The sequence below is a fragment of the Fibrobacter sp. UWOV1 genome, assembly GCF_900142495.1.
Lineage (GTDB): Bacteria > Fibrobacterota > Fibrobacteria > Fibrobacterales > Fibrobacteraceae > Fibrobacter.
This window is the reverse complement of the sequence record NZ_FRBA01000003.1, coordinates 1-57,671: the sequence shown is the minus strand read 5'-3', so window position 1 is coordinate 57,671 and position 57,671 is coordinate 1. Positions and strand designations below refer to the sequence as shown.

47 protein-coding genes and 1 tRNA gene are annotated in these 57,671 nt (G+C 52.2%); 21 read left to right on the top strand and 27 right to left on the bottom strand.

Translation table 11 applies throughout. The annotated features are described in order from the left end of the window. Positions 1 to 6: 6 nt before the first annotated feature. From nrdG to BUC02_RS05875, 8 genes are all read right to left on the bottom strand, one after another. The gene (gene nrdG, locus BUC02_RS05915; RefSeq protein ID WP_073320020.1) at positions 7 to 570 is read right to left on the bottom strand and encodes an anaerobic ribonucleoside-triphosphate reductase activating protein; all 564 of its coding nucleotides are present in this window, start codon (positions 568 to 570) and stop codon (positions 7 to 9) included. Positions 571 to 576: 6 nt separating this feature from the next. Further along, a complete protein-coding gene (gene nrdD, locus BUC02_RS15850) occupies positions 577 to 723 on the bottom strand; it encodes an anaerobic ribonucleoside-triphosphate reductase (RefSeq protein WP_072798566.1) in 147 nt (48 codons plus the stop codon). 109 nt (positions 724 to 832) lie between these two features. Further along, entirely contained in the window at positions 833 to 3,163 is a 2,331-nt protein-coding gene (locus BUC02_RS05905; protein WP_073320014.1) for an anaerobic ribonucleoside triphosphate reductase, read from the bottom strand. A 411-nt stretch (positions 3,164 to 3,574) separates the two neighbouring features. Further along, the gene (locus tag BUC02_RS05895; protein WP_073320008.1) at positions 3,575 to 4,345 is read right to left on the bottom strand and encodes an SIMPL domain-containing protein; all 771 of its coding nucleotides are present in this window, start codon (positions 4,343 to 4,345) and stop codon (positions 3,575 to 3,577) included. Positions 4,346 to 4,365: 20 nt separating this feature from the next. Next, a complete protein-coding gene (locus BUC02_RS05890) occupies positions 4,366 to 5,859 on the bottom strand; it encodes a sodium:solute symporter (RefSeq protein ID WP_073320005.1) in 1,494 nt (497 codons plus the stop codon). Between the two features lies 1 nt (position 5,860). Next, the gene (locus tag BUC02_RS05885; protein ID WP_073320002.1) at positions 5,861 to 7,696 is read right to left on the bottom strand and encodes a sensor domain-containing diguanylate cyclase; all 1,836 of its coding nucleotides are present in this window, start codon (positions 7,694 to 7,696) and stop codon (positions 5,861 to 5,863) included. Between the two features lie 10 nt (positions 7,697 to 7,706). Next, positions 7,707 to 8,846 (bottom strand): LptF/LptG family permease, encoded by a 1,140-nt coding sequence (locus tag BUC02_RS05880; RefSeq protein WP_073319998.1) that lies wholly within the window; start codon positions 8,844 to 8,846, stop codon positions 7,707 to 7,709. Further along, positions 8,843 to 10,255: an LptF/LptG family permease gene (locus BUC02_RS05875; protein WP_073319995.1), complete on the bottom strand. Its 1,413-nt coding sequence runs from the start codon at positions 10,253 to 10,255 to the stop codon at positions 8,843 to 8,845. Before BUC02_RS05875 ends, BUC02_RS05880 begins: the two co-directional genes overlap by 4 nt. A 64-nt stretch (positions 10,256 to 10,319) precedes the next feature. On the opposite strand from BUC02_RS05875, the gene BUC02_RS05870 reads away from it, so the two are divergent. From BUC02_RS05870 to BUC02_RS05855, 4 genes are all read left to right on the top strand, one after another. Beyond that, entirely contained in the window at positions 10,320 to 11,174 is an 855-nt protein-coding gene (locus BUC02_RS05870) for an outer membrane protein assembly factor BamD (RefSeq protein WP_073319992.1), read from the top strand. Positions 11,175 to 11,284: 110 nt separating this feature from the next. Further along, positions 11,285 to 12,115, top strand: a complete 831-nt coding sequence (locus BUC02_RS05865; RefSeq protein WP_139261040.1) for a hypothetical protein — start codon at positions 11,285 to 11,287, stop codon at positions 12,113 to 12,115. Next, on the top strand, positions 12,115 to 13,683 hold the full coding sequence (locus BUC02_RS05860) for a PHP domain-containing protein (protein WP_073319986.1): 1,569 nt from the start codon (positions 12,115 to 12,117) through the stop codon (positions 13,681 to 13,683). Before BUC02_RS05865 ends, BUC02_RS05860 begins: the two co-directional genes overlap by 1 nt. Before the next feature lie 9 nt (positions 13,684 to 13,692). Then, positions 13,693 to 14,730, top strand: a complete 1,038-nt coding sequence (locus BUC02_RS05855) for a rhomboid family intramembrane serine protease (RefSeq protein WP_254794120.1) — start codon at positions 13,693 to 13,695, stop codon at positions 14,728 to 14,730. Between the two features lie 117 nt (positions 14,731 to 14,847). On the opposite strand, the gene BUC02_RS05850 is transcribed toward BUC02_RS05855, so the two are convergent. Continuing rightward, entirely contained in the window at positions 14,848 to 15,531 is a 684-nt protein-coding gene (locus tag BUC02_RS05850) for a tetratricopeptide repeat protein (protein WP_083564430.1), read from the bottom strand. A 106-nt stretch (positions 15,532 to 15,637) separates the two neighbouring features. Here BUC02_RS05850 and BUC02_RS05845 point away from each other — a divergent pair. Continuing rightward, positions 15,638 to 15,710, top strand: a tRNA-Thr gene (locus BUC02_RS05845). A 38-nt stretch (positions 15,711 to 15,748) separates the two neighbouring features. Here BUC02_RS05845 and BUC02_RS05840 read toward each other — a convergent pair. Both BUC02_RS05840 and BUC02_RS05835 read right to left on the bottom strand, forming a co-directional pair. Next, positions 15,749 to 16,993: a hypothetical protein gene (locus BUC02_RS05840; RefSeq protein WP_139261039.1), complete on the bottom strand. Its 1,245-nt coding sequence runs from the start codon at positions 16,991 to 16,993 to the stop codon at positions 15,749 to 15,751. 117 nt (positions 16,994 to 17,110) lie between these two features. Further along, entirely contained in the window at positions 17,111 to 18,886 is a 1,776-nt protein-coding gene (locus tag BUC02_RS05835; protein WP_073319975.1) for a DNA repair helicase XPB, read from the bottom strand. Positions 18,887 to 18,975: 89 nt separating this feature from the next. On the opposite strand from BUC02_RS05835, the gene aroE reads away from it, so the two are divergent. The 7 genes from aroE to BUC02_RS05800 all read left to right on the top strand — a co-directional run bounded on the left by aroE (position 18,976) and on the right by BUC02_RS05800 (position 27,021). Next, entirely contained in the window at positions 18,976 to 19,863 is an 888-nt protein-coding gene (gene aroE, locus BUC02_RS05830; RefSeq protein WP_249268999.1) for a shikimate dehydrogenase, read from the top strand. 1 nt (position 19,864) lies between these two features. Continuing rightward, positions 19,865 to 21,475, top strand: coding sequence for a 3-dehydroquinate synthase (gene aroB / locus BUC02_RS05825; RefSeq protein ID WP_073319970.1), 1,611 nt, complete (start codon positions 19,865 to 19,867; stop codon positions 21,473 to 21,475). Between the two features lie 91 nt (positions 21,476 to 21,566). Next, positions 21,567 to 22,550, top strand: coding sequence for a GDP-mannose 4,6-dehydratase (locus BUC02_RS05820; protein WP_073319967.1), 984 nt, complete (start codon positions 21,567 to 21,569; stop codon positions 22,548 to 22,550). 98 nt (positions 22,551 to 22,648) lie between these two features. Continuing rightward, on the top strand, positions 22,649 to 23,662 hold the full coding sequence (locus BUC02_RS05815) for a hypothetical protein (protein WP_073319964.1): 1,014 nt from the start codon (positions 22,649 to 22,651) through the stop codon (positions 23,660 to 23,662). Further along, a complete protein-coding gene (hisA, locus tag BUC02_RS05810; RefSeq protein WP_073319961.1) occupies positions 23,662 to 24,483 on the top strand; it encodes a phosphoribosylformimino-5-aminoimidazole carboxamide ribotide isomerase in 822 nt (273 codons plus the stop codon). The genes BUC02_RS05815 and hisA overlap by 1 nt, the downstream gene beginning before the upstream one ends. Next, positions 24,452 to 25,897 (top strand): glycosyltransferase, encoded by a 1,446-nt coding sequence (locus BUC02_RS05805; RefSeq protein WP_073319958.1) that lies wholly within the window; start codon positions 24,452 to 24,454, stop codon positions 25,895 to 25,897. The genes hisA and BUC02_RS05805 overlap by 32 nt, the downstream gene beginning before the upstream one ends. 122 nt (positions 25,898 to 26,019) lie before the next feature. Next, a complete protein-coding gene (locus BUC02_RS05800) occupies positions 26,020 to 27,021 on the top strand; it encodes an A/G-specific adenine glycosylase (RefSeq protein ID WP_254794119.1) in 1,002 nt (333 codons plus the stop codon). A gap of 77 nt (positions 27,022 to 27,098) precedes the next feature. On the opposite strand, the gene BUC02_RS05795 is transcribed toward BUC02_RS05800, so the two are convergent. Genes BUC02_RS05795 through fmt form a run of 4 tightly spaced genes read right to left on the bottom strand, consistent with a single transcriptional unit; the run spans position 27,099 to position 31,606 of the window. After that, on the bottom strand, positions 27,099 to 28,799 hold the full coding sequence (locus BUC02_RS05795) for a hypothetical protein (protein ID WP_073319951.1): 1,701 nt from the start codon (positions 28,797 to 28,799) through the stop codon (positions 27,099 to 27,101). Further along, positions 28,799 to 29,404: a hypothetical protein gene (locus tag BUC02_RS05790; protein WP_139261038.1), complete on the bottom strand. Its 606-nt coding sequence runs from the start codon at positions 29,402 to 29,404 to the stop codon at positions 28,799 to 28,801. The genes BUC02_RS05795 and BUC02_RS05790 overlap by 1 nt, the downstream gene beginning before the upstream one ends. Positions 29,405 to 29,414: 10 nt before the next feature. Next, positions 29,415 to 30,692: a transcription antitermination factor NusB gene (locus BUC02_RS05785; RefSeq protein ID WP_254794118.1), complete on the bottom strand. Its 1,278-nt coding sequence runs from the start codon at positions 30,690 to 30,692 to the stop codon at positions 29,415 to 29,417. Next, positions 30,680 to 31,606, bottom strand: a complete 927-nt coding sequence (gene fmt, locus BUC02_RS05780; protein ID WP_073319945.1) for a methionyl-tRNA formyltransferase — start codon at positions 31,604 to 31,606, stop codon at positions 30,680 to 30,682. Before fmt ends, BUC02_RS05785 begins: the two co-directional genes overlap by 13 nt. A gap of 43 nt (positions 31,607 to 31,649) precedes the next feature. Between fmt and BUC02_RS05775 the strand changes: the two genes are divergently transcribed. Together BUC02_RS05775 and BUC02_RS05770 are read left to right on the top strand one after the other, a co-directional pair. Next, positions 31,650 to 32,075, top strand: a complete 426-nt coding sequence (locus BUC02_RS05775) for a CidA/LrgA family protein (RefSeq protein ID WP_073319942.1) — start codon at positions 31,650 to 31,652, stop codon at positions 32,073 to 32,075. Further along, positions 32,072 to 32,764 (top strand): LrgB family protein, encoded by a 693-nt coding sequence (locus BUC02_RS05770; protein WP_073319928.1) that lies wholly within the window; start codon positions 32,072 to 32,074, stop codon positions 32,762 to 32,764. Before BUC02_RS05775 ends, BUC02_RS05770 begins: the two co-directional genes overlap by 4 nt. 4 nt (positions 32,765 to 32,768) lie before the next feature. Here BUC02_RS05770 and BUC02_RS05765 read toward each other — a convergent pair whose 3' ends face one another. Next, the gene (locus BUC02_RS05765; protein WP_073319914.1) at positions 32,769 to 34,145 is read right to left on the bottom strand and encodes a nitroreductase family protein; all 1,377 of its coding nucleotides are present in this window, start codon (positions 34,143 to 34,145) and stop codon (positions 32,769 to 32,771) included. Positions 34,146 to 34,309: 164 nt separating this feature from the next. On the opposite strand from BUC02_RS05765, the gene BUC02_RS05760 reads away from it, so the two are divergent. Then, the gene (locus tag BUC02_RS05760; protein ID WP_073319912.1) at positions 34,310 to 36,319 is read left to right on the top strand and encodes a cellulase family glycosylhydrolase; all 2,010 of its coding nucleotides are present in this window, start codon (positions 34,310 to 34,312) and stop codon (positions 36,317 to 36,319) included. A 92-nt stretch (positions 36,320 to 36,411) separates the two neighbouring features. Continuing rightward, positions 36,412 to 39,879, top strand: coding sequence for a hypothetical protein (locus BUC02_RS05755; RefSeq protein WP_073319910.1), 3,468 nt, complete (start codon positions 36,412 to 36,414; stop codon positions 39,877 to 39,879). Positions 39,880 to 40,122: 243 nt separating this feature from the next. Here the strand turns inward: BUC02_RS05755 and BUC02_RS05750 are convergent, their stop codons facing one another. From BUC02_RS05750 to BUC02_RS05735, 4 genes are all read right to left on the bottom strand, one after another. Then, a complete protein-coding gene (locus tag BUC02_RS05750; protein ID WP_139261037.1) occupies positions 40,123 to 40,575 on the bottom strand; it encodes a hypothetical protein in 453 nt (150 codons plus the stop codon). 89 nt (positions 40,576 to 40,664) lie between these two features. Then, entirely contained in the window at positions 40,665 to 41,579 is a 915-nt protein-coding gene (locus tag BUC02_RS05745) for a hypothetical protein (protein ID WP_073319906.1), read from the bottom strand. A 3-nt stretch (positions 41,580 to 41,582) separates the two neighbouring features. After that, a complete protein-coding gene (locus tag BUC02_RS05740) occupies positions 41,583 to 42,023 on the bottom strand; it encodes a hypothetical protein (RefSeq protein WP_073319903.1) in 441 nt (146 codons plus the stop codon). A 50-nt stretch (positions 42,024 to 42,073) separates the two neighbouring features. Then, a complete protein-coding gene (locus BUC02_RS05735) occupies positions 42,074 to 43,321 on the bottom strand; it encodes a class I SAM-dependent RNA methyltransferase (RefSeq protein ID WP_254794117.1) in 1,248 nt (415 codons plus the stop codon). A gap of 228 nt (positions 43,322 to 43,549) precedes the next feature. Between BUC02_RS05735 and BUC02_RS05730 the strand changes: the two genes are divergently transcribed. Next, positions 43,550 to 45,445, top strand: a complete 1,896-nt coding sequence (locus tag BUC02_RS05730) for a glycoside hydrolase family 9 protein (protein ID WP_073319898.1) — start codon at positions 43,550 to 43,552, stop codon at positions 45,443 to 45,445. A gap of 123 nt (positions 45,446 to 45,568) precedes the next feature. Here BUC02_RS05730 and coaE read toward each other — a convergent pair whose 3' ends face one another. After that, complete coding sequence (coaE, locus tag BUC02_RS05725) at positions 45,569 to 46,138, bottom strand: dephospho-CoA kinase (protein WP_073319896.1); 570 nt, start codon at positions 46,136 to 46,138, stop codon at positions 45,569 to 45,571. A 10-nt stretch (positions 46,139 to 46,148) separates the two neighbouring features. Then, positions 46,149 to 47,018, bottom strand: coding sequence for a DMT family transporter (locus BUC02_RS05720; RefSeq protein WP_073319893.1), 870 nt, complete (start codon positions 47,016 to 47,018; stop codon positions 46,149 to 46,151). A gap of 82 nt (positions 47,019 to 47,100) precedes the next feature. Here BUC02_RS05720 and mscL point away from each other — a divergent pair, with 82 nt between their 5' ends. Then, positions 47,101 to 47,541, top strand: a complete 441-nt coding sequence (gene mscL, locus BUC02_RS05715; RefSeq protein ID WP_073319890.1) for a large-conductance mechanosensitive channel protein MscL — start codon at positions 47,101 to 47,103, stop codon at positions 47,539 to 47,541. A 168-nt stretch (positions 47,542 to 47,709) separates the two neighbouring features. Here mscL and BUC02_RS05710 read toward each other — a convergent pair whose 3' ends face one another. From BUC02_RS05710 to BUC02_RS05695, 4 genes are read right to left on the bottom strand one after another with little or no spacing between them, the layout of a single operon-like run. Then, entirely contained in the window at positions 47,710 to 48,921 is a 1,212-nt protein-coding gene (locus BUC02_RS05710; protein ID WP_073319887.1) for a DNA replication/repair protein RecF, read from the bottom strand. Then, the gene (locus tag BUC02_RS05705; protein ID WP_073319884.1) at positions 48,918 to 49,979 is read right to left on the bottom strand and encodes a PorV/PorQ family protein; all 1,062 of its coding nucleotides are present in this window, start codon (positions 49,977 to 49,979) and stop codon (positions 48,918 to 48,920) included. The genes BUC02_RS05710 and BUC02_RS05705 overlap by 4 nt, the downstream gene beginning before the upstream one ends. Beyond that, on the bottom strand, positions 49,979 to 51,592 hold the full coding sequence (locus BUC02_RS05700) for a hypothetical protein (protein WP_073319881.1): 1,614 nt from the start codon (positions 51,590 to 51,592) through the stop codon (positions 49,979 to 49,981). Before BUC02_RS05700 ends, BUC02_RS05705 begins: the two co-directional genes overlap by 1 nt. A 3-nt stretch (positions 51,593 to 51,595) precedes the next feature. Then, complete coding sequence (locus BUC02_RS05695) at positions 51,596 to 52,237, bottom strand: LolA family protein (protein ID WP_073319878.1); 642 nt, start codon at positions 52,235 to 52,237, stop codon at positions 51,596 to 51,598. 122 nt (positions 52,238 to 52,359) lie between these two features. Between BUC02_RS05695 and BUC02_RS05690 the strand changes: the two genes are divergently transcribed. Next, positions 52,360 to 53,499, top strand: coding sequence for a hypothetical protein (locus tag BUC02_RS05690; protein ID WP_073319873.1), 1,140 nt, complete (start codon positions 52,360 to 52,362; stop codon positions 53,497 to 53,499). A 276-nt stretch (positions 53,500 to 53,775) separates the two neighbouring features. Here the strand turns inward: BUC02_RS05690 and BUC02_RS05685 are convergent, their stop codons facing one another. Continuing rightward, on the bottom strand, positions 53,776 to 54,828 hold the full coding sequence (locus BUC02_RS05685) for a hypothetical protein (RefSeq protein WP_073320625.1): 1,053 nt from the start codon (positions 54,826 to 54,828) through the stop codon (positions 53,776 to 53,778). A 152-nt stretch (positions 54,829 to 54,980) separates the two neighbouring features. On the opposite strand from BUC02_RS05685, the gene BUC02_RS05680 reads away from it, so the two are divergent. Further along, a complete protein-coding gene (locus tag BUC02_RS05680; protein WP_073319870.1) occupies positions 54,981 to 56,408 on the top strand; it encodes a glycogen synthase in 1,428 nt (475 codons plus the stop codon). Between the two features lie 326 nt (positions 56,409 to 56,734). After that, positions 56,735 to 57,619: a tyrosine-type recombinase/integrase gene (locus BUC02_RS05670; protein ID WP_073319868.1), complete on the top strand. Its 885-nt coding sequence runs from the start codon at positions 56,735 to 56,737 to the stop codon at positions 57,617 to 57,619. The last annotated feature ends 52 nt before the right edge of the window (positions 57,620 to 57,671 follow it).

Below are 57,671 nucleotides of genomic sequence, written 5' to 3'. Positions count from 1 at the left end.
AGATTTTTAAGCCATTACCAAATCCGGACGGGCCTTCATTTCGTCCAGTTGAATCTGGTGAAGAACCACGTGACCTTGCATAAGACTTTCCTGCACATCGATAATGCGCTGGTTGGTCGAACCTCTGAACTTGATTTCCAGGGACTTCTTCGCCATAATAAACGGACCGTCAATCAGGATATCCGCAAAAGTCAACAATTCGAAGAGTTCCGGGCGTTCATGCATCAAGTCCATGAGACGTTCATAGGTGTAACCCGTGAAAATCACCAGATTCATGCCACGTTCCTTGATTTCGCGGGCAAGGGGAATTAGCGCCTTAGCCTGGTCCATCGGGTCGCCTCCGCTAAACGTCACGCCATCGAGCAGCGGGTTTTCGTCGATCATGTCAAGGATTTCTTGAATATCGATAAAATGCCCACCCTTGAAATCGTGGGTTTGCGGATTGTGGCATCCAGGGCAGTTGTGATGACAGCCCTGGGTAAAAATCGTCATGCGGATTCCGGGGCCGTCGACAAACGATTCGGGTTCGATACCCGCAATGCGCAGCCTCGGAGTTTCTTCTTGTTCCATAACGATTTACACACCGTGCTTCACGCGATCGTTCACTTCGGCACGCTTTGCGTTATTGAAGCGATCGACGGTACCGACGAGGTAACCCGTGATGCGACGGATACGTTCGAATCCGATACCTTCACCGTATTTGTTCAATTCTTTTTCAGACATTATTGATTCTCCTTGCTAGATAAATAGTTGGTAGAACTTAGTTGATAGAGCTTAGAGAAAAGAGAATGTTCTAAGTTCTAAGTTCTAAGTTCTAAGTTCTAAGTTCTTACTACCTGATTCCCTTGAATGCGGGCATTCCCGGATAAAGTCTACGCAGTTCCTTCAGTTTTTCTTCGGAAATGGCGTGGCCTTCGCTACGTCCGCAACGCGGGCAGCTGTCACCGATCACACCCACGAATCCGCAAACCGGGTCGCGGTCCACCGGGTGGTTGATGGAGCCGTAACCGATACCCACCTTGGCCATGTGCTGCACGATCTTTTCGAAGGCATCCAGGTTCTGCGTCGGGTCGCCATCGAGTTCGACGTAGCTGATGTGACCGGCGTTGGTGAGTGCGTGGTACGGGGCTTCCAGAGAAAGCTTCTTGAAAGCCGAAATCTTGTAGTACACCGGAATGTGGAAGGAGTTGGTGTAGTAATCGCGGTCGGTAACGCCCGGGATAATACCGAACTTCTTCTTGTCCATGCGCACGAAGCGGCCAGAAAGGCCTTCAGCAGGCGTAGCAAGCAAGCTGAAGTTGAGGCCCAGGCGCTCGGATTCCTTATCGCAGAATTCACGCATGTGGCCGATAATCTTGAGGCCGAGCTGCTGGGATTCTTCGGATTCGCCGTGGTGCTTGCCCGTAAGCATCACCAAGGTTTCGGCAAGGCCGATAAAGCCAATGGAAAGCGTACCGTGCTTGATGACTTCGCCAACGGTGTCTTCCCAACCGAGCTTTTCGGAATCGATCCAGACGCCCTGTCCCATGAGGAACGGGAAGTTCTTGACCTTGCGCTTGCTCTGCACGGCGAAGCGTTCCATGAGCTGGTCGCTCACCAACTGCATCATGCGATCGAGTTCCTTGAAGAACAGGTCGACAGACTTCATCTTGATGGCGATACGCGGAAGGTTGATCGAAGTAAAGCTCAAGTTGCCACGGCCAAAGCTGATTTCGCGGCTCGGGTCGTAATGGTTACCGATTACGCGGGTACGGCAACCCATGTAGGCAATTTCGGTTTCAGGGTGGCCCGGCTTGTAGTACTGCAAGTTGTACGGGGCATCCTGGAAGCTGAAGTTCGGGAACAGGCGCTTGGCGCTCACGCGGCAAGCGAGCTTGAACAAGTCATAGTTCGGGTCGCCCGCCTTGAGGCTGACGCCGTCCTTGACGCGGAAAATCTGAATCGGGAAGATTGCCGTTTCGCCACCACCCAAGCCTTCTTCGGTGGTGAGAAGCAGGTTACGCATAGCCATGCGAGCTTCGGGCTCGGTACACATACCGTAGTTGATGCTGGAGAACGGAGTCTGAGCACCGGCACGGCTGTGCATGGAGTTCAGGTTATGAACGAAAGCTTCCATAGCCTGGAAGGTTGCCTTGTCGGTTTCTTCGTAGGCCATCTTTTCGGCAAACTTCTGGGCGTTCTTCACCGTTTCTTCACCGTAGGTCTTGGCGAGTTCGCGGGCTTCGGCTTCCACGAACTTTTCGTTCGGCACGAGCGTTGCGACCATGCCCATTTCTGCCATTTCGGTATGGAGCTTCTTCACAATCGGCAGGATTTCTTCTTCGGTCTTGCCGGCGAGAAGAATGAGAGCCTTGACCATGTTGGAAAGGTAAGCCTTGCGGTAAGTGATGCGCACGCCGTCGGCCATGGCATAGTCAAAATTCGGAATGGACTGACCGCCGTGCTGGTCGTTCTGGTTAGACTGAATGGCAATAGCGGCCAAAGCAGCGTAGCTACGGATATCCTTGGGTTCACGAAGGTGACCGTGACCGGTGTTGAAGCCGTTCTTGAAAAGCTTCTTGAGGTCGATCTGGCAGCAGGTCATGGTAAGGGAATAGAAATCCAAATCGTGGATATGGATATCGCCTTCCATGTGGGCGCGGCTGTGCTCGGGCTTGAGCATCATCATGGTGTAGAAATGCTTTGCGGATTCGGAACCATACTTGAGCATGGTACCCATGGCGGTATCGCCATCGATGTTCGCGTTTTCACGCTTGAGGTCGGATTCCTTAGCAGAACTGAAGGTAATGTCGCGGAGCGTATGCATGAGGCGAGTGTTGACTTCGCGCACGCGGGTACGTTCGGCACGGTACAGGATGTAGCTCTTGGCGGTATCGGCATAGCCACCTTCGGTAAGAGCCTTTTCGACAGCGTCCTGGATTTCTTCGATTTCGGGAACATTCTTGCCTTCGGATTCAAGTCGGCCCACCACATCGGCGGACACCTTGAGGGCCGTGCTCGTGAGCACGTCGTCGTTTCCCAACAAATTCAACTGACTCTGGGCAGCCTTAATCTGTTCGTCGAGCTCGCCCGATGCGCGGAATGCCTTGACAATGGCGTCGGCAATCTTTTCAATGTTGAACGGCATCTCACGGCCGTCGCGCTTCCTTACAGAAACTATCATCTACCAATCCTTGCTGCCCGGCGAATCAGCCCCGAATTGCATAATTGCAGGCGAAACTCGTTTCGAGCATACTTTTTTCTTTCATTTCCGGTATTTACTATATCTTGTGTCTCAAAAGAAGCTCGAAGCACAAGATATGGAAAACAATATAACAAATGTATCTGTCATTGGAAGACATTTTTCAAAAAAACAGCGCTTTTTATGTAAATTTAAGCTTACAAAGTTGGACTTATCAACAATCCAGAAAACAGGCTTTTAAAGCGGCTTTATACAAAGTAAGCAAAACAAAAGCTAACGCCTTTATTTATAAGCAGTTAGCGAATTTTACCATTCCGGACACTTATCAACACAAAAATAAAAGTTTTTTATAAACTACGTCTTGACAAACACAGGCCTTGTGATTAGCCTGTATTATTGGAGTAATTCTACCACCAAATGAACCGATGCAGAGATGCTTACGGAGTCCGCGATAGACGAAAGAAGGGCGTCTTCGCTATAGTCGTTGAACTTGGCTACCCCCAGGACTTGCCGTCCGTGCATAAGGTCGCTACCGCCGTTTTCACTGACCGAGATTACCTTGCCAAGCTTGCCGCCAACGCTTTCGGCGTAGCTTTCTGCCTTGTCCATAGCCTTCTTGCCCACCGAGAGTATGATTTCTTTGCGCAAGGAATCTTCGCCCTTGAGACGGGCTGACGTGCGATCGATTTCGACATCAAGTTCTGCAGAAAGGACAGCGACTGCCGCGGCAGCCACAGACCTGGAAGAACAACGAATTGCAAAGGACTGGCTCACCACATAGCCCGTAAGACTGCGGGTACCCTTGTCATAGGACCATTCCTTACGCATATCGACACTGTTCTGTTCGATATCCGCATTCTGGATATCGAGTTTACTCATTTGTTCAAAAATCGCCTGGCGACGGGTTTCGAGCTGTTTGAAAAGCAGTTCCTTGTCGCGACCGCGCAATTCAAGCATCGCCACCGTCACGAATTCGTTCGCCCCGTACTTGCGGGATTCCGATGCAGACACCTTTACCGTAGACATCTGCGCGTCGCTTACCACAGACGGGACCTTCAAGGATTTCGGCATTGCATTCTGCATTGCATTTTCCTTGTTGGTCGTAAGCAGCAAGAAGCCGAGCAATACGACTAGCAGGACGAGTCCCAATGTAACTTTGTTCATATTCAACCCCTATGACAAGTTCATTTATTTGTTGAAACCAGGTTGGTGACCGTATTAATAAGCAAAGCCATCACGATTGTCGTCGTCATACTGATAAAGGGCAGCCAAGGCCAGCTAAAGATACCACCCAATACAGCCGGCACCCCAAAAGCAGGAATGCCTTGAACAAGAATCAAACTACCCATGCCGCAAATCACGGCAACGACGACAACCCAGCCGCGGAGTTTACCCGCCCCCGTACCGAAGATTTTATCGGCATAGAAGGCAAGCAGGAACATGCCGAGAAGCGGCCCCGTGAAAAGCCCCGTAAAGAAGAGAGCATTCTTGAGAAGGCTCCCCTGCTGGGTTGCTGCAAACAAGGCAAAGAAAATGCCCAGCACACCCCAGACTACCGTCCAAATCTTGGCACGCTTGAGTCCACCGATTCCGGCATTTTCGTCCCAGCCCAAAAAATCGCGTTCAGACGTATTGCCCAAGGAATTGATGGCGCTCGAAAGGCTACTCATGGCAGCCGCACAAATGGCTGCAACAATCAGCCCCGTCACGCCCACCGGAAGTCCATTTACAATAAAGTAAGGAAACACATCGTTCTGTCCCAAGCCTTCAGGAAGCACCGCCGCATGGGCCTTCTGGTAATAAACATAGAGAGCGGCACCTACCCAGTAGAACAAGATAGAAACGGCACAGCCAAGCACCATCGAAAGAATGCTTGAACGGTTCGCCGCCTTCACGTCTTTACAGCTCAGGTAGCGCTGCACAAACTGCTGGTCGCAACCGCGAATGGCAATTTCAAGAACCGCATAGGCAAAGCCCGCCGACACAAGCGTGCGCGCATTCGAAATATCCATCGAGGCGTCCCACCACTTGGTCTTGCCCGCTTCGCTTGCAAGGGCCGCCATTTCGCCAAAGCCGCCGACCGCATTCGAAATCAGAATCAGCACCAGCACTCCGCCGCCAAAGAACACAACGAACTGCATCACGTCGGTCCAAATGACCGCCTTGATACCGCCAAACCAGGTGTAGAATATGGCCACCGCCGCCGACACGATAATTGCAAGTTTCAAGTCGATATGCAAAATCTGCGCAAGCACAAGCGACGGCGCAAACAGGAGGATTCCCGTACGCAACAGCAAGTGCAAGCAATAGAATATAGCGGCAAGCCTGCGCACCGGGCGGGAGAATCGGAGTTCGAAAAGTTCGTAGGCGCTGTTAATGCCAGAAGTCCGGAACTTGGGGATAAAGACAAGCCCCACTACCACAATGCTAATGAAGGCGCCAATCTGGAACATGAGGAACGTCATGTTGTCGCCATAAACATCGGCAGGCGCCCCCAAGAAGGTCGTCGCACTCACGGACGTCGCAATAAGGCTAATGCCCACGGCCACCCACGGAATGGAGCCGCCGCCCAACATGTATTCCTTGAGATTCTTATTACCGCGCGAGACAAACAAGCCGATCGCGATTGAGAGTAACAAGTATGCGACTAAGACAATCCAATCGAGCGCGGTAAACATGCTATACACTCACGGGTTCAGATTCTTGTTTTTCGAACTGCACGACCTGGTTGCGACCGCCTTCTTTAGCGCGGTACAACGCCTGGTCGGCATTGTTGATGGCCTTTTCCAAGTCACCGTTAAAGTTCTGAGTCAGCAAGAACGCGCCGATACTTACCGTCACGCGCAAGGGTTCTGCCTGGTGTACATCGAACACGAGCTTTTCGACCGACTTGCGAATGCGTTCAGCAGTTTCGATCATGCCGTCGGCATCGGTATCGATCAAGGCGACCACGAATTCTTCGCCGCCAAAGCGGGCCACCACGTCAATTTCGCTGCGGATTTCTTTACTGATGGTGTCGGCAATCCCCTTGATGACCACGTCACCAATCGGATGGCCATAGGTATCGTTCACATGCTTGAAGTGGTCGATATCCATCATCAAGAGGCCAATGCTGTACTTGGCGCGGTCTGCACGAATTTTTTCGGAGCGCAATTTTTCAAACATGGTCTTCTTGTTGATGAGACCCGTATGTCCGTCGCGCATGGCCTGGTCGCAGCCCAGTTCAAACTTGCGGGCGCGATTGTAGGCAAAGCCTGCTACGCCGGCAAATGCCTTGAGCAATTCCTTTTCATGATCGTTGTACGGCATGGAGCTGCTGCTTTCAAGGCAAATCGCAATTTCGGCGGTATCGGAACCATGTTCAGCCGCAATAGGCATGACCAAAATCTGGCGCAGGTTCAGGTTCTTGCGTTCCGAATCGTTCAAGCGCGGCAGGTAATCCTTGAAGCCCGGCAAGAACGAGCGTTCCATGGGGCGGTTGCGCATCAGGGCCAGCACAAACACACCCTTGTCCGAAAGCGTAAACTTCTTGTTCGCAAACTGCTCGGCATCTACACCGTCGCAGTACACCACGCTACCATTCATGTCGTCGCCCGGATCCATGGCAAGAATCGTGAGGCGGTCGTAGGCCATGTTCGCCTTCACGTAATTGATAATCTGCTTGTAGATGTCCTTGACCGACATGTTCTGGAAGAACTTGCGCAGGTAGCTGTAAAGTCCGCCATACTGCTGCAGGGCAATATGCTTTTGTGCCGAGTAGAAACCCTTGTAGTCGAGCATCGAAATAGCGCTTGCGATAAACTTGAGCGCATTAGCCGTCATGTCGTTAAACGCATTCGGGTACACGGAATCCATTACAAGTGCACCTACGCGAAGTCCAGAGGCATGATCAATCATGGGCACGGCCACCACCGACTTGATGGCCGGATTGTCCACATAGTACATCACGCTCTTCGCACCCGGAAGGTCACCTTCCAGAAGGCGGTTCACGTTACTGCGGAACAGCTGGCCCAAAAGACCGGACGTTTCGGTAATGCGCGTGCGGAGGTTCACCGAAATTTCCTTGTCGTTTGCAAAATTGCGAATACCCCATTCCCTCTGGTTTTCCATCTGCGTAAACACGATGACAGAATTCACATGCGGTACCACGATCTTGAGCGCAAGCAGCATGTCGGTCATGGAACGGTTGATGTCAGCGTTAGCGCGGGCCCAAACCTGGCTCACCTTGAGGGCGGCTTCGGGTTCATTGGCCATACCCCTAGGCGCATTGGAAAATTCGTTCTGCAAGGTCGGCGTAATAATCGGGTTGTTCGTCGTCGAACGCTTCTTGAAAATCGTCGGAATGGGAGCTGTTGGAGGCTGCTGGGAATTCGGGCCGGCAAGGCGCGGGCGGTTCATGCAGGCAAGCACTAACGCAACGACGGCGAAGGGAATCAGGAACAGGAACATTCCCCCCTGGAATGCAAGGCCAAGCAAAAGGCCCGCGACCACGAATAAAATTTCAGCAACAGACATATCTTTCCCACTATAAACGGAAGGAACGGTACAGCATTACGACCGAGACGCCGCCATATACAAAGTGGCTAATCCATGCCGCCCAAAAAGGCGAAAGCGCACCATTTTCTCCCATCTTTAAGCCGATTCTTTCAAGAATATAATAGCTAAAAACAATCAAGAGGCCAACCCCGAACTTCTGGGAAAGGCCCCCAGAGCGACTATAGCGGTGGCAAAGTGCTGCTCCGATGAGTAGTACAATCAAATTCATCCAATGGGCGGAACGCTTAAACTGGAGCGCGGTTTCCATAGCCCGGGTATCTTCGCCCGAACGGCGCAACACGTTGATTCTAGCCATGACCATCTTGGAATCCATTTCATCGGCGGTCTGGCGTTCGTTAATCAAGTCGCCCGGATAAGTCGTTACCTTGTCGCACAACTTTTCGCGATGAATCGGGTAAACGTTAACTGTACCGTCTTTATGGAATTCACGGCGGAGCCCGCGTTCAAATTGCCAGCAGCCCGGCGGCGGGTCTATGCTAGAAAGCCTTGCAATCGAATCGAGCGAATCCTTGGGAGCATCTTCAATCCAGCGGACCAGTTTTGCATCGTAACGCTCTACCAGGCGGCCATCTTCGCGAAGGAGCAAAACCACGTCGCGGCCAAAGCGGCCCTTGCCGGAATAATGCCTAAAGAACCAGCTGGCCCGTTCGCTGTCGATAAAGGTAAAGTCGCGTTTTTCCTTGATGCGCGGATTTTTCTTTTTCTGGGCGTTGGTCTCCATGGTTTCAAGGCGCTTGTGGTTCGCATCAGGGAGCCAAAGTTCGCTCATTTCGTAAGAGGCAATCGATACGATCACGCCGAACACGAAAATCGGAATCAACGTCTTGAACGGCGCCTGGCCGGAACTCTGCATGGCACTCATTTCCAAATGACGCGTCATGTTACCGATCGAGGCCAGCACAGCAATGAACAAGGCCACCGGCGAAATCAGGTAAATCATGTAAGGCAGGTAGCTTACATAATAGTCTATCGCATCCTTGGTGTCGCGGGCAAGCCAGGTCTTGATGTTACCCACAAAGTCAATGACCGCAAACATAAGAATCGCGCCCAAGAGCACCAGCAGGAACATCTTGAGAAAATTCCACATCATGTACCGGGAGAATTTCATCCAATCCTCCTGGTAAAGAATCCGAATATCTTCTTGAAGAACCCGCCCACCGCGCGAATCGCCCTAAAGAACTTGGAATCGCCCGAGAAACGGTCGCGCACCATGGCCACCGTAATGAATATGCCGAAGGTGCCTATGATAATGTTCGACGCCCACATAGCAAGCACCGGATCTATCAAAAGTCTATCGGCCATGTTTTCGCCGCCAATCAGGCAAATCCAGTAAATCACGAAGAACGCAAGGCTATAAAGAATACCCGTACCGATACCGCCCTTGCGCGCCATGATTCCAAGGGGGGCGCCAATCAGAACAAAGATAAAGCAGGCAAAACCGGTGCTGTACTTCTTGTGGATTTCGACCGTGTACTGCGCCTTGCGCTTGAGTTCCGTTTCCATGCGGCTGTATAATCTTTCGGTTGTGCGAAGCGCCGCAATTTCTTGCACGCGGAGTCGCTGCAAAGACCGCCTGCGCTGGATAGAATCAATCTTTGTCCCGCTTTCGACCGATTTCGGGACAATGGAATCGCCCATGACATCTTCGCGCAACGTCACAAGAGTGTTCAACCTTTTTTCGAGCGCCTGATCCCTGAATTCGACATAGCGTTTTTCGGCATCTTCCACCACCTCGGTCATCATCTCGATAGGCATTTCGCGGTCGCTACGGTAACTGCGGCTACGGCGTTCCAGGCGGTCATCCACGTTCTTCATGGCTAGGTCTTGCGAGAAATAACGAATGCGGAAGTAGTTTTCGGGGTTATCGGCATCGGTCATGTGCGTTTCGCCACTGCGCAAGCGAAGCATAAGGGTTGCACCGTTGTCTTCGTATTCCATGGTCGCACTGTCGGCATACACAATACGGGGCGCCCCCCTCTTTTCCATTTCGAAAATCTGGATTCCGTACAAAGTACCCGATACCGGATCGATGCGATTCACCCACAATTGAACATCGGGGAACTGCGTAATGAGCCTGCCCGCATCAATAAACACGTGCGGTTTTTTACGCGACACGGCATTCATGAGTTCGACCGAACGGTGGTTCGCTTCGGGCAGCACCCAGTTGTTGAACACCACCATCAAAACCGAAATCAGCATCGATACCAAAAGTACCGGACGCATGAGCGAAAGCGGAGAAATGCCCGCCGCCTTGCAGGCCGTAATTTCCTGGTCGCCCGAAAGCCTACCGAAAGCCATCAAGCTTGCCACAAGCACGGCCATCGGAATAGACAGCGAAAGCATCCAGGCGAGGTTTAGCGCAAAGATTTCAAGAACAGTCGAGGCAGGAAGCCCCTTGGAAAGCACATTATCGAGGATTTTGACTAAAAAGTCCACCACGAACAGGAACGTGATTCCAAAAAGAGCCGCCAAAAAGGGGCCTATGAGCTCTTTCAACACGTAGCGGACTAAAATCATTTTTCTGAACTTACAAAATTTTCTACTTTACGGGGGTAAAATTAGAATTAACCAAAGAAAAAAAATGAACCTGTTCAAGAATATTCCCTTATTCCTTTGTATTTTAGCTGAAACTGCATTTTTGGTCGGTTGTTCTTCGAGCGGTAAAAGCAAGATGAAACACACCGAATGGTGCCGAATTCGCTATGAAGGCGCAGAGGAACTTTTCAAGAAAGAAAAGTACGGCCGAGCAACAGACAGGCTCGAAGAAATCCTTTCGACATGCGCCGGCACGGGCTACATGGAACAGGCCCAATTCTTGATGGCCGAAAGCTACTTCAACATGGAAGACTGGATCGAAGCCCGCGGTGAATACGGCAGCTTCATCTTGAACTTCCCGGGTTCGCCGTTCATTGAAACCGCCGAATTCCGCAAGGCTATTTCTTCGTTCAACATGGAATTCCGCGTGAGCCGCGACGAAGCGAACACGACGATTGCCATGAGGGACTTTGAACGCTACCTGTCGAACTATCCCGATTCCCCGCTGCGCGACTCGGTGAACTACTACTACGACCTGCTTGTCGAACGCTTGGCCGAGAAGGAATTCCAGACCGCAAGACTTTACCTGCGCATGGACAAGTACCAGGCCGCCGTGATTTACTTCAAGGAATTCCTGGAAACCTACCCCAAGAGCAAGCGCCGTACCGAAGCCTTGTTCATGATTGCCCAGGCCTACAACGAACTTGACCAGTTCGAAACCGCCAAACTCTACTTGAACATCGCCCGCAACGAAGCAAACCCCGACGACAAGAAAATCCAGAAGCAGATTGCAAAGACCGAAAAGAAAATCGACAAGGCCGAAATTGCATTTGCCAAGCGCATGAAAAAGGATTCCCAGAAGAAGCGTTTCTTCAAGGAAGACCGCGAAATGCAGAACTAGTGAAAGATGTGAGATGAGAGATGTGAGATGTGCAATTATTCATTTCACATTACACATCACACATTGTGTCAACCTAAGTGGAGTGAAACGGAATCGAAGGATCTGAATAGGTGAAACATCTTTTGCACATCCTCCTTGTGGCGATTCTTGCCGCATCTGCCATGGCCGCCGAAGAGACTTCGACCCGCGACCGTTCCAGGCTTTCGATTTTTTTGCAACCCGCCGTTTCCTTCTTGGATTTTCCGGAACGCAAATACTTCCAGGATGCAATCGACACGCTCTATTACAGCTTTAAACAAGACGCCGTGACCGAAAGCGAATCGCTGAGTGTCGCCAAGCAGGACTTCCAGAAGGTGAACTTCTGCTTCCCGATTTCAGCTGGGCTCCAATACCAGCTTTTCAAGGACAACTTCATTAGCGCGGGCGTAAGCTTTATTTACGACAACGAATCGGTGGTGCTTACCGACCGCAAGAACCGCACCCACAATTACAGCTACACCATTCAGGGCATGCCGCTCTTTTTGGAATACAGGCTCGGCATTCCCCGCAACTTCATGACGCTTTCGGGCGAAAGCCTGTTCAGCATTGCCGTGCGCTGGTACTGGGTATTGCCCGGCACCGAAATCTATACGACCTGGGGCCAAATGGATGCAAAGACTCCGCTCCTCGGCGCAGGCTTTGGCGTAAGCGTCGGCTACCTGATTGCGAACTGGAAAAATTTCAACATTTACGGCGACGTCGGATTCAGCAGCATCAAGGTGGAATCCGAAAAGAAGTTCTCTAAAATTGTCCCCGACGGTCCCGATAAAAAAGCCAAGTGGAATATCGGTGGACTCACCATGCAAGTGCGCATTGGCTTTGGGCTGTGGAACGAGCCTGAGAGCGTCGAAGATAAAGATGACGATGACGACGATGATGACAAGAAATCCCCGGAGGAATAATGAGCTTTATTCCGGGCGAAAAGTTGCATTACGCCGAGACGCATTTCAAGTTTAAACTCCCGTGGTCGCTGCTGTATAAGCCGTGGCCCGAAATTTTGGTCGATGTCCCATTCCAGTTTGTACCGGGAGTCGAGCCTACCGTTTGGATTGTGGTCCGCGACGCGCATCGGTTCCCGACGCTTATCGAGAAGGCGGAAATCAACGGCAAGACCTTTGAATTACAGATACAGGCGAAGGAGCAATTCGGCTTTTACCCCGTGAAACTCGGGAATCTGGAGCCAGGCGTACATGAACTGGACTGCAAGATTTACGCCAAGCGGATTAGCGAAAACGGCGAGCACACCGAGACGAAAGTTTTTACCCGCTGGAATTACCCCGGATTAAAGCCCAAGCCCTTAAAAATTCAAGTGCTTGCCGAAGAGCCGCCGAAAGCCCCAGGATTTGTCGCCGGCGAAATGCATTGCCACACGCATTATTCTGCAGACCATGTGGAACACGGAGCCTCGCCTGCCGTATTGCAACAGGCGGCCAAGGCCGTCGGGCTTGACTTTGTAAGTTGCACCGACCACGCCTACGATTTTGCCTACACCACCGAAGACTATACCAAAGAAGCGGACACACCGCTCACCCGCTTTGACGCCTTGCGCGAAGAAGTCCGCAAACTGAATCAGAATGCAGATATGCCACTTATGATTGCCGGCGAAGAAGTTTCGGCAGGCAACTCCAAAGGCGAAAACGTGCACATGACGGTACTCGGGCCAGAATGCTATTTGCCCGGTCTCGGCGACTGCGGGCGAAACTGGCTCGAAAACAAGCCTACCTTCAAGATTCCAAAACTTTTGGAAATGACTGCGGCGCATTGCTTTGCAGCCCACCCGATGCAGCCCATGGGCTACCTCGAGAAATTCATCTTCCGTCGCGGCTACTGGAGCCACAAGGATTTGAATCTTGAAGCCAACCACAAGATTCGCGGCATCCAATTTTGGAACGGCATTCGCGACGAAGGCTTTAAGCTTGGAAGACAGTGGTGGATCGAGGAACTCGGCAAAGGAAATTTCTTGCTCCCGATTGGCGGCAACGACGCTCACGGCGACTTGAACGACACGACCGCCGTCGCGACCCCGCTGGTTTCGCTGAAGCATAGCCGAGACCATGTTTTCGGGAAAGTCCGCACAGTTGTGAAATTGGACTCAAGTGTCATCCTGAGCGAAGTCGAAGGATCTAAAAAGAATCTTTCATTAGAAGCTTTAAACGAGGCTTTCGCGGGCGACAACTGCTACATTACCGATGGCCCGGCTCTCTGGTGGGAACGCGGCGAAAAAACCGTGACTTTCCATGCTCGCAATACGCAAGATTTCGGCGGAGCCTTCCGTTACATCCGCATTTTCGGGCGCAAGCGTTCTGCAGGCGGCAAGCTCGCCAAGAACGAAACCGTCTGCATAGAAAGCCTGGTATTGCCGCCCGCCAGCACAGACATTACCGTCAATAAAGATGACTTTGCGTACTTGCGCGCCGAATGCGAAACCGCAACCGGCAAGTTCGCAATGACTTCGGCCGCCGTACTTTAGGAGGGACTCATGCCACGCTTTATATCGCCCATGCGCCCCCGCTACATGCGTTCTCCAACGGACATTCCCAAGGAAGGCCTGCAGGTACAATCCATAACGGCGACTCCCGAAGCATCGAAAAATCCAGAAACGAATGCGGCTTCGGTGAGTGATGCGCAGGATTCGCCCGAGGCGCAGGAGCCTGAATACCCTGAAATCGTGTGCGTGTCCGAAGGCACGTTCCGCCAGATTCGCGACGACAGCCTGGTACTCCTTTCGCAAGGAATTTCTCACCGGCTCTTGCGCAGTATCGAAGGCCCTTTTTTGATTTTCGTTTTGCCCGAGCACGAAGAATTTGCACGCCTACAGTTGGCTCTTTACCGCAAGGAAAATCCGCCTAAAGAAGAAAACCCGCCGATTCCCTTGAGTTTTAGCTTGCAGCCGCTCTGGATTTTACTTGCTCCCGTGATATTCACGCTAATCGATTTTTCAGACAAAGTAAATCTTCATTCACGAGGAATCTCGGATGCCGGCAAGGTCCTTAAAGGAGAATGGTGGCGCGCGCTCACGGCACAGACCTTGCACGGCGACACGCGGCACCTAGCGTCGAATTTACTCTGCGGCTACATCGTGATGAACATGATTACCTTCCGCATTCCGCTGCTACGGCTTGCGCCGTTTATCGCCGTCGCGGCCGCGATTGCAAACATTTGCGTCTCGCTTACGGTAAAGACCGACTTTCGCTCGCTCGGTTTTTCGACATTCGTATTCGCCGCCATCGGTTGCCTCTCGGTAATTGAATTCAGGCTCATGCCCAAAGAAACCCACGGCCTGCTCCGGCGATTCGCGCCGCTCTGCGGCGCGGCATCCCTTGCCGTATTCCTCGGGCTCGGCGAAAACGCCGACATTCTCGGACACGCCTACGGATTTATTGCCGGACTTTTCTGCGGATTCATTCCCAGCAAAAAAGCGCTCCGCTGGGGAACGCCGCTTTCTTCCGTCGACGGAATCGGGCTATTGCTTTACTACGCGTTCTACGTAATCGCGTGGAAAATGGCGATGGCATGAAAAGCCGCACGAAGACCCGTTATTTACACATACAAAAAGGCGGTCTTAGACCGCCCTTAAAGTAAATTTCAATTTCTTTAAATAATTCCGAAATCCGAGTTCCGTATTCCGAACCAACTAGATGTTCAGGAACTTCTTGGCCTTGTCGGCATAAGCCTGGTTGTCGCCGTAGACCGTGAGAATGCGTTCTGCAGTCTGCTTGGCCTTGTCGGCAGCACCGAGCTGTTCGTAAACAAGAGTGAGCTTCCACATGGCGTCGGCCACCATCGGGACCTCGTCCACCGGTTCGTCCTTCTGGAAGCGGTCTTCCTGGTCGCCCGTGCGCTTTGCAAATTCAGAGATGTACTTTTCCAACAGACCGGCAGCGGCAGAATAGTCAGCCTTTTCGATCTTCACAGAGGCAAGACCATGCATGGCAGCCGAACGAACTAAAGCAACAGAACCGGCATTGTCGAGGCTCTTCTGGAAGAACACTGCAGCGGCGTCAAATTCGCCAGCCTGGAACTTGATGTTGCCTGCGTAAAGAGCTGCCTTGGCCAGAGCCACACCGGAAAGCTTACCGGAATTGATCTTGGATTCGAATTCCACGAAAGCGGAGTCATTCTGATTCGCATAAAGGAGCGTCATGCCCGGACCAAGGAGTTCGGCCTGTTCGGCAGCAGCAGCCTTGCGATAATCACGGAACTGCACCACGCCCACCACAATGACCATAATCACCACGATGGCGGCAATGACCTTGGAGCCGTGTGCGACAAAAAATTCCTTAATTTCAGAATTGTTGGTATTCGATTCGTTTGCCATATTAAACGTCCATGTTAAATTTCGTGCTCCAATCATAGAAAATTTTTAATGTATTGTCAGCACACCTTGACAAATTAGGGCCGTTTTGCTAATTTTGGCCTACCATGCCACTCTAGCTCAGCTGGTAGAGCAGCTGATTCGTAATCAGCAGGTCGGCAGTTCAAATCTGCTGGGTGGCTCGAAAAAATCCCGCTCGATGAGCGGGATTTTTTGATTTTTAGGGTACTTTGTATATCTTGACCTTAAAGGTGTAATCGCCATCATTGCCTTCGGTTGCATTGGTAATCGCGAAGGCGTAGAAGCCTTCACCCGTTTCAGCATTGTAGGTTGGGGTCTTGGCGACGTAAATTTGGTTGAAGTTCTGAATCATGTTCGTCAGTCGTTCAGCATCGATAGTCTTGAACTTGAAGTCGCTGACATAGGCAGTCGCAGGGACACGATCTGCATTTATGTCTTCCGGCCAGATATCCACTTCATAGTCATCGGTGTAAGGCGCAAAATCTCCGTTAATAATCGGGGAGAATAAGAGACCCGAGCCGCTTTTCGCAGAAAGTTCCGGATTGTTCCTGTCGCCGGCCTTTTCGAAGATTATGTCTGCCGTTGCAGCTCCTGCGGCAGGCACTGCAACGCAGTAAACTAGGTCAACCCCCGGATTCACGTTCGTAGAAAGTTCAACCTGACAAGTTGTCATCGGGATTTCTTTAACCTGAACGGCCGAAGAAGAGGAACGCACATCGCCGCAATAATCGTATGCATCACGTTCAAACGGAATGATTTCGGTTCTCTGGAAAACTCTGTCGCCGGAACTAGCCGTCACAGTAACGATTAGACTGTACGTGCCACATTCTGTAAAGCCCGGATCCAGCAGATCAATGGTCACAAAAGCAGAATTCTTGGAAGTCAGGTCAATGGCATTTTGCGTTGGGAAAGTGATTTTGTTAGAGTTGACAGGTACGTTAACAGCGACCATGTTACCCGGATTACCCTTACCGATCAGATATTCGATTCCGATAAAGGCTATGTTGAAAGAGCTGTCCACGGCGGCAGAGTCGCCGACAACGTCCAGACTGAATTGGCCTTTGAAACGCGCTTCATCACCAACAATACGAGAAGAAAGCTCCGAGGCCGTGATAGTAAAGTCGCTCTGATCAGGAACAACAATCACTAACTCACTGCTACTGGATTTTTCAAAAGAACTACTAGAATCCGTCTCATCATCCTCAACAAAGCTACTGGACGATTTTTTCTCTTTCTTCGAAGAACTAGACGATTTTTCCACAGCAGAACTGCTTGAAGCTTTCTTTGAAGAGCTGCTAGATTCGGCTACAGACTCATCCGAAGACGACAAAGCTCCCGTTCCATCTTCCGTCACAACAGGAGAAGAATCGTCAGAGCATCCAAAAAACATAAACGCTGCTACAAGACTCACTGCAGCAAAGCCACGAATAGATAGACTTTTCATTTTACAATTCCCCACAGGTTAGTTACCTTCACAAAGGTAACTAAAATTATAACAATGCGGAATTACTTTTATACTAGATATGAAAAATCCCGCTCGACGAGCGGGATTTTTTTTCATTTATTTTCTAGCAGCTAACTCTTCAGGAGTGCGAGCAAGGATATCCCAATCGCCGCGCTTGATAATCTTGTAGGCGTAGCCCTGTTCGGTAAGGAACAGCTGGCGGTTCATGGCGAATTCCTGTTCCTTGGAATCCTGCGTCACGATGCTGTAGAAATGCGCCGCGCCACCGTCGCTCTTCGGGCGGAGCACGCGACCGAGGCGCTGGGCTTCTTCCTGTCGGCTACCGAAGGTACCCGAAATCTGGATGAGCACGTTGGCATCGGGCAAGTCGATGGCGAAGTTCCCCACCTTCGAGACCATCAAGTTCTTCTGCGTTCCGTTACGGAAGGCGGCATAAAGCTTTTCGCGGTCCTTGTTCGGCGTCTTACCCGTAATCAGCGGAATCTGCAAATCTTCGGAAAGGGCTTCGAGCTGGTCGATGTATTGGCCAATGATCAGCACGCGGTCATCGGGCTTGTCAAAGTACTTGAGCAGGCGTTCCACGATGTCCGTCTTTTCGGGATTTGTAGATGCCAGCGTAATCTTTTCGCGGACAGGCGCAAGCGCATACTTCATCTTGAGTTCCGGTTCCATCGGAATGCGGATTTCGTTACAGTCGGCGGTTGCAATCCAGCCCTGGGCCTCGAGAATACGCCACGGAATGTCGTACTTTTTTGGGCCAATCAAGCTGAACACTTCGGTTTCCTTGTGGTCTTCGCGCACGAGCGTTGCCGTAAGGCCCAGGCGGCGAGTGGCCTGCATTTCAGTACTCAAGCGGAACACCGGAGCCGGCAGCAAGTGCACTTCGTCGTAAATCATCAGGCCCCACTTCTCCTGGCTAAAGAGCGGGAAGTTTGCAAGTTCCTTCTTGACTTCTTCCTCGGTCAAATCGTCAATATCGGCATCGGCTTTTTCGTCGGCCTTCTTGGCACGCTTGCGCTGCGTCAGAATCTGGTAGGTCGCCACCGTCACGGGGCCGATTTCCTTGACTTCGCCGGAGTATTCCTTCACCTGGTCGAGCGTCAAGTCCGTCTTGTCGCAAATTTCGCGAATCCACTGACGGCTAGCCGAAATGTTCGGCGTCAAAATCAAAGTCTTAGTTTGTACCAAAGCCATCGTGGCAAGGCCAATCACCGTCTTACCCGAACCGCAAGGCAGCACAATCACGCCCGAACCGCCCTTTTCGGAACCGCTCGCGTAGAACACCTGGGCAGCTTCCTTCTGGTAGTCGCGCAGGGCAAAAGGCTTGCCGCCTACCGTCGTTTCGCGCAAGTGAATCGGGAGCGGATCGCCCACGGTATAGCCGGCCAAGTCTTCGACCGGGAACCCAGCGTTGGTAAGCGCCATCTTCAAGTGGCCGCGACGTTCCGGATCTACTTCGGCATGCAAGTCATCGATAAAGTGAAGCACGTACGGCTGCACTTCTTTAAGGTTGCAGATTTCGGTGAACATGTACTTGTCATCGGATTCTACAATCAGCTTGTCGCCTTCTTTTTTCAGGCGAAGCAGCCCGTAACGAGACATGTAGTCTTCGATTTCGGTCACCACGGATTCCGGAATCGGGAACCGGCTCTGGCTTTCGAGACGTTCCAAAACTTCCGGTGCACGAAGTCCCGTTGCAGCCGCGTTCCACAAGCTTAGCGGGCTAATCTTGTAGGTGTGTAAATGTTCTGGGCTCTTGACCAATTCGGTAAACGGTGCAATCGCATCGCGAGCCGCTTCATAAGTGGGGAGATCGACCTCCACCATGATTTCCATATTACTCTGAACAATAATGGCGCCATTCGGATTCATAGGCGCCAAATTTAGTAAAAGTTACGTAATTAGAGTAGTGTTGTAGGGTTAATTTTATATATCTTTATATTGTAAAAAAAGAGGTTTTTTTGAGCCAGTTAAAATTGAATGGAAAGACCGAGACGCTTTGCATTTTCGGTCATCCTGTTGGTCATAGCAAGTCGCCTTTGATGCACAATGCCCTTTTCGAAGCATTAGGCATCAATGCGGCCTATTTGCCCTACGCCCCGGAGCCCGAAAACCTGGCCGACGCCATCAAGGGTTTTAGGGCCATGAAGTTCCGCGGGGCAAACGTCACAATCCCCTACAAGACCCCCGTGATGGACCTTGTGGACGAACTTTCGGACATTTCGAAGTTTACCGGCAGCGTCAATACGCTGTACTGGAAAGACAGTATTGTCGGGGGCACATTATGCGGCACCACAACCGACCCCTACGGATGCATCCGCAACCTACAGGAATCGGGCGTAGAACCTTCGAACAAGAAGGTCGCCCTGCTCGGAAACGGAGGAGCAGCCAAGGCAATCGCCTACACGCTCGCCGAAATGCAGAACCAGCTCACCATCGTGTGCCGCAACCGCGAAAAAGGGACAGCGCTCGCCGACAGCCTGAACCAGTTCTTTAACGGCAAGGCTCCCCAGGTCCAAGTTGCCACGTTCGATGAATTTCCGGTCGTATCCAAGGATATCGAAATCATCATCAACGCAACCTCCGTGGGCATGACTCCAAACGAAGACCAGTCTCCCCTGACCGAAGAATCCTTGCACCAAGGTCAGGCCGTGATGGACATCGTGTACACGCCGCCCATGACCAAGCTTTTAAAGACGGCCCAGGCAAAAGGCTGCAAGGTGGTGACCGGCGAAGGAATGTTGGTGCACCAGGGCATCGAAAGCTTTAGAAAATGGTTCCCCGAAGAAACTAAAAACAAGACGAACGACGAACTCGCACAGATTATGCGCAAAGGAATGCAGGGCTAACATGAACAAGCACATCTTTTTCACCGGATTCATGGCAAGTGGAAAATCCCGCACCGGACGCGCCCTGGCAGAACGGTTAAACCGCCCCTACGTGGATACCGACGCCGTTATCGTCGAACGCGCGGGTAAAACCATCAGCGAAATCTTTGAACAGGACGGCGAAGCCAAGTTCCGCGAAATGGAACGCGATGTCGTCGCCGAATTTGCCAAAAAAGAAACCCCGCACATTATTTCTTTGGGCGGTGGCGCACTCACGCAGCCGGACAACCTCAAGGTCATCCGCGAAAACGGCACCATCATTCGCCTGTGGGCAAAGCCCGAAGTGCTTTCGGAACGCATTGGCCGCAAGAACACGCGCCCGTTGCTTGCAAACCTCTCCGACGAAGAACGCCTTGAAAAAATCAAGGTGATGCTCAAAGAACGCGAAAAGAATTACGCGAACGCCGATTTTAGCGTGGAAAGTTCCGACGAATACACCGAAGACCACGTGATTGAACGCATCCTGTACATCCTGAATTTCTGGAACAGCCATGCGCTGGACGTGTGCCCGAGCAGCGGCGGACGCTACCCCATTTTTATCGGCAAGAACATTATTCCCGAAACAGGCGTATTGCTTGAAAGCCTCAAGCTCATGCCGAGTCATGATTTCTTGGTCTGCACCGACACAAACATTGCCAAGGTGCAAAGCCAGATGATTGGCGAACTGAGAGGCCAGGCCGGACGTTGCCCGATTTTCAAGTTCCAAGCCGGCGAAAAGAACAAGACACTTCACAACCTGAACCAGCTGTTCAGCTTTATGCTCCACCGCGGCTACACCCGCAAGAGCTGCCTGTTGCAGTTTAGCGGCGGCGTGGTCGGCGATATGGCAGGCTTCGGTGCTGCCACCTACCAGCGCGGCATTCCGTTTATCCAGTTCCCGACAACGCTTTTGAGCATGGTCGATAGTTCCGTGGGCGGAAAGGTTGCCGTGAACCACCCCGAAGGCAAGAACATGATTGGCGCATTCTACCAGCCGAAAGCGGTGGTCTGCGACCTCGCGGTGCTCAGCACCTTGCCCGAAACGGAATACCTGGCGGGTCTTGCCGAAATCGTGAAGTACGGCGTGATTTACGACGAAGAATTCTTCCGTTATATGGAACAGAATGTCGAGCGTATCAAGGCTCACGACCTCGACGTATTGAAGCACCTGATTTACCGCAGCTGCGCCATTAAGGCCGAAGTCGTCGGCATCGACGAAAAGGAAGCTGGCCTGCGCGCTATTTTGAATTACGGGCATACCTTCGGGCATGCTATCGAAAACTTGACGCACTACAACATGTTCACGCACGGCATTGCCGTATCGCTTGGCATGCGCGTGGCCGCCCGCGCGGCAGTTCTCCTCGGCAAAATCAGCGCCGAAGAAGAAGCTCGTCAGAACAAACTCTTGGACGACCTCGGATTCCCGAAGAAATACGATATCGACGTGGATGCCGCATGGGACGCCATGGCTGTTGACAAGAAGGCAGAAAAGGGCAAACGTGTTTACATCCTTCCCACGAAGATTGGAGCCGTGGAAAAGGTCGTGAACATCGATAAAGATATCATTACTCAAAGCTGGGGAGCTATTAAATGAATTCGGAATTAGGAATTCGGATTTCAGAATGATTTTGCAATTCTGATTCCTTATTTCTAATTGCCAACAACTATGGACTAAGGACGAATATATGAGTATTCTTGTAACCGGTGGAACAGGTGCCCTGGGCTACCACATTCTGTCGAGCCTCGTGGGAACGACGCACGATCTGTACAGCTTTAGCGACGAACAGCCGCAGCCCTGGCAGAAGGTCGATGGCGTCGAATACCTGAACGGCGACTTGCTGAACTTCAAGCACATGCAGGACGTGATACAGTTCGTGCAGCCCACGCACATTTACCACCTGGCGAGTCAATCGTCGGTGGGGCTCAGCTACAAGAAACCATACGAAACGCTGAACATCAACTTGCTCGGCACGCAGAACTTGCTCGAAGCCGTGCGCCAGAATTGCCCGAAGGCAAAGGTGATGCTTTTAAGTTCTAGCGAAATTTACGGCCGCACCGATCATCAGCTTACCTACTTGCACAAAGAATCGGACGCCCCGAATCCGCTTACGCCTTATGCAACATCGAAAGCTTGCATGGAACTTTTGGGCAATCAGTTCAAGAACGCTTACGGACTGCACGTGGTTTTCGCGCGTCCCTTCCACTTTACGGGCCCGCACCACAGCCGCCGTTTCGTGATTCCCTCGATTACTTACCAGCTTGTCAAAATCAAGTATTACGGTGCAGAGCCGACCATTTATTCGGGCAGTCTCGACATTAGCCGCGACGTGATTGACGTGCGCGATGTGGCACGCGGCATGATTCAACTTTTGAACCAGTCCGAACCGGGCGAAGCTTACAATCTTTGCTGCGGAAAATCCTACACGTTCCGCGAACTCACCGAAATGCTGGTGGATATTTCTGGCGTGAGCGTGGACTTCCGTTTCGATCCGGGTTACGAACGCAGTAACGACATTCCGCTCCTTATCGGAAACCCTGAAAAAGCCATGAGCAAGGGCTGGAAACCAATGATTAGCATCGAAGACTGCCTTACCGACTTGTTCAACGAAATGGTATTACGCCGCCGTACAGAGCTCAAACTCGGCATGGGACAGGATTTGAGACTCTAATTCGGATTTCGGAATTCTGAGTTCGGAATAGAATATGAAAAAATGAATTGTCATTGCGAGGAACGAACGTGACAAAGCAATCTATACTGATAGCGATTATGGCAACACTCTGTGCATCGTTTGCTTTTGCAGGTGATGTCGTGGCGCCACAAGGCTCTGTGCGCAGCGTGTCAGTCGAGGACTTTATGCCGCACCAAAATAACGCTAAAGAATTCAACGAAACATGGAGCTATCAGTTCGTTTTCGACAACGGCACTCGCGCCTTCATCAACTATTCCACACTCCATATTCCGGGCTCCGGCAAGAAAGTCGCTTGCGACATGAGCTTCTGGAATTTCAAAAGCAAAACGTACACCGTAGGCCGCCAGTACCCGCCCGAACGCCTTAAAGCCGACAAGGCCTCGGCTACAATCGACATCAAGGGCGAATACAAAATGGAACACAAGCCGGGCAAAGATCACCGCGTGTACTTTACCGCCGACAAGGGTGGCAAATTCCTGCTTGACGTGACCTTTGAATCGGCCGAAGTCGGGAAAGTCCCCGGCAACGGCGTGTGGAAAATCGGCAAGGAAAGTTTCGGACAATACGTGCACATTCCTTACGGCCGCGTTAAAGGCAAAATCGCCTACAATGAAGACACGATTGCCGTGAAGGGATACGCCTACATGGACCAAACCTGGCAAACCGTGCAGGCAACTGACCTGGCCGTACGCTCCATCAACTTTAGCACAAGTGCAAAGTCGCCGCTGTTTGCAGGCCGCATCTCGCTCACCGAAAAAGGCGAACCCTTCGGATACGCGCTCTACAAAGACGAATCCGGAATCAAAGTCGCGCACCCCAAGACAATCAAGGACGGCAGCGACAACTATAGTGGCAAAAAATTCGCAAAGAGCGACTTGACCTTCGAATGGCAAGACGCAAGCGTTCCCGCACTCAAGTTCAGCGTGGCAAAGACGCTCCAGAAGGCAAGCCTTTTGGACAAAGTAGACGGCTGGTTCGCCAAGAAGGCCTTCAAGATTGCAGCTGGCGGCGAAGTTCTATTTTACAGGGGTAGGAGCGACGCAAGCCACGGAAAAAAGATTGACTGGTGTATTACCGGAGTTAAAGACTAATGACTAAGTTTCGCCCATGCATTGACCTGCACGACGGACGTGTAAAGCAGATTGTAGGCAGCTCGCTGAATGACAGCGGCACGGGTCTCAAGACGAATTTTGAAACGGACCGCTCCCCCGCCTGGTTCGCTGAACTCTATAAGAAAGATGGCATTAAGGGCGGCCATGTAATTATGCTCGGCAAGGGCAACGCAGACGCCGCAAAAACAGCACTCGCCGCCTACCCCGGCGGACTGCAAGTCGGCGGCGGCATCACCGCCGAGAATGCGAAGGAATACCTGGACGCAGGCGCTAGCCACGTGATCGTGACGAGCTGGATTTTCCCGGAAGGCAAGCTGGACCGCGAACGTTTGGAATTGCTCTCTAAAACGGTCGGCAAGGAACATCTGGTGCTCGATTTAAGCTGCAAACGTGTGAGTTCCGCGAAGAAAAAGCAATTTGTCCCCGACGACGAAATCGACGATCCGGACGAAGCACACCCCCGCTGGAAAATCGCCACGAACCGCTGGCAGACATTGATAGACATCGAAATCAACGAGGAAACGCTCGAAGACCTTTCGCGTTACTGCGACGAATTCCTGATTCACGCCGCCGATGTCGAAGGAAAGCAACAGGGCATGGATGACGAACTGATTATGTTCCTCGCCGAGCACAGTCCCATTCCTTGCACCTACGCCGGCGGCGCCAAGTCGCTTGAAGACTTAAAGCACTGCAAACAAATTTCTAACGGAACGATTGATCTCACCATCGGATCGGCCTTGGACCTGTTCGGTGGCAAAGGAGTGAAATATGCCGACTGCGTCAAATTCAACAAAGCTTAAGGCCACCGACGTTTTAGATACGCGTCCGGCTATCTTTGGACGCACCGTCACGAGCACCTTCAGAAAGATGTTCGGTTTTAAGCACCAGCCCCCCGGAAACTTGCGCACCGGCATGATTCCGCCGATCGTATTCGGGTCGCTGTTTCTTAATTTACCGAAACTCTTGAAGTTGCGATTCTATTTGAAAAAAGAACGCAAGCAACACCCTGCCGATGATGTGCGCATTCTTTTTTATTCCGACAACCTAGACGAAACCAACGGAATTGCAAACAACTTAAGAAACGTGATTCCCTACATGCGCGCCCACGGCATGCACGCTTTCCTCGCCGGAAACGCCTTCAACACGCGCCCCTGCGGTGTCGTCGAAAACGGCTACTGTATTTTACTCCCGCGCCTATTCAGCATGGAACAGCTCGGGTATGCGAACAGCGAACTGGCCATTCCGCGCGTGGGTCCGGTACTTAGGCTGCTCAAGCGCTACCCCGTCGACTTGATTGAATTTGAAACGCCAAGCCCAGGAGCATGGCTCGTATGCTTCTGCGCCAAAGTTGCCGGCATCAAAGTCTTTAGCCATTACCGCACCGACGTTCCGACTTACACCCGCACGCTCGTGAAAGCAAAATGGATGTTCCACTTTGTGCTCTGGCTCATGAAGATTTTCTACGGCATGACCAAGCCCGTGGTAAGTCCCTGCAAGGACTACGCCAAGATTCTCACGACGCAGTTGAAGGTACCCGAAAACAAGGTGCAGATTTTGCCCCGCGGTCTCCCGCTCGAAAAGTTCTCGCCAGCCATGCGCGGCAAGGGCGTCTGGGAAAAGTACAACGGCGCAACCGAGGCAATCCAGAACGAAAACCGCAAGGTGCGATTCTCGTTCATCGGGCGCATTTCTAAAGAAAAGAATTTGGAATTCTTGAACGGAGTCTGGAAAAAATTTGCAGAAAAACACAACGACGTAGAGCTCATGTACGTAGGCTACGGCTGGTACCTCGAAGAAATCAAGAAGTTCTTTGAAGGCGACAACAGCGTGCACTTTGCAGGCGAACAGGGCGGAGAAACACTCGCAAGCCTTTACGCCGATTCCGACTTCTTCTTGTTCCCGAGCGTTACTGACACATTCGGAAACGTGGTCGTCGAAGCCATGTCTACAGGCACGCCCGCGATCGTGAGCAATTACGGCGGCCCGCACGACATCGTGATGGATGAAGCCGCAGGCCGAATCTTGCCGATTGACAAAGACGCCTGGCTGAATGCTTTGGAAGACGCCCGCAAGTTGTACCTCGAGCAACCCGAAACCTACGCCAAGATGCGCGAGGTCGCCCACGAACGCAGCCTCAAGTACACCATGGAATCTTCGACCAAGGCCCAGTTCGAATTCTTCAGGAAGCTCAAACGCGAAGCATACGGAATATGAGCAATGAACTCGGTGCTACGCACCTCTGAGGTATGAGCATCGCTATTAAAAACATGGATAAGGCAATCTTAAAATATTTGCGAGATTGGTTTCGTAAGAATGCTGCTGAGTTACCGTGGCGCTTGAGCGATTTAGACGCCCCCCGCGACCCGTATGCGGTGTGGATTAGCGAGACCATGCTACAGCAGACGCAAGTGTCAACCGTCCGCGAATATTTCGTGAGGTGGATGAAGCGCTTTCCCGATATAAAAACGCTCGCCGCCGCATCCGAAGAAGAAGTATTCATGTACTGGCAAGGTTTAGGCTATTACAGCCGCGCAAGAAATATTCTAAAGACAGCAAAAATCGCCGCAGAACGCAAAAAATTTCCCCGCACGCGCAAGGAACTGGAGGCTTTGCCCGGCATCGGTGCTTACACCGCAGGCGCAATTCTAAGTCTCGCCTACCACGAGCGCGAAGCGATTCTCGACGGCAACCTGGTGCGCATTTTTTCGCGACTTTACGCCCTCGATTTTTTACCGACGGAATCTAAAGAATCGTCCGAAGCCTATTGGAATTACGCCCGCGAAGTCGCCGACTCGCCCAAGGCTTACATGCATAACGAAGCTTTGATGGAACTTGGCCGCACCATCTGCAAAATCAAGAACCCCGATTGTGCGAACTGCCCGCTACAGGAATCTTGCCGTGCCGCCAAAGAAAATCGCACCGCCGACTTTCCTCCCGCCAAAAAACACATTCAAAAAGACTGGCACGGCACCGTACTCGTCATCGAAAGCGCCGACCACAAAATTCTAGCCATTCACGGCGGGCAAAAATTTTTCAAGAACCAGTTCACGTTGCCACATTTTGAATCGCCGCGCAACGCCACCTCGGGCCTCCCCGCCCAAGCCGAAGACTACATCAACGCCGACAATGTCTGCGCAGTCAAGAACATCGGCAAATTCAAGCACAACATCACCGTGCATAAAATCGAATGCGATGTCCTGCACATAAAGCTCCGCGAAAAGGCTCCCATGCGCAAAGCATCTGCAAATACGACACACGAAATTCAGTGGATCAAGCGTGAAACAGCCCAGGATTTTTTTGCGAACAGTTTCTGCCTAAAAGCATTGGCGAAACTTTAGGCAAATGTGAAATGAGTAATGTGAAATGAATAATTCCTCATTACATATCTCACATTTCACATCTTTAATTACTTCTTCTAAAACGTCTTCTTCGCCTGGCAAATAAAGCGGATGCGGTCATAGCCGCCGTTCACCGTTTCCATCACTTCGTCGGCAAGCACATGCATGAGCGTGCCCGTCAGGGAAATGCCATACTTCGGGAACATCTGCGAGAACGAGGCGTCCCAAGTCCAGTCGCCCTTCACGACCATCGGGTTCTTGCTGCGCAAATTCCACTTGGCATCGCTCCTGTAGCGAATCGAGTGTGAAATCTTGAAAGTCTTGTTCAAGAGCCAGTCGCCCATAAAGCCTGTGTAGAATTCCGCCGGAGTCACTTCGGCATTGTCCACCGGGCCTTCAATGTGTTCAAAGCCCGCCATCGCCGTAAACTTGAACATGTCGCGGTACCAGGTATTCAGCCACAATTCCGCCGTCACGCCTTTAATCCAATCTTCAATACGATCGACGTCGCCATAGCGCGTGGTCAAATCGTATTTTTCACGATAGCGGATTTCCTCGACATCAAAAGTTTCGGCCCCATGTTCTGCCCACAGGCTTCCGCGACCACCGATAGAAACAAAGCCACCCAACGTATCCACATACGAGGCATAAGCCTGAATCAAGTTCATCTGTCCATCGGCTGTCAAGTCAATTTCGCGGCCATCATAAAATTCTTTCGTATCGGCAAGCGGATTCAAGCGTGAGCCCGAAATATTCTTGACGCCCACCACGACACCTATGTTTTCGGGCGCCGGAGCCACAAACTGGATACTGTCCTGCACAAGCCAATCGCGTTCATTCACGCCAAAAGTCACATCGGCCGTCAAGCGCCCTACCGGTTGCACGCGCAATTCCATAAACGGCCACGCCACGCGATCTTCTTCAAGTTCGGTGTATACCGTCCCCTCGTCATCCACCGCGCGGAAAGCAAGTCCTGCCGCCACCTTGAAAAATCCCTTTTCGCAAGCCTTGCCGCACTTGTAGTAAACGGAGCCGTTCACTTCTTTGCGGCTACCCTCTTCCTTATCGTGCAGGTTTTCGAACTCGATATCTTCGTAGGCGACAGTCATCGACAAATCCTTGATGTCGGCGCGCGCTTCTACACGGGGTTTGTAATGCGAAGGAATCCAGCGAGAAGTCGCCGTATACGTCCAGAGGTATTCTTCGCCCGCCAAGACCGAGGCGTTCACGAGCGAATTCGTGTAACCGAGACCGCCGTAGGCCGAACTGAACATCGCCCAGTTTGCACCCAGGTGAGTGTAGTTGCCATTTACCATATCGCGGCGGTAAGCGTAGGCGCCACTACAAAAGTGGTCATCCTGAAAAAGCCTCGCCGTAGCCCATAAGCCCTTGTAAGTCGGACTGCGGAAACCGCCTTCCAGAATCGGCGTTCTGTTTTCGGGTCTATTATATTCTGTAATAAAATCCTGGTAAATCAAGTCACCCAGTTCATTACCCGTCTTCAGCCATACACCCGGTTCAAGCGGAGTCCAGTTCGGCGTTCCTGACCAGCGATTAAACAGCAAGCGGTCACGCAGTTTCGCAGGAGTCCAAAGTTCGCTTTCTGCATGCACTCCGCCAGCGCCCATCACTCTATCAAACGCAAAAGTCGGGCCACCAATCAAAAAAGTTCCGTCGGCGCGCGTTTCATATTCCATGCCTTCCATTTCAGCAGGCACCTGAGCCACGGCAATACCCGAAGCCAAAAGAAACGGCAAGGTCAAAGAACGATATTTCATTACCAAAGCTTCCTTTCTACATAAATGCCTGCATACAACATATCAGAACGCTTAGGCAAGGTCCAAATTTCTTCCCACATGAAGTTAAAACCCATGCGGAATTTTTCAAAATTCCAAAGTACCACGTTCAATCGGGCAAACCAACCGAATTCCGTTTCGTTGTCGCCCAAAGTGCCACCCGGTTCATCATAGATTTCATCTTTCACGATGTCATCATCTAAATCGGCACGAGTCCAGTTACAAGCAAAACCGCCACCAAGAACTACCGGGTGAATCGCCGGGAATCGCCAATCGAGTCCAAGCTTGCCCGAAGCCTGGTGTACGCCGTCATACGGCACCACATCTGGACGCGGCTTGAAATACGCGTAATGGAACATCACCACGCCATCGACATTTTTCCAGTACGAATAGCGAAAAATGAGTCCACCATACATCGTATTGTAAGTGGCATCAATCAAGTCGCCAAACGGATAAATCTCGCCGCCTTCAATTCCAAGATACACCTTCGAAAACGCGATGTCTTCTACTTTGGTTGAATCTTCTTGAGCCAGTGCAGCTAGCGCAAGGCTCGCAACCAGCAATAAAATTTTTTTCAGCTTCCCCATAAAATCCTTTTTATTTTCGGCGCAATGCCTGAGCAAAGAACCCATCAAAGCGTAAATCTTCGGTGCCCGGGAACACCGACTCGCCTTTTTCAAATTCCGGATTTTCCTTCACGAACTTGTTCACAATCTTGGTCGTTTCTTCCGGGTCCGGACTGCAAGTTGCATACACCAGAATTCCACCCGGCGCAAGCCTTGCCGAGGCGGCCTGCAAAATTTTGTACTGCAGTTCTGCCAGTTCCTTGATCGATTCTGGCGTCATGCGGTATACCGATTCCGGACGGCGCGCAATCACGCCCATGTTGCTGCAAGGAACATCGAGGAGAATGCGATCAAATTTGGATGAGCGAGTGTCATCCTGAGCGGAGCGAAGCGAAGTCGAAGGATCCAAAGCAAGTACATCACGGCATTCCACGCGCACATTCGTAAGGTCCAGGCGATCCACGACATCGCGCATCTTGAGCACGCGAGATTCCGACACATCGCTTGCTAGAATTTCAAGAGAAGAATCCATTTCGGCCATGAGCGCCGCCTTTCCGCCAGGGGCCGCGCACGCATCCCAAACCTTAAGGCCTGGCTTCAAGTCCAGCAGTTTCACGACTTCGTAGGCAGACGGATTCTGCATGCTGAATTCGCCCTTCGCAAAGGCTTCCGATTCCAGAATCGTCTTAAGTTTCGCATCCGCGGGCACTTGAATGTAGCGGTCGTAAAGAATGCTTGCGCCCGTGAGCCCGAGCTTTTGGGCAAGCACCGGCGCAGAAGTCTTCTGCAGATTCACCCGAATCCATTCCACGGGGCGCTCAAGCGTCGCTTTCGCGAGCGCTTCGGCGCGTGTACCGCCATAAATGTCGAACCACCTGCGCACCAGCCATTCGGGCACCGAATTCTCGATGGACACGCGCCGCACCTTTTGAGGTGGGAGCGCCGGCAGCCCGGACTTGCGCGCGGAATGCAGCACGGCGTTCACGAGCCGCGCGGAACCTTCGCCAAGGTTCGCCGCCTTCACAAGTTCCACGCTCGTCGAAACGGCGGCGTGGTCCGGGATTTCCATAAAGAACATCTGGAAGATTCCCATTTCAAGCACGGTCGCCACTTCAAGCGAAGGCATTTTCTTTACGAGAGTCTTTAAAAAGTATTGCAGGTACAGGTGCCTGCGGCACACGCCCAGGGCAAGTTCCATCGCGAAAGGAGAAAGCCCGCTTTCTTTAATAAAGCTACCGTCCTTCTGCCACAGCAGAAGCACGCGGTATGCGTCCATGCGCTCTTTGAGGGAATCGTCTAGCAAAAGCAAAGTCCTTCGCGCTTCTGGATTCCGCGCATGAAGTCGGCGACAGGCATCGGCTTCTTACCTTCGGCCTGAATCTCGATGACCTCGAGCAGGCCCTCGCCCGTACCCACGTAAAAGCGATTGTCCTTGAATTCCACTGCACCCGGGGCAAGCTTCGGGCCAGCCTCCGGAGTATCCGTCTTGCGCAGGTAAACCATACGGCCGCCCAGCTTCCCGTAACCGCCGGGCCACGGGTTGAACGCGCGAATCCTATTGTGGATTACTGCAGCAGGCAGGTTAAAATCGATAAGGCCTTCTTCCTTCTTGAGCTTCGGAGCGCCGCTTGCCTGCGCATGATCCTGCGTCAAGTCCTTCTCGCGGCCTTCGAGCAACTGGTGAATCGCATCGTCCAGTGCGTCGCAACCGGGTGCGACCATCTTTTCCAAGAGCGAAGCCGTCGTATCCTGATGGTCAATCGCCACCATGCGTTGCGCAAGAATCGGGCCGTGGTCCATCTTCTCGTCCAGGCGGAAAACCGTCACGCCCGTTTCGGGAAGGCCATCGGCAATCGCGCGCTGGACCGGAGCCGCACCGCGGTACTTGGGGAGCAGGCTCCCGTGAACGTTCACTGCGCCGAACTTCGCGACACCCAGGATGTTCTTCGGCAAAATCGAGTAGGCAACGACCACGAACAGGTCGGCTTCGAACTTGCGCAAATCCGCCTCAAATTCGGGCGACTTCAGGTCGGTCGGCTGCAGCACGGGGAGCCCGTATTCGAGCGCCAGTTGCTTGACTGGCGGGGGCGTGAGCACGCGTCCGCGCCCTGCCGGGCGGTCAGGCTGCGTGACAACAGCCACCACGTCCGCAAAATCACATTCCTTGAGATGCTTCAAAAAACAAGCCGCAAATTCCGGCGTTCCCATAAATACGACTTTCATAATATGAAATATAGAATATACTTTTTCTAAATTTACGCCCGCAATGAGAATCCCGCTCCAACTTGCCGTCATTTTCGCCATCTGCCTTGCCGGGGAATTCCTCCACCGCATCGTGGGCGTGCCCCTCCCGGGGAACATTATCGGCATGGTCCTGCTGCTCATATTACTTTGTACAAAAGTCATCAAGCCGGAGCAGATTTCGGGCGTCTCGAGCTTTTTCCTGAACCACCTCGCGCTGTTCTTCTTGCCGCCTAGCATCGCCATCATGGCCGTCGGTGACGACGTACTTTCCAAGTGGCCGCTTTTACTGTTCCTCTGCATCGCCTTCACGCTCGTGGCCATTGCTGCCGGCGGCCGGGTCACGCAGTTTTTTATCCGCAGGCAGGAATACCGCGAAAACATCGCCCTGCGTGCAGAACGCCTTTCCAAGCGTGCAGAACGCAACGGCACAATCGGGGGCGAAAAATGAACGCCATCATCAACTCTCCCCTGTTCGGCATATTCCTCACGCTCGTCGCTTTTGAAACCGGCGTGTTCATCAGCAAAAAATTCAAGTATTCCTTCCTGAACCCGCTCCTGATAGGCAATATCCTCATCGTCGGATTCCTGCTCATCACGGGCATCAGCCTCGAAAGCTACAACGTGGGCGGCGACTACATCTCGGTGATGCTCTCGCCCGCGACAGTCGTGCTCGCCGTGCCGCTCTACAGGCAGATTTCAAAACTCAGGCAATTCTGGAAGCCCATACTCGCGGGCATTTTTGCAGGTAGCCTCACCTCGATTGCGTGCGTGATTCTTTTCAGTAAACTGCTCGGGCTGAGCAACACGCTCATGCTCTCGCTGCTCCCGAAATCCGTCACCATCCCGATGGGGAGTGTCATCTCGTCGCAAATCGGCGGCATTCCTTCCGTCACCATCATCGCCATCACCGTCACGGGAATCACGGGTGCGGTCGCGGCCCCCGCCGTATGCAGGTTCTGCCACATAAAGCACAAGGTTGCGCAGGGTATCGCCATCGGTACCGCAAGCCACGCGCTCGGCACCACCCGCGCCATGGAGATGGGCGAAGTCCAAGGCGCCATGAGCAGCTTGTCCATCGGAGTCGCGGGTTTATTTACCGCGATTGTCACCCCGATTATTTTAAGCTTGATTGCTTAGGCTGTTACGCCTTTCCCACCAGAATTTCGGCGACAATACTTTCGCCTTCAGGAATTTCGCACAGCTTTTTCAACTCATCGTGATAGAAAAACCGCTCACAGCGAGTCGCCTTGCGAAGCATTTGCCCTGACAAGTTCATCGATTGCGCAATATAGCCCGCATTCAAATTCATGTAACGGTACGCGCGTTCACCAAGCAAGTTGCAAGATTCGTTCAAATCCGCCGTAAGCAAGAGCGCAAATGCAGTATTCTCGGCCACTTCGGGCACCGCATGACACTTGGCAAATTTTTTGATGTTCAATATCGCCGACTGCATAAACACCGACTTGCGAACAGGCACATAGCGATAAACACCCGGGTACACAAACATCACGTCAAAGGAGATCACCCAGATTTTTAGAAGCCCTGCACCGAACAAATTGATTTGCCCGACTTCAAGCCAGCGGAGCATACTCGAAAAATCATCCAGGTCAAAACCTACTTTTCTAAACGGGTGCTGATTCCTCGAAGACATTTCAATATCTTCAAGCTTACCCAAGTAGCTTGCCGCATCGTACTTGGCTGGCGTCAGTGGGAATTCTTCACCCGGATACGCCTGGGCCGAAAGTCTACGAATGCGAATACATTTCGTAAGATCAGTAATGTTTTCGGCGCGGTTCTGACGCATGAACAAAGCCGGGTATCGGGCCGGATCGTAACCGATTTCCGTTTCCATCTCGCTACGGTTCGAATAAGCCGTCTCGCCGACACCTTCGTCCACAGAATCAAATGCCAGTTCGCTGTATTCCGGAAACACAGCCAAAGCTGCCAGCGGAATTTCCGTTACAGGCAAGTTGAGCGTCACCGCAATTTCGTCATCGACAAAACCGCCCAAAGCAAAGACCTTTGCACCCTTCGATTTCGAATGGAGCATGACACTTGCGGCACAGGCACCCACGTCTTGCATCACCTGCGCATAAGCCGCTTCTCTATAATGCCAGACAGAGCGTTCCAAAAGGCCCGTAAAAATATAAATCAGCGGAGCTTCTTCTGCAAAATCCTTGTCCGGGAAGGCGGCCACAATCTTTTTCATTTCTTCGCGGCCACCCACGCGAACCAATTGCCCCACCACATCGGGAACCTTGCTTTTGCCTACAGCATCATAAGCATAAACGCCATCGGGCACCTTTCGGCCTCGCACGACAACGTACACGCCCACCGGTTTTAAATTATCGCCAGACACGTAACCGAATGCAGGAATTTCACCTTGATGTAAGTCGATTCGATTGCAACCTTTATAACGGCGATCCGGATTTTTCTGTGATTCCCAACACACATCCACAGGCTTTTCCTTACGGACAAGGCAAATGGATTCGTGGTATTTCTCAGAAAAAAAGCGCATTTAAACGAAATAATAGCAAAAAAAAGCCCAAAAAGGTGCAACACACCCGATACACCTACGCAAAAACAAGCCAATTTACTAAGTTCATTTTGTCTATTTAATAATAGATTTAAGGCAAAAAGGGAATTGGGACAACCCAAGGTTTCAAACACAATGAGGTTCACATGAATTTCAAAACTAAATCAAGTTTAGCACTCTCTGCAGCAGCGCTTCTTTTCTTGAGTGCCTGCGGCGACGATTCCAGCAAGACGGCTGCCCCCGACGAACCGGCAGTAAATCCGACTGATTCGACGACTATACCCACCCCGCTTCCGACGGATTCCACCACAGTTCCGGCAGATTCTACCGCCAATCCAACCGATTCATCTGCAGCGACAAATCCGACAGTGGATCCGTCTACCCTTCCGGCTGAAGGCCCCATCACGCTTCCCGAAGGCAAGGGCCTCCTGGTTGACGACTTCGAAGACGGCGACAATCATTCTGCAACCATCGACAACTATTGGTACACTTACAGCGATAACGACAACGACGGTGCCTCTGTCATCACGACCCCAGTAAACGAAGACGGAGACATAATCGCTGGCGCCGTCAACAACGGGTCCAAATACGCCCTGCAAGTCAACTACACGCTCGACAAGGGCGAATACGCATACGACCCGTATGTGGGTTGGGGCATTCAGGTTGCCGAAGACGATGCCAACGGTCGTTTCGGTGGCATTACCTACTGGTACAAAGGTGGCGCACACGAAGTCCACATCGAAATTTCCGATGTCACGGACTACGACGTTCACCTGGCAAAGGTCAAGGCCTCTCGCACCTGGACCCAGGCTGTTATCCGCTTCAAGGACTTGGTCCAAGGCGGCTGGGGCACTGAAGTTCCATTCGATGCCAAGCACATCAAGGCAATCAGCTTCCAGGCCAAGGGTAACGCCAAGGTCACTAGCGATTCGCTCTTTATCGATAACATTTACCTGCAAGACACTTCTGAAGTCGAAGCGGACAAGCCCGACATGACCATCAATGACCCGGTCATTCCGACGGTTGAATTCACCGAAGCAGAAATCACGGTCTCGAACCCGTTGCAGGCAAAGGCCATGAAGTACCTGAACAAGGGTATTAACTTCACGAACTGGCTCGAAAATGCCGACGGCAAGTTCAAGGAATTCGTCTTTGACGAAACCGACATCAAGCTTTTGGCCGACAACGGTATCAAGAGCCTTCGTTTGCCGATTGACCTTGACCTGTACGCCACCAACCGCGACGAATTTGTCAAGGATACCACGAGAACCGTCCAGCTCGCCTTTGACGACAGCACACTCTTCACCGTTCTCGATTCCTTCGTGGAATGGACCGGCAATCACAACATGTCGTTCGTGATCGACTACCACGAATACGACAACAGCTACAACGCCACCAGCGCCAAGGATAACAAGTATATCCAGATGATGGCCGAAACCTGGAAGCACGTAGCCGCCCACTATGCCGAAAATACCCGCGAAGACATCTTCTTCGAATTGCTGAACGAACCCGACATGAGTGCCGGCAAGGTGACCGCCGCCCAGTGGACTGTTGCCGCCCAGGCCATGATCGACTCTATCCGCAGCGTCGACAAGAAGCACACGATTCTCTTCGGTGATGCCCAGTGGTATTCGATCAGCTTGCTCGCCAAGCGCACCCCGTTCACCGACGACAACATCATCTACGTGATTCACACCTACGAGCCGTTCGCCTTCACCCACCAGGGTGGTTCCTGGACCGACTATGCCACCATCAAGGGAATCCCGTTCCCCTACGATCCGGCCAAGTGGTCTACGGTTTCTGGCGACTTCGGTGTCACCAAGAGCACTCAGAGTTACGTGAAATCAAATATCAAGAACTACTACAAGACCGGCAGCAAGGAAGCCATCATGGCAGAAATCCTGAAAGCCAAAAAGTGGGCCGCCACCAACAACGTTCCGGTGATTATCAACGAATTCGGCGCCCTGAACCTGCGTTCCTCCGCTGAATCCAGGCTCAACTACTTGACCGCCATGCGCGAAATCTGCGACACGCTCCAGATTCCTTGGACACACTGGGGTTACACCGGCAACTTCTCGCTGTTCGAAGGTGATCTCAAGGGAACCAAGCTCATCGACGGTATCGACAAAGCCCTTGGCCTCGGCGCCGCTGAATAATAAACTTCAACATCATTAGCTCCTTGGGCCGCGCAACCATTACAGGTTGCGCGGCTTTTTTACCCCCCCCTTTTTTGTATATTTTAAACACTATGCGTGCGTCTATTTCGAGCCTTTTATTTTTATGTGTTGGAGCAGCCTTTGCCAATGGTTTTTATGGCAACAATAGCGACATTCGCTGGAAGGCCGCAAGCACAGACCACTTCAACTTTATTTACCCGGCCGAATACAGTTCGCATGCTGCAAAAGTTTCCGCCTACGCCGAGGCGGTCTACGATTCTGTCGTCACCCGTTATCATCGCGACTTGCCTGGCCGCGTGAGCGCGACTCTCAACAATGCCCTTTACAGTAACGGTAACGCCATCCCAAGCGAAAACTCCATCAACCTTTGGCTAACCAACTGGGACTTCAAAATCCGCAGCAGCCACGGTTGGCTTTCGGACGTAGTCACGCACGAATTCAGCCACTTGGTCAGTATCGAAAACGCGAGTAAGTTCAAACCGAGTATTTACGGTTTGCAAATCAGCTATACCGACTACTACAACGAACGCACCACGCAAGATTTTGCGAGCATGATTCCCTTTACGCTGCAGCCGCTTTGGTTTGCCGAGGGTACGGCCCAGTACGAATCGAGCCGCATGGGTTTCGACGCCTGGGATACCCACCGCGACATGTTACTCCGCGTGGCAGCCCTGAACGATAGTCTGCTCACGCTCCCCTACATGCACGAATTTTCGGAAAATTCGCTGTTTGCAGAACTTGGTCCCTACACGCAAGGCTTTTCGCTGGTGCGTTACATCAGCCAGAAATACGGCGAAGACGCCATGCCGAAAATTTGGCACGAAATGTCCAAGTACAACCGCATGACTCTCGATGGCGCTATCAAGAAAGTGCTCGGCATAAGCGAACAGGAGCTTTACGACCAATGGAAACAGGAAATCACTGAAGCCTATAAGGCGCAGCGTGACAGTCTCGGCACTCTCGTCGAAGGCACCAAGATGACCGAAGGCTCCTTCTGGCAAGACTTCCCGATTGTCGCAGGCAAGAACCTGTACGGCGTTTCAAATTTTGGCGGCCCCTGGTTTGACGGCGGACTTTTCAAGATGCCGCTCAGCCCTAAAGACACGAGCAAAAAGGACGAAGTCATCGATGGCGTCGAAATCGGCGAAATCACCGTCGAAAACGAAACCGCAGACTCCACGATTGAAATCGGCGACTACGCCAAGCACGCATTCAAACTCAAGAAACCTTGGCTCGACAAGGGTATCGATGTCCACGAAGATAGCGTGCAAGGCCCGATGCTTGCCTACGTGAGCTACCAGAACCGCGACAAGGATGGCCACGCCCACTTTGACATCGCCGTAAGCGACACCAACAAGAATTCTGTTTCTGTCACCTACCTCGCCGACGCCGTGTATCCCGCCATCGATGCTCAAGGCACCACAGTCATCTTCGCCATGCGCGAACCTTACAGCACGCGATTCAAGCTCGCCAAAGTTCCGTACCCGAAAAATATCAAGGATTACACCTCCGAAGATCCGGTTGACCTCTTTGTTCCCGATTCCAAATTCAACTACTACAACATTTACAGCCCCAAGTTCAGCCCTGACGGAAGTCACATCGCTTTCGGATTTTTTGACGACAAAACCCGCGGCATTGCCATCATCGATAGCGACGGCAAGAACTTCAAGATAGTCAGCACCGAAGGCTTTGATGAACGCGACGTAAACTGGATTGACAACGACAAGATTGTCTTTGCCAGTAACCGGAACGGCATTTTCAACCTAATTGAAAAATCGCTCTCCAGCGGAAGCGAACGCCCGCTCACCAACGTAGTCGGCGGCGCCTTCACTCCGGCCCTCGCAGGCGACACACTCTACTTTACCGAATACGACAAAGACGGTTTCTCGCTTTATAAAATGCCCTATGGCGCAACACCGATGGTAAACGACACCGCCGTTACCGTAACCGAGCGCGACAGCGTCATTCAAATCGCCGACACAAGCTGCGTTGAAACGGCAAAAGATACAAACGTCATTGCGAGCGCCGAAGAAGCGAAGCAATCCACAGACTCTGCGCCCTGCGTTCCGCAAATCGTCCTCCGCGACTCCGTTCTGAAAATTGCAGACACCACGCGCACCGTCTCGCAAAAGCCCGCCGATGCACAAATCACACTCCGCGGTACACTCCCGCCCCGTATCGAAAAGCCGCTTGAAATTGCAGACATCGAATTCGCCGGCATCGAGCGCGACTACAAGCCAATCCCCTATATTCCACTGTTCGTTCCGATGATAGTCTTTAGCGAAAATGCGCCCGACCTTACCGTGTTTGGCGAAGGTCAGCTCAAGGCAAAGGCAGGCCTTGCCGCTATCCTTTCGGACCCGCTCAAAAAGAACACTGTCCAAATCGGATTCTTGCTCGAAATCGGCAACGGCATTGACTACATCAACGGAGACGGACTCAACCCCAGGCAAGAAAAAGAATTCTTCGTGTCTTGGGAAAACCACAGCACTCCGCTCGACCTCGGACTTTCGTACACTTACGCAAACTATACCAGCAAAGACACCATACGCTATGAAGACGTTCGCGCCAACAACGGCGACAGCCTCGGCGTCAGCCATTACGCTATTTCGATGCAGTCTATCGTCGCAGGCGCCGGTTACAGTATTTTCAAGAGCATCGACACCTTGCAGGTGGCCGCCGGTTACGACTGGGCAAACTTCAACCTGTACGAAGACAATTTCGACTGGACATACCAGAACCGCTTTACCACACTCGTCGCACTCGGTCTCTACGGCGACCACGCCGAAGACACCGAAATCAACGGTCAGGGCAACGGGCTTAGGCTCTTCTACCAGTACAGCAATTCCGACTTGTTCCGCCCGGGTACCTTCGCCGAAAGCTTTACCGTTAACGCAAACGGCAAGATTACGCCCAAGTACCGCAACTTCAACATTCACGAAGTCGGCATCAATCTTTACGGCAGTATCCAGAGTCCGCTCACCGGCGCCCGCCTAGCGGCCGGCGGCAAACTTAGCGGCGTGTACAAGTGGAATACCGACGCCAAGCAGGACACGCTCGATTCGTACTACTACAATCCTGTATTCATCGAAGGTTACCCTTACCTGCGCAATTCCGAAAACTACACGCTCGCCGGCATGCGCACCGCCATTGCCGAACTCCATTACCTCTACCCCGTTTACGACGACTGGCGCAAGAGCGCATGGATATTCGAGACCCGCAGTTTCTACATCGACTTGTTCTCGCAGATGGGCGCCGCCTGGAACGGCAAGTGGTTCGACACCGACAAGTTCACCGACCACCGATTCTGGGACCGCTCCGTGGGCTTAACCTTCCGCATGAGCAACCGAATCTTCTACAGCGTGCCGTTCGACATCTCGCTCACGCTCGCCCGCGGTCTGAACCGCATCGACGAAGACGAGAATTTGCATGGGGGTAAAAAGCTTACGCCCATTGACCTTCCGGCAATACCCGAAAGCATCGCCCCCACCCGCATCAAATTCGCCATTGGAATGGGATTTGTTAATAGTTGGCAATAGCCAACTATTAACCGCCTCGCTTACGGCTCAGATATGCCCACACAAGTGTGGGCGCATCATTCGCCTTAGAGCGAGGTCATAAATTCTTGGCAATAAACCATAAATTTGTAGCTGCATCTACGGCTCGGTCATGTACAAACCTTCGGTTTGTCCGCGACTCTCGCCTTGCGATGTAGATCCAAATAGTTGGCAATAGCTAAATAATTTCAAAATCGGAAATCAGAAATCCGAATTCTGAATTCACTAGAGTTCGCCGTATTTTTGTTTGGGCTTGACTTCGCCGGGAAGCAACTGTCCCGGACTTGTGCGCTGGCCGTCCTTACCCGTAAAGTTCGGATTGTAGGGCTTGACCTGCGCCTTCTTCTGTTCGGCCTGCAAGTCCAGCATGTGCCGCTCCCATTCCTGCATGGCCTGATCCAGTTCCGCGCGTGCATTGAGCATCAGTTCTTTCAACTGCATCAGCTCCAGCATCTTGTCGCGCTTCATGATCCAGAGCTCTTCTTCTTCAGGCATGCGCTCAATGTTAAAGAGCAAGTTCATGTATTCTTCTTCGGCGGCGCGGTATGCCTTCTCCATTTCCTTGTAGACCATGTAGCGGTCATCCACCATCGTCTGTTGCGGCGACGGATGCGACGCACACCCCACCATGGCGAGAGCCACAAGGAAAAACAATTGTACACAAAAAAACTTACGCATAGGCCATTAAAATGTGCAATGTGCAATGTAAAATGTGAAATGTGAAATGAATAATGAACAATTAATAATTACACATCTCACATCACTAATTACTCATCATTCTCCGGTTTCTTGATCGTATACAGTCTTTCGAGCGTAATCTGGCTCTTGAAGGTCGCGGTGTCCTTCGTGTCGGGATTCACCATGGTATGCGTTCCGACCTTGACTTCACGTTCCTGGCAAGGCACGCCCGTCGTCGGGTCGATCATGACTTCGAACTGGGTCTGGTATTCCGCCTTAAGGCCCTTGTTGTACTTCTTGAACTGTTCGGGAACAATGCCGCTATTCACGTGCTGTTCCCAAATGTAGTACGGGAAGTTTTCCTTTTCCTGCAGGTACACCACATAGTCCAGGCAGCGGCGATGGTCGCGGTTTTCAAAGCCCTTCACCACCACGGAATCCACCTGAATCAAGGCAAAGTTCAAGCGGCCCTGGTCCTTGAGCATCTGCGTAATGTTACCCTTGGTCGGCACTTCGCCCAAAAGCATGTGGTCCATTTCCCAGCGATGCTTTTCCAAGCGTCTCAAGTGCGGCTTGTAATCCGGATTCAAAAGCTGCTTGCGCCACACTTCGGGCATCGGAATACGGGCAAGCAGGGAATCGTAGCCGTCTTCAAGGCCATCGATAGTCTTTACTTCGCGGTCAATGGCAGCCATATCCACAGACTTCACGCGCCAAGCCAGTTCCGAAGGCATGTAGTTCTTCAAGTAACCGCACGACTTGTCCATCACGTAATCGCGGTGCACCTTCAAGGTATCGCCCGCATTGGAATACGTCAGGTTCACATAAGCGGCCGTCACCGTCCCCATCTGTTCGTTACCCTTCAAGTCAATTGTCGAAAAATATCCTTCGGCATAAAGTTCCACCACAACAGGGGCGTCCACCTTATAGCTCACGTTCACTTTGGATTCACCGCAACCGCCGATTACAAGGGCAGCTGTGACTGCACATAGAATTTTCTTCATGAATTACCGATTTTTAGTAAGTAGAATCTGTTTGGACAAAAGCACCTTGCCATCGCCACTGACTTCAATGACAACCGGGCCCGGTTCCTTTTTGCGGCACAGTTCGCGGGCCGTCATCACGCCCATATGATGGCGGGACTTGCCCTGCAGCGTATAGACCCACTGCTTGTCGCTAACGGCCACTTCGTGGTCCCAAATCTTTTCGCCCTTGTGGGCAATCGTGCCTTCGTAAAAGGTCGTCTTAAGCATCGAAAAGTCAAAGCTCTTTCCGTAACGGAACTGCACAATCAGCGGGTCCCTCATTTCGAACTCGCTCATGGTATCGGCCACGACATCAAGGGCCGGATTCCATTCTCTTCCGCATACGATAGCGGTATCCTCAACCGAACATCCTGCAAACAGGCTAGCCATCGCCGCCACGAATGCAACGAACCATTTTTTCATACTTGCCTCCTTGTATGCGCTTTTAAACTAGTAAAATACCAGTTTGTCGGCTATCTCGAAAGCACAAACAACATTTCCAAATGGGGTGTCTGGGGGTAAAAGGCGAATCCTTCGGCCTTTTTCAGGGCAAAACCGCCCTCCCGGAACTTCGCAAAGTCCCTTGCGAGCGTCACCGGATCGCAAGAAACATAAATCAGGCGGTTCACCGAGCTCTTGATGATGGCCTCTAATGCCGTCGCCGGAAGCCCTGTCCGCGGGGGGTCCACAATCAAGGTTGCAGGCACGTCCACCACGTTCTCGGCAAGCCAATCTTCTGCGGGGGCAGACACGTTCTCTATGTTTATGGGGACGGGGGACACCCCCGTAACGCCCCCGTTCAAATTCACGCGGGCATGCGTCAAGCAGCCATCGTCACGTTCCACGGTCGTAATCTTTTTAAAGCGGTCCTTCAAAATCGCCGCAAAGAATCCGACTCCGCTGAACAAGTCAATGAGCCAGGCGTCACTCGCCTCGCCGCTTGCAATACCCTCATCAACTGCATTCTGCACGGCGGTTACAAGCTCCGGCAGCAAAGCCAGATTGCTCTGGAAAAACACCGAGGCGTCCGAACGGATTTTCTTGCCGGCCATTTCGACAACACTCACGGCATTCTTTTCGAAGTCGGCGGCAGGCATACCCTTGTAGTAATAGCTGACCTTGCCCGCACCGTTATCGAACAAATTCACGTCCAGCTCAAAATTTCTGGGCGGGCGCTTGGACGCCTTCATCGATTCTTCAAAAATTTTTGCCGCATTTTCTTTCAGGAACGCATTGAGTGCGGGCGTTAGCACCGGACAATTTTCAAACGGAATAATCCCATTGCTTTTTTGCATACGGAATCCGTAGCTGACCTTGCCACTCTTGGCACGGGCAATCACCACGCGGGCGCGGTTCCTGTAGCCCCATGCAGGCCCGGTATGAATCTTGAAGTCTTCCGGCAATTCTACGCGGGCAATTCGCCTAAAGTTTTCGCGTTCTACAAGCACAGAGCAAGCGGCCTGTGCAGAACTTTCCAGATGTTGCAAGCTGCACCCGCCGCACTTGCCGTAAAGCACACATCTCGGCTCCGCGCGGTCTACACTTTTTTCCGTGACTTTAATCACCCGACCCCGCGTAAAATCTTTCTTATTCTGCAAGATTTCCACTTGGCAAAGTTCGCCCGCAAGCGCCCCTTGCACAAAGCACACGCGTCCATCAGGCAGGCGGGCCATGCCTTCGCCACCCTGCACCATCTTTTCTATGCGGAGCTCATAAATCACAACGCAAATATAGTAATGAGTTGTGAGTTATGAGTTGTGAGTTATGAGTTGTGAGTTGTGAGTTATGAGTTGTGAGTTATGAGTCGTGAGTTATGAGTTGCGAGTTATGAGTTGTGAGTTGTGAGTTATGAGTTTAAGTTTTCAGCCGTAACCACTTTCTACCTTCCGCCCCCTACCTACTAATCTTCAAAAGGTCTAGATTTATAGAAAACAAACAAGGATGTTATTATGGAGTTCAGAAAAATTCTTTCCCCCGTTCTCGCGATGACTGCTCTTGGTGCGAGCAGCCTCTTCGCAGCAACAGCCTACATGAACCAGGTCGGTTTCTTGACCAAGGGCCAAAAGCAAATGGCCGTTGTCGGCGCTGAAGGTAAAGAAATCGTTTTCAAGACCTCTAGCGGCACCGAAGTTCTAAAAGTCACCGCCCCCGAAGCCCAAGTCTGGATTCCTGCAGGCGATACCGCCGCATCCCTGGTCGATTTTTCCGAAATCCAGACCGAAGGCAAATACCAAGCCTATATCGATGACGAGCCGATTGGCCACCCCATTACCATCGGCGACAAGGCTCTCGAAGAAGCCGGCAAGGCCTCTATCAAGTTCTTCTATTTCCAGCGCGCCTCTACCGCTCTTGAAGAAGAATACGCCGGCATTTACGCCCGCGCCGCAGGCCACCTCGATACCGCCGTCAAGTACCACCCCTCTACCGGCAAGACCGACACCGAAGCAACCTTTAACGGTTCCAAGGGCTGGTACGATGCCGGCGACTACGGCAAGTACATCGTGAACTCCGGCATTTCTACCTACACGCTCCTTCAGCTTTACCAGCAGAACAAGGAATACTACGACACCCTCAAGCTGAACATTCCCGAAAGCAGCAACGACATCCCCGACCTCCTGGACGAAATCCGCTGGAATCTGGACTGGATGCTCACCATGCAAGACGATGACGGCGGTGTGTTCCACAAGCTCACCACCAAGCAGTTTGCCGGTACCATCATGCCCGAAAAGGGAACCGCACAGCGCTTTGCAATCGGTAAAGGTATCGAAGCTTCCTGGGATTTCGCAGCCGTAGTCACTCTCGCTTCCGAAATCTACAAGCCCTACGATCCTGAATTCGCCCAGAAGTGCATTGACGCCGCACAGAAGGCTCGCATTTGGGCATTGACACACCCCTACGAAATTTACGAACAGCCCAGCGACGTGGGCACGGGAACTTACACCGGTTCTGTCGAATGGGCATCCAAGCTTTGGACCAACATCGAAATGTACCGCGTCAGTGGCGACACCTCCGTGTCAAGCATTATCAAGTCCCTTCCGATCAGCAACAAGAAGGCCGTTCTCCAAAGCTGGCAGAACAACTACATGCTCGGCATTTTCACCATCGCTATGAGCCCCGACGCCTTTGAAGCCGAAATGGTCGACTCCGCTACTTCCATCATCACCACAATGGCCGATAACTATGTCAAGTCTCTCGACAACAACGGCTACGGCGTAGCCCTTGCCAAGGGTGACTTCTACTGGGGTTCCAATGGTGTTGCCGCCAACAAGGGCATGGTTCTCATTCACGCCTACATTCTGACAAAGGACGAAAAGTACCTGAATGCAGCCCTGAGCATCGTGGACTACATTCTGGGCCGCAATCCGCTCGACAAGTCTTACCTTACCGGCTACGGAGTCAATCCGGTCATGAAACCGCACCACCGCCCGAGCCAGGCTGACAGCATTGACGCTCCTGTTCCGGGTATGATTGCCGGTGGTCCGAACGCATCCGCTACCGACTGCGCCAAAAAGTACAACAACCCCGACGCCGTCGCAAGATCTTACTACGACAACTCCTGTAGCTACGCCACTAACGAAGTCGCTATCAACTGGAACGCCCCCTTCGCCTACGTGATCGGCAGCCTCCAGGCAATCGCTGCCACTGGCAAGTCCTACGACATCAAGACTCCGGTCTCGGCCAAGTACGAACTTACCTCTATTCCGGCAGCCCGCAACCGTATCAAGGCCGCTCCGCAGGCAAACAGCAAGCGTCTCGTGCTCCGCGGCAAAAAGGTTCAGGTGGAATACACCGACAGAAACGGAATCAAGAGCTACTTCAGTATCGGCGGCAAAAAGGTCCGCTAAAAGGATCCTCCCAATCCCACCCAATACAAAACGAATGCAGCATCATTTGATGCTGCATTTGTTTCATACTCAAGAATCTTTTTTGTCACACTGATTCGAATTTGCTAACGCAAATTCATTTTTTTACAATATATTTTTAATTGCATTTTGCAAATGCACTTCGTCGCCGGAATTGTCTATAAATCGGATATTCTTGCCCGGGAAAAGGCGAATCCATTCGTCTTCCCTTTCTTTGGCGGCTTGCAATTCAATACGGCGTTCTGCATCGTCTTCGCTAAAGCCGCGATTTGCAATCAAGCGGTTCTTGCGGACATCTCGGGCAGCGCACACCACCCAGATTTCATCCAGGTGCTTTACTAGCTCAGGGACATTTTCAAATAGGGCTGCCTCGACAAAAGCCGGATTCGCATGCAGCAGGTACTGAGTCAGCGCCGGGTACACTAACGCCTCCAGGCGCTTTCTTGCCGTCGGGTCGCTAAAGACCAAATCTGCCATACGGCTCCGGCTAACGCCCTTCTCCGTCAGCATCTCTTCGCCGAATTCCTTGGCAATCGCCGCTCGAAGATTCTTGTCGTCACGGTACAAGTGATGCACCGCCACATCCGCATCGATCACGCGGATTTTACGGTCGCGCAAAATGCGACCGACCAGCGACTTTCCTGCACCAATTGTTCCTGTAATTCCAATCATCATTCAACCAAGTTTATTTTCCTAGCGCAATCAGGCATATACCCAGAACCACGCCCAACAAGGCAACAAACTTCATTTTGCTCTTGCGTTCCTTGAAAAGTAGTAAACCGGCAAAGAACGAAATCAACACGCTAGAGCGGCGGAACACCGTAATAATCGAAATCAAGGCGTCAGGGTCACTCACTGCCACAAAATAGCAGCGGTCCGCCACAATCAGGAGTACCGCCACCAAGACCATGGACCAGCGGAATTTAAAGGGAGTCGTTTTGTGCCGCGTCGGAAACCAGGTGACCGCGCAAATGGCAAACTGCCAGAGAGCCATGTAAATGCTGAACCACACCTGGACCGTAAGGGGGTCAAAGTTCATGCACTGCAGAATGAACTTGTCGTACACGCCGCTACAGGCCGCCAAGAGCGTACCCAGCACCATGCAGATTACCCAGCCGTTGCTGAAGAAATGCCCCATTTCTTTACGACCCGCAAGGCTTAAGCCCACATAGGAGCATATGCAGATGGCAACACCTATCCACTGGAGCGCAAAGGGACGCTCGCCCATAAAGGTCACGGCAATAAAAATCGTAAATACGGGCGCAAGCGCGCGAATCGTTGTCGCGATGCTCAAAGGCAAATGGGCCAGAGCGTTATAAGTCAAAATCCAACTGCCGCCTACAATGGCCGCCTTCCCGAACAAGTAAACATGGCTCTGCAAAGGCAAGGATTCGCAATGCCCTGTCAAAAGGAGCGGGCTCATAAAGAGGGCGTAAAAGGCGCTGCAAAAGAACAGTGTCACACGGACCGCATTGTCCTGCACCGACTTTTTCTTGGCAAGATCATAACACCCCAAAAAGAATGCCGAAAGTAAAGCTAAAACGAACCATGACATAGCGTGCAAAATTTAGAAAACCCTCTTGCCAAAGCGATATTTTAAACATATTTTTATATTAACTTTAACAAAAGGATCCAATATGGGAATCAAAGGTAAAGCATCGTCCCTGCTCGAAGAATTCAAAGCCTTCGCGTTCAAGGGTAACATCGTCGATATGGCTATCGGTGTGATCATCGGTGGTGCATTCGGCAAAATCGTCACTTCCTTCGTTAACGACATCGTTATGCCGTGCGTTACCGCCATTATCGCCATGGGCGGCGGCAAGGATGCTGGCGAAGGCCTCAAGGCTCTCGCATTCACGACGGCCGAAGGCGTGACCATTCCTTACGGAAGCTTCATTGGCGGCATCATCGACTTCCTCATTGTTGCCATCGTGGTGTTCATCGTCATGAAGAAGTTCCTCGGCTTCATGCAGAACATGCGTAAGCAAGAAGAAGCCCCGGCTGCGCCTCCGGCACCTCCTGAACCGTCTGCCGAAGAAAAGCTCCTCACCGAAATCCGTGACTTGCTGAAAAAGTAGTTGGCAGAACTTAGAGCCTAGACTAATGAGACCCCGCTTAAAATGCGGGGCCTTTTTTTGCCCAAACGTCTATCCGCCTACAGCCAACTTCCTACAGTCTACTGCCTACTTCCTACTGCCTACTTCCTACTGCCTACTGTCTACTACCTACTGCCTACCGCCTACTGCCTACCGCCTACTTCCTACTTTTATCTCCGCTTCAGCGGTAAACGGCAATTCCTCTAGCTGCGGAGTCGCGATAATCACCTGGCAGGCTTTTTCACGGATGAGAGTCGCCACCGCATCGCGGCGATTCACGTCGAGTTCTGCAAAAATATCGTCCAGCAAAAGAATCGGTTTGCTCAGGTAACGGGTTGCCACATCGACCGCGGCAAAGCGCATGGCAACCGCAGCACAGCGGCACTGGCCTTGCGATCCGCAAGTACGCATTTCAGAGTCGCCTATGCATACGCCCAGGTCGTCCTTATGCGGGCCCGACAATGTTATTCCCTGAATTTTCTCGGCAAATTCCAGACCGGCGAGTTTGCGGCGGTATGCCTCGCGCAAGGCGTTTTCGTCGACCGATCCGTCTTCGGACTCCCCCGATTCCGACGCAATATAGAGCGAACCTTTATCGGCTGCCATTGCGGCCTTGTCGAGTTCAGAATCATCTAGGAATTCCGCGCCATCGAGGGCATCCAATTCCTTGAGAATAGAACTCTTGTAGGCGCAAGCGATTTCATCTACCCCGCCCGAAAGCTTGCGGTAATAACCGGTAATAATCGGCGAGATTTCTTTAGAAAGTTCAATGCGTGCGGCCCAAAGCTTGGCGCCCAAGTCTACCAGCTGTTCCGTAAGCACCGCCAGAAGTTCATCGCCACCGGTAGCAAAGCCTTCGCGCTTGTACTGGCGCAGCCACTGGTTACGCTGTTGCAGTACGCGGCGGTAGCGCTTGAGCACCGCGGCATTTGTCTGAGAGCGGTAACAAAGAATTTCATCGAGCCAACGTCTGCGTACTTCGGGCGCCCCGCGCAAAAGTTCAATGTCAGACGGCTGCATCACCACAGCCGGAATGTTTCCAAAGAACGCCGTCGGCGACTTAAGACTTTCACCGTTTTCACGCACGTCTGTGCTACGGCGCCCCACGCGAATGGCGCGTTTCGTCTCGCGGCCCGCATCATCGAATACGGCACGCAAAATCAATTCGTCGCCGTTCCTGGCAATCATTTCCTTCAAATCGCGCGCCCTAAACGAAAAACCTTGCGCAAGCAAATGCACCGATTCCAATATAGACGTCTTGCCACAACCGTTTGGCCCATGGACAACGGTGATTCCCGGTCCAAACTCTTGTTCAAAGCCAGACAAGCTGCGTACGCCGTCTATATAAATCTTCGAAATCACGGAATATAGCCCCGCAGGCCAAAACTAAGCGGAGTCCAGATTCCCGCTTCCGTTTCGTAAATCAGGGCGTAGTTCACATCGAAGGGATACTTCTTCTTGCCGATTCGAATCATGAACTTGTAGCCGGCACCCACCGTCCAGTCCAGGTCATCCATACCCAAACGGAGCGTGCCGTCCGGAATCACTTCGCATTCAAAGCCCACACGCCCCGTCCACACATGCAAATCGGGGTCAAAGGCCAGGAGCGTGTCGGCCACCTGGTAATCCAGAGCTTCCATCCAGGCGTGCACGGGCATGCCCGCAATCTTGGAACGGTAGCCCACACCGATCTGCAGCACCTTCGGGCGCACGCCCTCGGTACTTTCTACGGAATTGTCGGTACTGGTATTCTTGCTCCACCTGGCAGACAGGTTTTCGCTAAAACTCAGGTTGCGGATTACCACGGACGTCGACCACTTTTCGTTCCACTGTCTAATCCAGCTCAAGTTGATCGTCACCGGACTGCGGTAGTCGTCAACCACTTCGGCGACCCCTTCGTAGTATTCCGAAATATCCATGTTGTCGTAACTCATCGAGAACGACAAACCGAAGGCGTCGCGACGCGTGGCACGGTAAGCCAAGCCCAAATACATCATCGTAAAGTAGGGCGTTGCCGTACCCATGGTTTCATCGTCTTCGTTAATCACATCGAAGTTCAAGTCGCCACGATAAAGCATCGCAAAACCGATACCCATGCGCCTACCCACCGGGCCTTCCAGGCCAAGCGATCCGCCCAAACGGTCCAGGTCGCGCTTTTCTGCGTTCAGGTTATAGCTCAAGTGTTCCCTGAAGCCCAGAATGGCCGGGTTCCAGTAAGCCGCAGGCATCGACGCCGTATCCGCAGAGCCCGTATTACCGCGGCCCAATTCGCGCGTGCCAGCACCCATACGTTCCACAAAGCCGTCAAAGCTACCCAGCGTCGCCTTCTTGCCCGCAAACGCAGAAGAAGCAACAACGAGCATCACCAACATCATCAGAGCCCAGCTCTGAATTCCGAATTCTGAATTCCGAACTATCATTACTTGTGCCCTCCCAAGGTCATTACCTTGCCCCAGCCTATATGGCCGTGGTTATCCTTGACACGCACATAGTATACGCCCATGGTGCAGGGCCTGCCCGCCTTGTCCTTGCCGTCCCAGAAGTCTTCCTTGGGATTCGTGCTGCGCGAAGCATCCGCTCCACGAGGAGCGCTTTTTACAATCGTGCGGATTTTACGCATGTCGTAACTGAACACGTCAATCGTAATCTTGGAATCCTTGCCCACCTTGTACGACACAAGCGCTTGGTCGCCCGCCGTAATTACCGACGGTACCATGCGCACAGAGCCTAAATCGTTTCCGAGCTTGGCGCGGTTCAAAATCGGGGTCCAAGTTTTGCCCGTATCTGCCGAAACAGAAATTCCGTTGCCGTAGGTAGCAAGCGCAAGGCCCGTCACATTCTTGGCCAGCGGGAACGAGCAAATCGAGGTAATGCGGAAATCACGGTCAATGGCGCCGGTTGCATAGCCGTAAAGCCATTCACTCTTTCCGTCGTCATCCATATCCCAAGCACGAATTCCGGCCGAATCCAGCTTAAAGTATCCGCTCACGTCACCGCCCGAAACGGCAACCGCCACAAAGGCCGTATTGCCGACAAAAGCCACATCGCTCACGGTGTAGTCGCCTTCGTCATAAATATCCTTCTTCTGTTTTTTGCCGGCCGTGTCCAAGAAATTCACCTTCGCAAAATCCTTGGCACCCTCGCGGAGCACCCACAAAGCGCCCTTCATCGACTCCTTTTCCATACGCGAAGTTTCTGCAACAATCGTCAGCGGGTCGCCGCCCATCCAAAGTCCTGTCACGCGGGCACTCGTATCAAGCGCTGTAGACGCCTTGGCTACCTTGCCGTCCGCGCTACGCATCCAAAGTCCCTTGGAAGTCGCCATCCAGATGTCACCAGTTTCCGGATGTTGCTTGACATCGAAAATACGCGGGTTTTTCTTGTCTTCCCACTTGTAATTCGATTTTGCCGAATCCAGCGTAGCCGCTTTCAGGTTCAACTGGTACATGCCATGCTTTACTTTGCTGCCCGACGCATCGTACAGGCCAAGCCCGGCTGCACCGCGGGCCATCCAAAGTTGCTTCTTGGACGAATCGTACGCAAAGCCGCTCACGGCATAATACATAGCCGTATCCAAATCAGCCAGTGCCTCGGGCTGCTCCAGCGGGGTTTCATAAATGTTGTCGATTCCGCCCACCCTAAAAATTCCCGTTGGCTGCAAATACTCGCCGTCATCGTCCAGACCAAACATCGGCAACACATAGCCAATCTTGCCGGCATAAACCGAAGGAGTCCTGCGATGTTCCGCAAGCACGTCTCTAAAAATGCCATTCTGCGTCGCGGTCACCGAATCCGTCATCTGGTCCTGACGCGATTCCACCACCTGCACGCCGTTTGCCCCCACCTTGAGTTCCAACAGAGTCACGCCGCTATAAATATCGCCGCGCGAAAACACCCACAGGCTACCCGTTTTTCCCGTTTCGCTCACGTTCAGCGCAGCGTTGCTGAACAAAGTCTCTGCAGCAAACGCGCCCCCTACAAAAGTAAAGGCGAGCGCCAAGGCATTCACGTATTTTCCGAACAGTCTATTCATAAATTACCGCATGTCAATTTCGTCTACGCCTTTCACCGGCTTGTACTTAAAGTCCTCGGATTTCCAGGACTTGACCACAGAAAGGTTCACAATATTGTACCACGAGCCGTTACCGGAAGGATCCACCGTATACAGGCGCTTGGGAGAAAAATCCTTTTTCGAGAGCCAGACTTCCATCTGCGTGAACTGTCCCCTGTACTTGGAAGGGTCCAGTTTCAGCACCCACAGTTTCTGGTTGTTGAATTCACCTTCCGAAATCTCCTTGGCCTTGCAGTTCAGGTACTTGAACAAAAGTTCCGAGGGGTGCAATGAGCTCGACAAGTCCTCGACCGACTTGATCAGCACCTGCTTCTGTTCCACATTGTGCTGCCACAGGCTTTCTCCATCGCTATAGAACTTGATTCCAGCCATATCCAGCACAAAGCGATCCCCTTCGGCCACCAGCAGCTTTCCGTTCTGCGAGGCGATATCCGGAGAATCCGCATAAAATACCTGCACCCTAAAATCAAGGTTCCACGCCTTACCCGACTTGAACCAGGCTTTGGATTTTTCCATGGCCTCGTCGGCGGATAAAGCGAAAACGCAGTTCGCAGCAAGCGCCACTACAATTACAAACAGCCTAATTAACCTAATGCGATCGAACATCTAGGAACCTCATTAACATGAATATGGGCAAATTTACAAAATTCGCACACGCTGTATTTGGCTTTTTTGCCTAGATATTTCTATCTTTGCACAAGAAATTTCAAATCATATTGGAAACTGATATGCGCAAATTGATCATGCCACTGGCAATTTCTACCGCCGCCACCTTGGCGCTCGCTGCAGACATCGAAGTCCACGGCGATGTGAATATGGACTATGCCAGCTATTTTGACCGCGATTTTGACCCCACGAACGCAGGAAACCAGGACATTGACCTCGCCCTGCACGCCCACCTCGACGAAAACATCTCCCTCGTCGTCATGGGAACCACGCATAGTACTTTTGTCGACCAGAACGGTGAACTCCAGGAATCCGAAGTCCGCCACGGTCTCGCCCGTTCCACCGCCATGGGTTCGGATGGTCGCTACAATTCCTTCGACTTTGACGGTGTCCAGTTCCGCTGGGACGTGAGCCACCAGGTTACCCTCATTTTCGGTGACATGACTTACAGCGCAGGCGCATTCAACTACTACTTCTGGCGTGACGCGTCCCGCTACGCCGTCATTACCCGCGAAGAAAGCCTCCGCGGTTTCGGAGCCGAAGTCGGTAACGAAAAGTACGGCACGGGTGCATTCTACTTGGGCGCCTCCGACGACACCGACCACACGCTTTCCATGTTCCTCACCTATGCGTTCCCGCTCTTGAACCATACTGACGAACACTTGATTATCAAGCCGAGCCTCGACTGGGTGTTCGGTTCTGACATCGGCCGTCCCTACACCTACGTGCTCGGTACCGAAGTCGACTACTCCAAGAGCTTCGAAAAGTTCAACTACGGCATCTACGCCGTTTGGGGCCTGCACCCCTACAAGGGCAAGGGCACACACTCCTTCTTGCTCGAACCTAGCATGAACTACGCCATCTTTAACTTGGGCGCAACGTTCTTCTACGCTATCGTCGACAAGGATTACGAAACCGAGCCGCAGCTCATGACCGAAGACCAGATGCTCTTCGCCGTCGAACCGAGCTTCAACATTCATAAGAAGTACACCCTGGGTGTTTCCTACGAATACCACGATCCGGACAAAGAAACTCACGGTGACGACTTCCAGTTCCTGGGCATGAACCACTACCTCTACCCCACCATGAACACCGAAATCGTTATCTGGTACGGTTACAACTTCACCGGCAAGCACAACAACGACACCCCGTTCGGCGAGGCCAGGTTCTCCCTCGGTTTGAGCGGCAAGGCTAGTTTTTAAGTAAATCGCACAACGATTAAAAGCCGGGCGACAAGCTCGGTTCTTTTTTTATTTACCCTCCTCTACAAGGTTCAAGCCGCCAACAACCGCTATTCTAAATATCGGCTACTCAAACAAAACTAGCCTTCATTTATTTTCCCACAAACAAGAATCTATTACGCAATAGAGTCCTGCAATTTCTACGTGAGCGAAAAAGCCCCCGGGTGTTAACCGGGGGCGTTCGCGAGAGCGAGGCGATATCACATTTTCATGTATGCGATAGAGCCGAGCGGTCCCTTACTGACCGAGGTACTTACGGCCGATACCGAATTCATCCTTGTATTCGATGTAGTCCGGAACGAAGTCCTTGGCGAAAGAGAAGGAGATGTTCACGGAGCACTGGAATTCGTTCATCAGCTTGCCCTTGCCCTTGAAGCTCTGCTTCTTCTTTTCGATCTTTTCCTGGCCCTTCTTGCCTACGAGCACTTCAGCTTCGCACCAGCCGCTGTTACCCTTGGCGAAGACTTCCTTGCCGTCGGTAGACACGAGCTTGATCTTGGAGGGGTCAAGTTCGGTGTTGTTACCCGTAGAAGCCCAGAACTGGAGTTCGCCAGAGAGAGAACCCGGAGCCATCTTGATTGTCGGGAAGGCCATCACGTAGCCCCACTTGTCCACGCGGCGGCTGACCGGTTCACCGATCTGTTCACCGAAGATCAAGAAGTAACCGCGAGTGCCCTTACGGCTCTTGTTCAAAGCGGCCTTCACGTCAGCATTTTCCGGTGCCATTTCGGCAATCTTCATAATCTGGTATTCGCTCACCACCGGGTCAGATTCGCCCACGGCTTCGGAGAGGTTCTTGGCAACGTAAGCGTTTTCAGCCTCGGTGCGGATAGCCTTCACGGCGGCTTCGCCAGCGCCCTTGGCCTTTGCAGTCACCAAGGCGGTGTCAATCTTTGCAAAAGCATTTACGATCGTACCGTAGTCCATGCCTTCCTGAGCGGCCTGCATCTTACCGATGTTAGCAAGCGTCGTCACGTATTCCTGGACAACGTCAGCATTCTGGACTTCAGCCATGTTCACGGAAGCCTTGTCGAAGTATCCGTTGATAAGATCGCTGTTCAAGTCCTTCTTGGCTTCAGTTTCTGCAGCACGGACCAGAGCGAGCGTGAAGTTATCATAGAATTCATCGGACATGCTACCCTTCTTCTTAGCCTCGAGGTAAGAATTGATAGCGTTGCGATAACGGCCTTCCTTGAGGTGTTCGTCACCGCGCTTTTCGTTAGTACCCTTACAGCCGACCATCGTGAATGCGACGGCGGCAGCCAGAGAGGCAATAAAGAGTTTTTTCATTTGATTTTCCTTCAACTGAATGATTTTGTTTAGTAAAAATACCTTTTTTCCCAAGAATTCTTTCCCCGGGATTATACATTATAAAAATAATTAAATAAATTTATGTTAAACTTTATCTATAAGTAAAATTTTATTTGGAGTATTGATCAGGAATGGACATCCTTGTCGTAAGCCCCGAAGCCGGAAATTGGCGCAAAACCAGCCCTCTGGCCACCGCGGTCAACCGTATGACTGACGCTTTCGCTAGCGCCGGCACCAAGGTGCTTACCTGTTCGCCGTTCTTCAAGAACCTGATGGTCGACGTAGGCAGCTACCGCTGCGTATATACCGGCGTCGAAAAGCTCCAGAACAAGCCCTACGAAATCTGGGTGTCCGATAAGGACCCTTTGCACACATATATTTACAATGAGGAATATTTCGGCAGGCCCTATGTCTACAGCCCGCCGCAAAGCGCCCCGTATGCCGACAACCACATCCGGTTCGCATTCCTCGCCTCGGCGGCCCTCGCCTACGCCAAAGAAACAAATTTCGAATGTGACGCCATTCTGGGCCACGAATGGGGCGGAGCCCTCGCAGGCGCGCTTGCCAAGACCACGTATCAGGAATACGCTGGCAAAATTCCGTTCTTCTTTACCGTCCATAACATCACCTACGATTTCCATATACCCTCCAGCGAAATTGAAAAAATCGGTCTTCCGCGCAAAGACTACAATATGGACGGCTACGAATTCTGGGGTAAAGTAAGCCTTCTAAAAGTGGGCATCCTGTATGCCACCAAGGTGCTGTTCCCGTCGCCCGGCTACCGCGACGCCATGCTCAACACGAACCTACCCGGCGGAATCAGCGGATTCCTGAACCGAAATTCCGAAAAGCTCATCGGAGTCCAGTTCGGCGTGAGTTACCAGGTCTGGGACTTCAACAAGGAAAACCTTCCCATCAAGGAAGCGAAGTCCAGAGCCAGGGCGCACCTCCAACAGCAGTTGGGAGTCGATTTCGACGGCAGGATGGTCCTTTACGTCCATCTCGACGAAGAAGCGGGCAACACCTCCGAAACGCTCGCAACGATTCTATCGGATATCACGCGACTCGACGTATTCATTATCGTCGGTATTTCGTCGAACAATAGCGAATGGAACTACTACAAGGACTTCGCGCAGCAGTACCCCGAAGTCATGTGCGTCCAGGACCTCGAAAGCAGCGGCGACAACACGCTACAGCTCCGCGACACCCTCGCCGGATCCGACGCCTTGTTTGCAGCGAACCTCCGCGAACCGTCTTCCTCGATTATCCTTAAGGCAATGGCCGCAGGGACACTTCCCCTTACGGGCCGCACGGTCGGCGTTTCCACGATGCTCACCAGCTACGCCCTCGAAACCGCAGGCGAAGCGAACGCGTTCCTCGTGGACGACGCGAACGCCCCGCACCAAATGCTTCGTGGCGTGAAGGACGCGGTCAACGTCTACAAGACTGAAATACAGGACTGGGACAAGTGCGTGGTGAACGCCTACAGCGGATTCCACTACGAATGGTGCAGAACCATTTCCAAATACCTGCTCATATTCGGTGAACTTGGACTGTAACGTCCGTTCTTTCATTACAAAAAGACTATATTTGGCCCATCATCGGAGCTTTAGCTCAATTGGTTAGAGCAGCGGACTATCAACCCAGCCCCGAAAAATTTTCAGAAAGTACTCCATTGGAAGCCCGAAGGCAAAAGCCTCCGGGCCTTTTTCATCAGTAAAATCAAGGCTTCCGGCGCGATTTGGACTGTCTGTCGCGGTTCTCCGTCGCTTGTAATGGTTTTTCCCGAAAGACGGGAGAAACCGCCAAAAATCGGGTATGATGTGAGACATTTGTGAGCTTTTTGTGAGCCGACTTTTAGGCAAATTTTAGTAGATTTGTTTGTATGAAAAGCTACAGCATATCGCAGCGGTACAAGTACCGCGGCAACCTTACATGGTACGGGAGAATCGCGGAGGATGGCGAGTTCTCCTACATCAGTCTTAAAACCAAGCGCAAGAGCGACGCACAGGAATGGCTGAACATGATGAACGCGGCCAGGTTCATGCCCGAAGAAATCCGCCGCAAGCTCATGCCGAAGGACAGGGGCTTCGACGAGGCGCTCCCGAAGTTCCTGGATTCCGTCGCGGCGTCCAAGGGCGACGACTCCAAGACCCACCTCGCTTACAAGTACCGACTCAAAACATTCAGGGAATGGCTTGACGCAAACGGCATCAAGACGCTCATGCGCTTCGATGCCGAACAGGCGACGAACTGGGCGGTGTGGCTGTCCGAAAGGTACGCTCCCAAGTCCCAGCACGAAATGGTTCGCTGCACAAGCCAGTTCTGCCAGTGGGCGGCTAAGATTTACGACCTGGGCGACTACAACCCGTTCCGCGACGTGGCGTTCCCCAAGGTTCCGAAACGCGCCAAGGCGTTCTGGACTCCCGACCAGATTGAAAAAATTCTCGACAACGCGCCCGACCCGGAATTTAGACTGTTCTGGTCGGTCATGGCCTTCGCTGGCCTGCGTCATGCGGAGGCTTGCCGCTTCGGGCCGTCGTGCATCCAGGAGGACGGAAAGATGCGCGTCGTCGGCAAGGGCGACAAGGAAGCGTTCCTTCCGATTAGCGACCGCCTCAAGGCGGAAATCAAGCGCTACGGCAAGCTGAAAGACGGCATGTTCGCGACAGCCCGTTTCGACCATGCGGACAGGTGCAACGAAACGCTGCGAATTGCAGTGGAAGCTGGTAACGTATATTTTCTTTCGCAAATTCCGCTAAGGGGGTAAAAAAATAGGATGTTCCAATTTTTAGATTTGAAATAACCACAAATCAAACACA

Excerpts from the sequence above, each read along its gene's own strand:
- BUC02_RS05880 (WP_073319998.1), bottom strand. The coding sequence starts at position 8,846 with ATGAAATTCTCCCGGTACATGATGTGGAATTTTCTCAAGATGTTCCTG.
- BUC02_RS05905 (WP_073320014.1), bottom strand. The coding sequence starts at position 3,163 with ATGATAGTTTCTGTAAGGAAGCGCGACGGCCGTGAGATGCCGTTCAAC.
- BUC02_RS05765 (WP_073319914.1), bottom strand. The coding sequence starts at position 34,145 with ATGCGCTTTTTTTCTGAGAAATACCACGAATCCATTTGCCTTGTCCGT.
- BUC02_RS05685 (WP_073320625.1), bottom strand. The coding sequence starts at position 54,828 with ATGAAAAAACTCTTTATTGCCTCTCTGGCTGCCGCCGTCGCATTCACG.
- BUC02_RS05850 (WP_083564430.1), bottom strand. The coding sequence starts at position 15,531 with ATGGCAAACGAATCGAATACCAACAATTCTGAAATTAAGGAATTTTTT.
- BUC02_RS05690 (WP_073319873.1), top strand. The coding sequence starts at position 52,360 with ATGCGCAAATTGATCATGCCACTGGCAATTTCTACCGCCGCCACCTTG.
- coaE (WP_073319896.1), bottom strand. The coding sequence starts at position 46,138 with ATGATGATTGGAATTACAGGAACAATTGGTGCAGGAAAGTCGCTGGTC.
- nrdD (WP_072798566.1), bottom strand. The coding sequence starts at position 723 with ATGTCTGAAAAAGAATTGAACAAATACGGTGAAGGTATCGGATTCGAA.
- BUC02_RS05705 (WP_073319884.1), bottom strand. The coding sequence starts at position 49,979 with ATGATAGTTCGGAATTCAGAATTCGGAATTCAGAGCTGGGCTCTGATG.
- BUC02_RS05835 (WP_073319975.1), bottom strand. The coding sequence starts at position 18,886 with ATGAATCCGAATGGCGCCATTATTGTTCAGAGTAATATGGAAATCATG.
- BUC02_RS05820 (WP_073319967.1), top strand. The coding sequence starts at position 21,567 with ATGAGTATTCTTGTAACCGGTGGAACAGGTGCCCTGGGCTACCACATT.
- mscL (WP_073319890.1), top strand. The coding sequence starts at position 47,101 with ATGGGAATCAAAGGTAAAGCATCGTCCCTGCTCGAAGAATTCAAAGCC.
- BUC02_RS05720 (WP_073319893.1), bottom strand. The coding sequence starts at position 47,018 with ATGTCATGGTTCGTTTTAGCTTTACTTTCGGCATTCTTTTTGGGGTGT.
- BUC02_RS05775 (WP_073319942.1), top strand. The coding sequence starts at position 31,650 with ATGAGAATCCCGCTCCAACTTGCCGTCATTTTCGCCATCTGCCTTGCC.
- BUC02_RS05745 (WP_073319906.1), bottom strand. The coding sequence starts at position 41,579 with ATGAAGAAAATTCTATGTGCAGTCACAGCTGCCCTTGTAATCGGCGGT.
- BUC02_RS05860 (WP_073319986.1), top strand. The coding sequence starts at position 12,115 with ATGAGCTTTATTCCGGGCGAAAAGTTGCATTACGCCGAGACGCATTTC.
- BUC02_RS05795 (WP_073319951.1), bottom strand. The coding sequence starts at position 28,799 with ATGAAATATCGTTCTTTGACCTTGCCGTTTCTTTTGGCTTCGGGTATT.
- BUC02_RS05740 (WP_073319903.1), bottom strand. The coding sequence starts at position 42,023 with ATGAAAAAATGGTTCGTTGCATTCGTGGCGGCGATGGCTAGCCTGTTT.
- BUC02_RS05700 (WP_073319881.1), bottom strand. The coding sequence starts at position 51,592 with ATGAATAGACTGTTCGGAAAATACGTGAATGCCTTGGCGCTCGCCTTT.
- BUC02_RS05890 (WP_073320005.1), bottom strand. The coding sequence starts at position 5,859 with ATGTTTACCGCGCTCGATTGGATTGTCTTAGTCGCATACTTGTTACTC.
- BUC02_RS05755 (WP_073319910.1), top strand. The coding sequence starts at position 36,412 with ATGCGTGCGTCTATTTCGAGCCTTTTATTTTTATGTGTTGGAGCAGCC.
- aroB (WP_073319970.1), top strand. The coding sequence starts at position 19,865 with ATGAACAAGCACATCTTTTTCACCGGATTCATGGCAAGTGGAAAATCC.
- BUC02_RS05870 (WP_073319992.1), top strand. The coding sequence starts at position 10,320 with ATGAACCTGTTCAAGAATATTCCCTTATTCCTTTGTATTTTAGCTGAA.
- fmt (WP_073319945.1), bottom strand. The coding sequence starts at position 31,606 with ATGAAAGTCGTATTTATGGGAACGCCGGAATTTGCGGCTTGTTTTTTG.
- BUC02_RS05670 (WP_073319868.1), top strand. The coding sequence starts at position 56,735 with ATGAAAAGCTACAGCATATCGCAGCGGTACAAGTACCGCGGCAACCTT.
- BUC02_RS05815 (WP_073319964.1), top strand. The coding sequence starts at position 22,649 with ATGGCAACACTCTGTGCATCGTTTGCTTTTGCAGGTGATGTCGTGGCG.
- BUC02_RS05790 (WP_139261038.1), bottom strand. The coding sequence starts at position 29,404 with ATGGGGAAGCTGAAAAAAATTTTATTGCTGGTTGCGAGCCTTGCGCTA.
- BUC02_RS05680 (WP_073319870.1), top strand. The coding sequence starts at position 54,981 with ATGGACATCCTTGTCGTAAGCCCCGAAGCCGGAAATTGGCGCAAAACC.
- BUC02_RS05760 (WP_073319912.1), top strand. The coding sequence starts at position 34,310 with ATGAATTTCAAAACTAAATCAAGTTTAGCACTCTCTGCAGCAGCGCTT.
- BUC02_RS05875 (WP_073319995.1), bottom strand. The coding sequence starts at position 10,255 with ATGATTTTAGTCCGCTACGTGTTGAAAGAGCTCATAGGCCCCTTTTTG.
- BUC02_RS05895 (WP_073320008.1), bottom strand. The coding sequence starts at position 4,345 with ATGAACAAAGTTACATTGGGACTCGTCCTGCTAGTCGTATTGCTCGGC.
- BUC02_RS05840 (WP_139261039.1), bottom strand. The coding sequence starts at position 16,993 with ATGAAAAGTCTATCTATTCGTGGCTTTGCTGCAGTGAGTCTTGTAGCA.
- BUC02_RS05885 (WP_073320002.1), bottom strand. The coding sequence starts at position 7,696 with ATGTCTGTTGCTGAAATTTTATTCGTGGTCGCGGGCCTTTTGCTTGGC.
- BUC02_RS05750 (WP_139261037.1), bottom strand. The coding sequence starts at position 40,575 with ATGCGTAAGTTTTTTTGTGTACAATTGTTTTTCCTTGTGGCTCTCGCC.
- nrdG (WP_073320020.1), bottom strand. The coding sequence starts at position 570 with ATGGAACAAGAAGAAACTCCGAGGCTGCGCATTGCGGGTATCGAACCC.
- hisA (WP_073319961.1), top strand. The coding sequence starts at position 23,662 with ATGACTAAGTTTCGCCCATGCATTGACCTGCACGACGGACGTGTAAAG.
- BUC02_RS05770 (WP_073319928.1), top strand. The coding sequence starts at position 32,072 with ATGAACGCCATCATCAACTCTCCCCTGTTCGGCATATTCCTCACGCTC.
- BUC02_RS05855 (WP_254794120.1), top strand. The coding sequence starts at position 13,693 with ATGCCACGCTTTATATCGCCCATGCGCCCCCGCTACATGCGTTCTCCA.
- BUC02_RS05730 (WP_073319898.1), top strand. The coding sequence starts at position 43,550 with ATGGAGTTCAGAAAAATTCTTTCCCCCGTTCTCGCGATGACTGCTCTT.
- BUC02_RS05695 (WP_073319878.1), bottom strand. The coding sequence starts at position 52,237 with ATGTTCGATCGCATTAGGTTAATTAGGCTGTTTGTAATTGTAGTGGCG.
- BUC02_RS05805 (WP_073319958.1), top strand. The coding sequence starts at position 24,452 with ATGCCGACTGCGTCAAATTCAACAAAGCTTAAGGCCACCGACGTTTTA.